Source organism: Gimesia alba (assembly GCF_007744675.1).
Classification (GTDB): Bacteria; Planctomycetota; Planctomycetia; order Planctomycetales; family Planctomycetaceae; genus Gimesia; species Gimesia alba.
Genome location: NZ_CP036269.1, coordinates 2,397,546 through 2,455,216, shown reverse-complemented (window position 1 = coordinate 2,455,216; position 57,671 = coordinate 2,397,546). Strand labels below are relative to the sequence as shown.

Annotated in this window: 50 protein-coding genes and 1 rRNA gene (2 of these 51 cut by a window edge); 20 read left to right on the top strand and 31 right to left on the bottom strand. The window is 48.3% G+C overall.

Annotated elements, in window-relative coordinates:
* The 3 genes in view from Pan241w_RS09180 to Pan241w_RS09170 are tightly spaced (at most 41 nt apart) and all read right to left on the bottom strand, a layout consistent with a single transcriptional unit that may run on beyond the window.
* On the bottom strand, positions 1 to 1,216 hold the 5' portion of the coding sequence (locus Pan241w_RS09180) for an NAD(P)/FAD-dependent oxidoreductase (RefSeq protein WP_145214131.1). Its footprint begins 119 nt before the window's first position; 1,216 of the gene's 1,335 nt are visible here — the first part of the coding sequence; the start codon lies at positions 1,214 to 1,216; the stop codon falls past the left edge of the window.
* Positions 1,213 to 1,623 (bottom strand): thiol-disulfide oxidoreductase DCC family protein, encoded by a 411-nt coding sequence (locus Pan241w_RS09175; RefSeq protein ID WP_145214128.1) that lies wholly within the window; start codon positions 1,621 to 1,623, stop codon positions 1,213 to 1,215. The genes Pan241w_RS09180 and Pan241w_RS09175 overlap by 4 nt, the downstream gene beginning before the upstream one ends.
* A 41-nt stretch (positions 1,624 to 1,664) precedes the next feature.
* A complete protein-coding gene (locus Pan241w_RS09170) occupies positions 1,665 to 2,612 on the bottom strand; it encodes a sigma-70 family RNA polymerase sigma factor (RefSeq protein WP_145214125.1) in 948 nt (315 codons plus the stop codon).
* Positions 2,613 to 2,859: 247 nt separating this feature from the next.
* On the opposite strand from Pan241w_RS09170, the gene Pan241w_RS09165 reads away from it, so the two are divergent.
* The gene (locus Pan241w_RS09165; protein WP_145214122.1) at positions 2,860 to 3,741 is read left to right on the top strand and encodes a helix-turn-helix domain-containing protein; all 882 of its coding nucleotides are present in this window, start codon (positions 2,860 to 2,862) and stop codon (positions 3,739 to 3,741) included.
* A gap of 4 nt (positions 3,742 to 3,745) precedes the next feature.
* On the opposite strand, the gene Pan241w_RS09160 is transcribed toward Pan241w_RS09165, so the two are convergent.
* Entirely contained in the window at positions 3,746 to 5,557 is a 1,812-nt protein-coding gene (locus Pan241w_RS09160) for an arylsulfatase (protein WP_145214119.1), read from the bottom strand.
* A 165-nt stretch (positions 5,558 to 5,722) separates the two neighbouring features.
* Between Pan241w_RS09160 and Pan241w_RS09155 the strand changes: the two genes are divergently transcribed.
* Positions 5,723 to 6,175: a VOC family protein gene (locus Pan241w_RS09155; RefSeq protein WP_145214116.1), complete on the top strand. Its 453-nt coding sequence runs from the start codon at positions 5,723 to 5,725 to the stop codon at positions 6,173 to 6,175.
* A gap of 53 nt (positions 6,176 to 6,228) precedes the next feature.
* On the opposite strand, the gene Pan241w_RS09150 is transcribed toward Pan241w_RS09155, so the two are convergent.
* Positions 6,229 to 6,594, bottom strand: coding sequence for a cupin domain-containing protein (locus Pan241w_RS09150; RefSeq protein WP_145214114.1), 366 nt, complete (start codon positions 6,592 to 6,594; stop codon positions 6,229 to 6,231).
* Between the two features lie 194 nt (positions 6,595 to 6,788).
* Between Pan241w_RS09150 and Pan241w_RS09145 the strand changes: the two genes are divergently transcribed.
* Positions 6,789 to 7,412 (top strand): FMN-binding negative transcriptional regulator, encoded by a 624-nt coding sequence (locus Pan241w_RS09145; RefSeq protein ID WP_145214111.1) that lies wholly within the window; start codon positions 6,789 to 6,791, stop codon positions 7,410 to 7,412.
* Positions 7,413 to 7,433: 21 nt separating this feature from the next.
* Here the strand turns inward: Pan241w_RS09145 and rny are convergent, their stop codons facing one another.
* Positions 7,434 to 8,981 (bottom strand): ribonuclease Y, encoded by a 1,548-nt coding sequence (rny, locus tag Pan241w_RS09140; RefSeq protein WP_145214108.1) that lies wholly within the window; start codon positions 8,979 to 8,981, stop codon positions 7,434 to 7,436.
* A gap of 989 nt (positions 8,982 to 9,970) precedes the next feature.
* Between rny and tilS the strand changes: the two genes are divergently transcribed.
* From tilS to Pan241w_RS09110, 6 genes are all read left to right on the top strand, one after another.
* A complete protein-coding gene (tilS, locus tag Pan241w_RS09135; RefSeq protein WP_145214105.1) occupies positions 9,971 to 11,035 on the top strand; it encodes a tRNA lysidine(34) synthetase TilS in 1,065 nt (354 codons plus the stop codon).
* A gap of 281 nt (positions 11,036 to 11,316) precedes the next feature.
* Positions 11,317 to 12,870, top strand: coding sequence for an MFS transporter (locus Pan241w_RS09130; RefSeq protein WP_145214102.1), 1,554 nt, complete (start codon positions 11,317 to 11,319; stop codon positions 12,868 to 12,870).
* Between the two features lie 308 nt (positions 12,871 to 13,178).
* Positions 13,179 to 14,408: a threonine synthase gene (locus Pan241w_RS09125; protein WP_145214099.1), complete on the top strand. Its 1,230-nt coding sequence runs from the start codon at positions 13,179 to 13,181 to the stop codon at positions 14,406 to 14,408.
* Positions 14,409 to 14,450: 42 nt separating this feature from the next.
* Positions 14,451 to 15,401 (top strand): hydroxyacid dehydrogenase, encoded by a 951-nt coding sequence (locus Pan241w_RS09120; protein ID WP_145214096.1) that lies wholly within the window; start codon positions 14,451 to 14,453, stop codon positions 15,399 to 15,401.
* 18 nt (positions 15,402 to 15,419) lie between these two features.
* Complete coding sequence (locus Pan241w_RS09115; RefSeq protein WP_145214093.1) at positions 15,420 to 16,817, top strand: MFS transporter; 1,398 nt, start codon at positions 15,420 to 15,422, stop codon at positions 16,815 to 16,817.
* Between the two features lie 74 nt (positions 16,818 to 16,891).
* Positions 16,892 to 17,704, top strand: a complete 813-nt coding sequence (locus tag Pan241w_RS09110) for a sulfite exporter TauE/SafE family protein (protein ID WP_145214090.1) — start codon at positions 16,892 to 16,894, stop codon at positions 17,702 to 17,704.
* Here Pan241w_RS09110 and Pan241w_RS09105 read toward each other — a convergent pair.
* Complete coding sequence (locus Pan241w_RS09105; RefSeq protein ID WP_145214087.1) at positions 17,701 to 18,396, bottom strand: TIGR04282 family arsenosugar biosynthesis glycosyltransferase; 696 nt, start codon at positions 18,394 to 18,396, stop codon at positions 17,701 to 17,703. The genes Pan241w_RS09110 and Pan241w_RS09105 overlap by 4 nt on opposite strands.
* Positions 18,360 to 19,103 (bottom strand): TIGR04283 family arsenosugar biosynthesis glycosyltransferase, encoded by a 744-nt coding sequence (locus Pan241w_RS09100; RefSeq protein WP_145214085.1) that lies wholly within the window; start codon positions 19,101 to 19,103, stop codon positions 18,360 to 18,362. Before Pan241w_RS09100 ends, Pan241w_RS09105 begins: the two co-directional genes overlap by 37 nt.
* A gap of 264 nt (positions 19,104 to 19,367) precedes the next feature.
* On the opposite strand from Pan241w_RS09100, the gene Pan241w_RS09095 reads away from it, so the two are divergent.
* The 4 genes from Pan241w_RS09095 (at position 19,368) to Pan241w_RS09080 (ending at position 23,466) form a co-directional block, all read left to right on the top strand.
* On the top strand, positions 19,368 to 20,546 hold the full coding sequence (locus tag Pan241w_RS09095; RefSeq protein ID WP_145214083.1) for a methyltransferase domain-containing protein: 1,179 nt from the start codon (positions 19,368 to 19,370) through the stop codon (positions 20,544 to 20,546).
* Positions 20,547 to 20,599: 53 nt separating this feature from the next.
* The gene (gene arsS, locus Pan241w_RS09090; protein ID WP_145214081.1) at positions 20,600 to 21,640 is read left to right on the top strand and encodes an arsenosugar biosynthesis radical SAM (seleno)protein ArsS; all 1,041 of its coding nucleotides are present in this window, start codon (positions 20,600 to 20,602) and stop codon (positions 21,638 to 21,640) included.
* Positions 21,641 to 22,230: 590 nt separating this feature from the next.
* Positions 22,231 to 22,479, top strand: coding sequence for a hypothetical protein (locus Pan241w_RS09085; protein ID WP_145214080.1), 249 nt, complete (start codon positions 22,231 to 22,233; stop codon positions 22,477 to 22,479).
* A 165-nt stretch (positions 22,480 to 22,644) separates the two neighbouring features.
* Positions 22,645 to 23,466, top strand: a complete 822-nt coding sequence (locus Pan241w_RS09080) for a purine-nucleoside phosphorylase (RefSeq protein WP_145214078.1) — start codon at positions 22,645 to 22,647, stop codon at positions 23,464 to 23,466.
* A 15-nt stretch (positions 23,467 to 23,481) separates the two neighbouring features.
* Here Pan241w_RS09080 and Pan241w_RS09075 read toward each other — a convergent pair whose 3' ends face one another.
* The 12 genes from Pan241w_RS09075 to Pan241w_RS09020 all read right to left on the bottom strand — a co-directional run bounded on the left by Pan241w_RS09075 (position 23,482) and on the right by Pan241w_RS09020 (position 36,734).
* Positions 23,482 to 24,504 carry an NAD-dependent epimerase/dehydratase family protein gene (locus Pan241w_RS09075; RefSeq protein WP_145214076.1) on the bottom strand — a complete coding sequence of 341 codons (1,023 nt, stop codon included), beginning with the start codon at positions 24,502 to 24,504 and terminating at the stop codon, positions 23,482 to 23,484.
* Positions 24,501 to 25,445, bottom strand: coding sequence for a UDP-glucuronic acid decarboxylase family protein (locus tag Pan241w_RS09070; protein WP_145214074.1), 945 nt, complete (start codon positions 25,443 to 25,445; stop codon positions 24,501 to 24,503). Before Pan241w_RS09070 ends, Pan241w_RS09075 begins: the two co-directional genes overlap by 4 nt.
* A gap of 285 nt (positions 25,446 to 25,730) precedes the next feature.
* Complete coding sequence (locus Pan241w_RS09065) at positions 25,731 to 26,564, bottom strand: aldolase/citrate lyase family protein (protein WP_198000424.1); 834 nt, start codon at positions 26,562 to 26,564, stop codon at positions 25,731 to 25,733.
* Complete coding sequence (gene murJ / locus Pan241w_RS09060; RefSeq protein ID WP_145214072.1) at positions 26,564 to 28,081, bottom strand: murein biosynthesis integral membrane protein MurJ; 1,518 nt, start codon at positions 28,079 to 28,081, stop codon at positions 26,564 to 26,566. The genes Pan241w_RS09065 and murJ overlap by 1 nt, the downstream gene beginning before the upstream one ends.
* 118 nt (positions 28,082 to 28,199) lie before the next feature.
* Positions 28,200 to 29,201 (bottom strand): SDR family NAD(P)-dependent oxidoreductase, encoded by a 1,002-nt coding sequence (locus Pan241w_RS09055; protein ID WP_145214069.1) that lies wholly within the window; start codon positions 29,199 to 29,201, stop codon positions 28,200 to 28,202.
* Between the two features lie 38 nt (positions 29,202 to 29,239).
* Positions 29,240 to 30,373 carry a nucleotidyltransferase family protein gene (locus Pan241w_RS09050; protein ID WP_145214066.1) on the bottom strand — a complete coding sequence of 378 codons (1,134 nt, stop codon included), beginning with the start codon at positions 30,371 to 30,373 and terminating at the stop codon, positions 29,240 to 29,242.
* 90 nt (positions 30,374 to 30,463) lie between these two features.
* Entirely contained in the window at positions 30,464 to 31,630 is a 1,167-nt protein-coding gene (neuC, locus tag Pan241w_RS09045; protein ID WP_145214063.1) for a UDP-N-acetylglucosamine 2-epimerase, read from the bottom strand.
* Positions 31,627 to 32,637, bottom strand: a complete 1,011-nt coding sequence (gene neuB / locus Pan241w_RS09040) for an N-acetylneuraminate synthase (protein ID WP_145214060.1) — start codon at positions 32,635 to 32,637, stop codon at positions 31,627 to 31,629. The genes neuC and neuB overlap by 4 nt, the downstream gene beginning before the upstream one ends.
* Entirely contained in the window at positions 32,634 to 33,272 is a 639-nt protein-coding gene (locus tag Pan241w_RS09035) for an acetyltransferase (protein WP_145214057.1), read from the bottom strand. Before Pan241w_RS09035 ends, neuB begins: the two co-directional genes overlap by 4 nt.
* Positions 33,269 to 34,420, bottom strand: coding sequence for a LegC family aminotransferase (locus Pan241w_RS09030; protein WP_198000423.1), 1,152 nt, complete (start codon positions 34,418 to 34,420; stop codon positions 33,269 to 33,271). Before Pan241w_RS09030 ends, Pan241w_RS09035 begins: the two co-directional genes overlap by 4 nt.
* 51 nt (positions 34,421 to 34,471) lie before the next feature.
* Positions 34,472 to 35,200, bottom strand: a complete 729-nt coding sequence (locus Pan241w_RS09025) for an acylneuraminate cytidylyltransferase family protein (RefSeq protein ID WP_145214051.1) — start codon at positions 35,198 to 35,200, stop codon at positions 34,472 to 34,474.
* 214 nt (positions 35,201 to 35,414) lie between these two features.
* Positions 35,415 to 36,734 (bottom strand): O-antigen ligase family protein, encoded by a 1,320-nt coding sequence (locus tag Pan241w_RS09020; RefSeq protein ID WP_145214048.1) that lies wholly within the window; start codon positions 36,732 to 36,734, stop codon positions 35,415 to 35,417.
* 670 nt (positions 36,735 to 37,404) lie between these two features.
* Between Pan241w_RS09020 and Pan241w_RS09015 the strand changes: the two genes are divergently transcribed.
* A complete protein-coding gene (locus Pan241w_RS09015; protein ID WP_145214045.1) occupies positions 37,405 to 38,358 on the top strand; it encodes a hypothetical protein in 954 nt (317 codons plus the stop codon).
* Between the two features lie 2 nt (positions 38,359 to 38,360).
* Here the strand turns inward: Pan241w_RS09015 and Pan241w_RS09010 are convergent, their stop codons facing one another.
* On the bottom strand, positions 38,361 to 39,050 hold the full coding sequence (locus tag Pan241w_RS09010; RefSeq protein ID WP_198000422.1) for a sugar transferase: 690 nt from the start codon (positions 39,048 to 39,050) through the stop codon (positions 38,361 to 38,363).
* A gap of 43 nt (positions 39,051 to 39,093) precedes the next feature.
* Positions 39,094 to 40,932 (bottom strand): asparagine synthase (glutamine-hydrolyzing), encoded by a 1,839-nt coding sequence (gene asnB / locus Pan241w_RS09005; protein WP_145214039.1) that lies wholly within the window; start codon positions 40,930 to 40,932, stop codon positions 39,094 to 39,096.
* Between the two features lie 447 nt (positions 40,933 to 41,379).
* On the opposite strand from asnB, the gene Pan241w_RS09000 reads away from it, so the two are divergent.
* From Pan241w_RS09000 to Pan241w_RS08990, 3 genes are all read left to right on the top strand, one after another.
* Positions 41,380 to 42,642, top strand: coding sequence for a UDP-N-acetylglucosamine 2-epimerase (locus Pan241w_RS09000; protein WP_145214036.1), 1,263 nt, complete (start codon positions 41,380 to 41,382; stop codon positions 42,640 to 42,642).
* Between the two features lie 150 nt (positions 42,643 to 42,792).
* Positions 42,793 to 43,671: a polysaccharide deacetylase family protein gene (locus Pan241w_RS08995; RefSeq protein ID WP_198000421.1), complete on the top strand. Its 879-nt coding sequence runs from the start codon at positions 42,793 to 42,795 to the stop codon at positions 43,669 to 43,671.
* Positions 43,668 to 44,462: a formyltransferase family protein gene (locus Pan241w_RS08990; protein WP_145214029.1), complete on the top strand. Its 795-nt coding sequence runs from the start codon at positions 43,668 to 43,670 to the stop codon at positions 44,460 to 44,462. Before Pan241w_RS08995 ends, Pan241w_RS08990 begins: the two co-directional genes overlap by 4 nt.
* A gap of 34 nt (positions 44,463 to 44,496) precedes the next feature.
* Here the strand turns inward: Pan241w_RS08990 and Pan241w_RS08985 are convergent, their stop codons facing one another.
* Positions 44,497 to 45,243: a creatininase family protein gene (locus tag Pan241w_RS08985; protein WP_145214026.1), complete on the bottom strand. Its 747-nt coding sequence runs from the start codon at positions 45,241 to 45,243 to the stop codon at positions 44,497 to 44,499.
* A 7-nt stretch (positions 45,244 to 45,250) separates the two neighbouring features.
* A complete protein-coding gene (locus tag Pan241w_RS08980; protein ID WP_145214023.1) occupies positions 45,251 to 46,897 on the bottom strand; it encodes a sodium:solute symporter family transporter in 1,647 nt (548 codons plus the stop codon).
* A gap of 222 nt (positions 46,898 to 47,119) precedes the next feature.
* On the opposite strand from Pan241w_RS08980, the gene Pan241w_RS08975 reads away from it, so the two are divergent.
* The 3 genes from Pan241w_RS08975 to Pan241w_RS08965 all read left to right on the top strand — a co-directional run bounded on the left by Pan241w_RS08975 (position 47,120) and on the right by Pan241w_RS08965 (position 50,021).
* Complete coding sequence (locus Pan241w_RS08975) at positions 47,120 to 47,410, top strand: hypothetical protein (RefSeq protein ID WP_145214020.1); 291 nt, start codon at positions 47,120 to 47,122, stop codon at positions 47,408 to 47,410.
* A gap of 44 nt (positions 47,411 to 47,454) precedes the next feature.
* Entirely contained in the window at positions 47,455 to 48,087 is a 633-nt protein-coding gene (locus Pan241w_RS08970) for a CDP-alcohol phosphatidyltransferase family protein (protein ID WP_145214017.1), read from the top strand.
* A gap of 71 nt (positions 48,088 to 48,158) precedes the next feature.
* Positions 48,159 to 50,021, top strand: coding sequence for a tetratricopeptide repeat protein (locus Pan241w_RS08965; RefSeq protein ID WP_145214014.1), 1,863 nt, complete (start codon positions 48,159 to 48,161; stop codon positions 50,019 to 50,021).
* Here Pan241w_RS08965 and Pan241w_RS08960 read toward each other — a convergent pair.
* The 7 genes from Pan241w_RS08960 to rrf all read right to left on the bottom strand — a co-directional run.
* Positions 49,995 to 51,803, bottom strand: a complete 1,809-nt coding sequence (locus Pan241w_RS08960) for a CRTAC1 family protein (protein ID WP_145214011.1) — start codon at positions 51,801 to 51,803, stop codon at positions 49,995 to 49,997. The two genes, Pan241w_RS08965 and Pan241w_RS08960, sit on opposite strands and share 27 nt — an antisense overlap.
* A gap of 132 nt (positions 51,804 to 51,935) precedes the next feature.
* Positions 51,936 to 52,964 (bottom strand): DUF1559 domain-containing protein, encoded by a 1,029-nt coding sequence (locus tag Pan241w_RS08955; RefSeq protein ID WP_145214008.1) that lies wholly within the window; start codon positions 52,962 to 52,964, stop codon positions 51,936 to 51,938.
* A 135-nt stretch (positions 52,965 to 53,099) separates the two neighbouring features.
* Positions 53,100 to 53,534, bottom strand: a complete 435-nt coding sequence (locus tag Pan241w_RS08950; protein WP_145214005.1) for a hypothetical protein — start codon at positions 53,532 to 53,534, stop codon at positions 53,100 to 53,102.
* 481 nt (positions 53,535 to 54,015) lie between these two features.
* A complete protein-coding gene (locus tag Pan241w_RS08945; RefSeq protein ID WP_145214002.1) occupies positions 54,016 to 55,200 on the bottom strand; it encodes a tetratricopeptide repeat protein in 1,185 nt (394 codons plus the stop codon).
* 425 nt (positions 55,201 to 55,625) lie between these two features.
* The gene (locus tag Pan241w_RS08940; protein ID WP_145213999.1) at positions 55,626 to 55,994 is read right to left on the bottom strand and encodes a carboxypeptidase-like regulatory domain-containing protein; all 369 of its coding nucleotides are present in this window, start codon (positions 55,992 to 55,994) and stop codon (positions 55,626 to 55,628) included.
* A gap of 207 nt (positions 55,995 to 56,201) precedes the next feature.
* Positions 56,202 to 57,167, bottom strand: coding sequence for a DUF1559 domain-containing protein (locus Pan241w_RS08935; RefSeq protein WP_232107393.1), 966 nt, complete (start codon positions 57,165 to 57,167; stop codon positions 56,202 to 56,204).
* Between the two features lie 482 nt (positions 57,168 to 57,649).
* Positions 57,650 to 57,671: ribosomal RNA gene (gene rrf / locus Pan241w_RS08930) — 5S ribosomal RNA — on the bottom strand; it runs 88 nt beyond the window's last position.

Sequence of the window (57,671 nt, the reverse complement as noted above, 5' to 3'; positions counted from 1 at the left end):
CCAATGCACTACTCACGCCATCTTCATGAAAGCCATTTCCCCAATACGCACCGCAAAACGAAGTCCGCCGTTGATTGATCACTTCCGAGTGACGTCGTTGAGCGGCGGCACGTCCGGTCGTAAAAATCGGATGTGCATATTTGATGCTGCGAATCACTTTGTCGGGATCAACACGATCCTCACCATTCAGCGTCACACAGAAGGTATTTTTCGACTGGATGCTCTGCAGCTGATTCATGTTGTACGTGACAGTTGCTTTTTGATTACTGCCACGGGGCATGAAATAATTCCAGCAGGCCCAGGCACGTTGACTCTGGGGAAGCACCGTTGTGTCGGTATGTAATTGCGCCACATTCGATTCATAAGGGAACGACGCAAGCAGTTCCCGCTCGACCGAATTTGCTTCCGTCCCCAGAATTCGGAGCGCCTGATCGCTGTGGCAGGCGAAAATCACATGATCGAATCGATCTGGCGCACTGCCGCGCGGCGTAAGTTCAACGTAATCCTCATGGCGTGTGACTGAGGTAATCGGGGTCTCAACACGAATCGATTCCCGAAAGCCGGCAGTGATCGCTTTGACGTACGTCTTCGATCCGCCACAAATCACTCTCCACTCAGGCCGATCCCGAATCGCCAGAATGCCATGATTCTGATAAAACTCTACAATAAAGCGAATCGGAAATTGCGCAAACGTTCCCAACGGACAAGACCAGATCGCCGATCCCATCGGCAAGAAATACTGGTCAATAAAGGCCCGCGAGTAGCGATGTCGTGCCAGATAGTCGCCCACCGTCTGTTCTTCATCGTTCGATTCCAAAATCTCCAGCGACTCGCGGTTGAACCGTAGAATATCACGCAGCAGCCGATAAAATCGTGGGCTGATCAGATTGCGCCGCTGGGCAAAGAAGCCGTTCAGATCGGCGCCGCGATATTCGAGGCCCGTTCGATCACACTTCATACTGAAACTCATCGCGGTCGGCTGTGATACCACGCCGAGTTCATTCAAAATCCGTGTGAAATTCGGATACGTCTGATAATTGAAGACAATAAATCCCGTATCGACGGCGTGCTGTTCACCGTCCAGATCGACATCAATCGTATTCGTATGCCCGCCAACATAGTGATTGGCTTCGAACAGTGTGATCTCGTGTTGTTGATGCAGAGAATAAGCGGCAGTCAATCCTGAGATGCCGCCGCCGATGATGGCGATTTTCATGTCCGCACCTCTTTTGACTGAGGAGACATCTCGCAAGCACCATTGCTATGACAACGGCCCGTTAATTTGAGTCTATTTTTCGCGAAGACGCGATAAGTCAGATCGAGAAAGTGAGAGATCCCAGGCAACCGAGTCGGCAAAACCAGCCACCGGCAACCAATGGCTGAATAAAGTCTGCGAAACACTTCAACCCCGGTCACCCAGGTTCCATCTGGCAGACGTGCATGAATTTCCTCCATCAGTTGATCCATGCTTTTGCCGTAGATCTTGATATCGAATTCTGGTTCGGATATGTCGGTGAATAAAATTCTGTGCCGACGATCCAGACGACGAATCATGCTGATTTCCTTTCTGCACAAAGGGCATGCACCATCGAAAAACACTTCCAGTTCAATCTGTTGATTCATCAAAGATTTCGTCTCCCTTGACCACCGTTCTAGAGTGGAATTCAACCAACCAGCTCATGGATCTGATCCAGCCTTGTTTCCTCAGCCATCTTGCGCAGTTTTGCCACGGCGCGCTGTTCTAACTGTCGCACCCGTTCTTTAGAGACTCCCAACTGATCTGCCAGTTTCTGGAACGTTTGCACTTTCGAGTCCCTTCCCAAGGCATAGCGAGCGCGAACGATCAGTTGCTCGCGCTGATCCAAACTTTCAATCTTCTGTTCGAGCAACTCAGACAATTCCAGCCAGGTTTGTTCGTCCATCTCAGGACGCTTTTCCTCGGTGACTTCTTCTAGTGGCTGTTCTTGTTTCGCTTGTGTGAATCGCGAATGTTCTTTTCTCTGGTCGGCAATTTTGCGATAGGCATAGTTCGTAATCGCACGGTAAGCATAGGTACTGAATCGAAAGCCCCTGTCATAATCAAATTTGTCAACCGCTTTCATCAGGGTCCAGATGCCATCGCTGAGCAAATCATCAAAAGTGACATGCGGTGTGACACATTTTTTGATGATCGAGACAACCAGTCGCATATTACTGCGAAAGATCTGATTCCGAACTCGGAGTGCTTCGTCTAATAACAGCTCGATCGTATCGAGATCCTGATCGCTGCAGGTTTCCGGATTCAACTGAGAACGCAAAACATTGGCTTTGTACTTGAGATAATTCATGCGGCGGAACAGAGCCTGTTCCTCATCAGCGCTAAGCACGTCACCTTCACACAGCCGCGCCAGATGGGCTGGCAACTGACGTGGATTCTTCAGCAATGGGGAGCTGTGCTTCATCTCCCTGGATGAACTGCCCGATCCAAGCTGAAACTCAATTTCGCCCTCAACGTCCCAATTCTTGAATGAAGGGTTCGAAATGAAATCGATCTCAGTCTGTAACAACCGCTCAGCACGACGTCTGGTCGCTTTTTCCTGCTGTGCCTCAAGTAAACATGAACATGCTATCATTACTCGTCACCCATAAAACAGAAAATGATTCGAAACGCACTGACCTATTTATATCACTCCCCCACCATCGAGACAACCCAAAATTCGTTCAAATCGTTCATTTTAAAATAACTAGCCATATCTTAATACACAGCAGTAACTTACAAAACAAAACCTTGTCATATTCTATTTTTAAAGCTAGAATCATGATATGTAAAAGTGAATAACCTCCCATTTAACGATCAAATCGTTCAGAAAAGACCACACTATGAACGAGTTTCTCACTCCCAAACAAGTTGCCCGTGCGATCCAGGCCAGTGAGTCGTCCGTCAAACGCTGGTGCGACAAAGGCATTATCCCCACCATTTATACCGCGGGGGGACACCGCCGCATCGCGCTCTCAGATCTCATTGAGTTCCTCAGATCGAGCAAACACGAACTCGTCCGCCCGGAAGTCTTAGGGCTCCCGGCGACAACCGGTCAGACGATCCGCGTCATCGACCGGGCTGCTGTGCAGATCACGGAAGCCCTTCTGCTGGGTGATGAAGAACAATGCCGTCAAATTGTATTGGACCTGTATCTAGCCGAGCACAGTATCAGTTCAATCTGCGACCTGGTCTTTGCAAAAGCGTTCGCCACAATTGGGAATCGCTGGCAGTGCGGTGATGCCGAGGTCTACCAGGAACGCCGCGGATGCGAACTGGCCTTGCGGGTCCTGCACGAATTACGCACTCTGATCCCCTCGCCTCCTGCTGATGCACCACTGGCAATCGGTGGCGCCGCTGAGGGAGATCAATACACCATGGCAACAACGATGGTCGAACTGGTGCTGCGTGATATCAAATGGAACGCCGTTTCACTGGGCGCGAATCTGCCCTTCGCAACGCTGGCCGCGGCCATTAAAGAACACCGCCCTAAGATGTTCTGGCTCAGTGTCAGTCATGTCCCTGATGAAACAGAATTCATTCGCGCGTATTCAGAACTCTATGATGAATTCGGATTGGACGTCGCCTTCGTGGTCGGCGGACGCGCGCTGCACGAATCAATTCGACAACAGATCCAATATGCCGCCTTCTGCGATAATATCCGACACCTGGAAGCGTTCGCACAAACACTGCTGAGTGCCACCGGAAAACAATCGGCGACCTAATCGTTCACTTCCGCTTCACGTAGACATAATACGCACCGCAAATCTCTTTGCCCTGTTCATCTTGCATGAAGGTCTTCAATTTCACGGGGCCACTTTCTAATGGGACACCAGTAAACGTAATCGACTGGCCAGTCGCATCCGGCTTCCCAATCGCTTCATATGTCCCGATCTGGACCTTGGCTTTCGCAATCGGCAGAGCAACACCCTTCCCAAACTGCCCATCGGAGACTTTGAGTGCCGGCGTTCCTGCGTTTAACTTCAAGCCGCTTTCTCGCGGCCAACGGCGCAGTTCCAGTTCATACATCCCAGGCTGATCCACGGTCAGATACCAGGTGCCGTTCTTCCTGACACCACGGCGGACCTGTCCCTGCTGGTCCACAAAGACATCCAGCCATTCACAGGCAGTCAACATCGCCGGGTTTTCCGACGTATGCCCAATCACCACGCGTTGTGGAACCGCGGCTGCCTCCTTCACACCGTCCCACCACTGGTTCAGATGACTTTGCATTTTTTTGACGACAGCGGGATGGGCATCCGCCACATTTTTCTGCTGCAAAGGATCCTGCTGGAGATCATACAGTTCGCGATTTTCGAGCCAGCGCCAATGCTTCCAGAGTACCGCGGCCCCTTCTTTCCGCGGGACCGACAGAAACATGTTCTTTTTATTTCCGGGGATCGGCATGCGACTGTAATTCACCACCAGCATCCGCTCGGGTAACACCTTCACCTGACCGCGAATTCGAGGCACCAGACTCATGCCGTCCAGTTTGGAATTTGACTGTGGTACATGGCAGAGTTCTGTCAGCGTCGGCAGCAAATCCTGCACGTGCGTTAAATCATCCAGATCACGGGCCGGTCCCAGTTTTCCTCCCGGCCAGCGAATAAAACAGGGCACGCGATGGCCGCCTTCCCAAAGCGTGACTTTTCTGCCCCGCATTCCCGCGTTGAAATAATCGGGGCCCATCGTACTTCCATTATCGGTCAGGAAAATGACGATCGTATTTTGTTCCAGCCCCGACTCCTTGAGAAACTGATCCAGCTTGCCGATATTTTCATCAATGTTGGCACACATCGCCAGATAACTGACCAATGCTTTGCGACGCGCCGGTTTCAAGTGCTTTACCACCTTCTCATTTTTCTGCATCGCCGCTTCGATGGGTCCCCGATACTGATTCGGCACAAAGTGCGGACCATGCGGTGCGTTCAAAGGGAGATAGGCAAAGAAAGGTTTTCCCTGTTTTTGAGACTGTATCCATTTTTGCGTTTCGCGAAAAAAGACATCGGTGCAATAGCCCTGATATTTTTCGCGTTGGCCGTTGTGTGTATAAGTATCTTCAAAATAATCGTTGTTCCAATAGTCGGGAACCGCATTGATGTGCGAGGAAGGAAACCAAAGCGTCTCTTCGAAGCCCCGGTCTTCAGGACGAAACGGATAATTATCGCCCAGATGCCATTTCCCGAAAATCCCGGTTCGATAGCCGCCCGCCTGAAACAGGTCTGCCATCGTCTTTACTTCCGGCCTTAATAAGGTCCGACCACTGCTGACGTTCATCGCCCCATTGCGAAACGAGTCCAGGCCCGTCATCAGTTGCCCCCGGGTCGGCGTACACATGGGCGCGACATGAAAATCGGTCAGCCGAATGCTTTGCTCTGCCAGTTGATCCAGGTGCGGCGTTTTCAGAATCGGATTCCCATGCCGGGAGAGTTCGCCGTAACCCTGGTCATCACTCATGATTAAGATGACGTTCGGCTGTTCGACGGCATAAACCAGATTGATCCATGAAAACAGAATAAAAGCACTGAGCGCGAATCTCATCAGACGATTCCTTCTGAATGTGTAGTCCAGACTTAGTTGCCTGGCTGTGAGAATATTTTTTTAAGATGTCGTTCAAATCTGAGACAACCCATTGTACAATTGCTAACCACTGGCCTCAATCACCATATTCTTAAGGATGGTCTCTTACAACGAAAGAACGCCCCCATGTCCCTACACCATATTCCGAAAGGTTATCACACGGTCACTCCTTATTTGCTGGTCGAAGGAGCTGAGGAAATGATTGAATTTCTGAAGACCGTATTCGATGCGACGCCTGAAATCATCTCATATCATGGGGATATCATCGGCCACGCCTGCATGAAGATCGGTGACTCAATGATCGAACTGGCGGATGCCTGTGAAGAATGGGGCAAGACGACCTCTTTCATTCACCTTTACGTCCCCGACGTAGATGCGACTTACCAGAAAGCAATGGCAGCGGGGGGCGTCAGCGTCACCGAGCCAGCCGACCAGTTTTATGGCGAACGTAGCTGTTCCGTCAAAGATCCCTTCGGGATTCAATGGCTCATCGCAACACAGATCGAAGAACTCTCAAATGAAGAGCTCTTGCGTCGGGCCGAAGAATTTAAACAACAACAGAAACAGCAACAACAATAAACCCAATCCAACCACCGGGACTAGTCGGAATCCTTTCTACAGTCCCGGCCTGTTTACGACTCCTCATCGGAAACCGGAATGTATTTATTATATAGTTCCGCGTAGTCTTCACGGACGGGGCTGAATACATCCAGGACCACGGCTGGTCCGTCGACGGCGATCGCCTGATGGGGTGTGTTGGGAGGAATAATAAACATCGCGCCCGCTTCAACCACTCGCACCTCATCTCCCATGGTCAGTTCCAGCTTGCCTTTCAGCAGCATGCCCCCCTGCTCGTGTGGATGATGGTGCATGGGAACGATGGCTCCCTCGTCCATTTCCAGATAGGATAACATCAGATTCTCGCCGTAAGGCGTGCGCATTTTACAACCGGGCAGAACTTCCAGCGGTTTAACAGAATCAATATCAATAAATGGCATGTTTGCAGAACTCCTGTATAAGAGACGTCTCGTCACTCAGAGTGAAAATACTCATTTCAAAGTAAAGAAATTGGATCGGAATTGAAAGCCCCATGAACCTTCAGAGAGCGAGACCTGTCTCATCTTTTTGAGTATTCTGATACTGTTGAAGACGAATCAATCCCCTGAACCCTTTAAACCGGACTGTGCAACCCATGTATGTTCCCTCCTCTTTTGCCGAAACAGACCAGAGTGTCCTGCATCAATTTATTGAGCAACACAGTTTTGCGACTCTCATCACGCACAGGGAAAGCGAACCCTTTGCCAGCCACCTGCCGCTCCTGCTGGATCGCGATTCAGGAAAACAGGGGCAACTTCTGGGGCATTTTGCCAAAGCCAATCCTCAAAGCAAAACGACGCCGCACGAGCAGGTATTGGCCATTTTTCATGGCCCCCACGCCTACATCTCTCCCACCTGGTATCAGGCTGCCAATACGGTGCCTACCTGGAATTATCAAGCCGTGCACGTTTACGGCCGGTATTCTGCGATTGACGATCCCAATGAATTAAAAGCCGTCATCGAACAAACAGTGACATTCTATGAAGCGCCTGCGAAAACTCCCTGGTCGATGCAAAATTCAGACCCGGATTTCATCGATCAACTCATGCAAGGCATTGTCGGCTTTAAAATTGAGATTGAACGCATCGAAGGCAAATTCAAGCTGAGCCAGAACCATCCCGTAGAGCGGCGGGAAAAAGTCATCAAGGTCTTAAAAGAACAACGCCACGATGACTCGCAAGCCATCGCGGCGCTGATGCAATCTCAGTTACCCCGCTGACGGGGAACTCTGTCTTTTTGATTAACGGGCATATTCGACCGTACGCGATTCCCGCATCACGGTGACGCGAATCTCACCCGGATAGGTCAACGTGTCTTCAATGGCTTTGGCGATATCCTTGCACATCTTTGCTGCTTCGCGGTCGTTCACCTGGTCGGCATCCACAATCACGCGGACTTCACGGCCTGCCTGAATTGCATAGGTATGATCGACGCCCGGAAAACCACAGACGAGTGTTTCCAGTTCTTCCAGACGACGCACGTATTTTTCCAACGTATCGCGGCGTGCGCCCGGACGCGATGCCGAACAAGCATCGGCGGCAGCAACCAGCACGGTATAAATATAGTCGGGTCGGATATCATCGTGATGGCCGGCGGCGGCGTGTACGACTTCCTGAGATTCGCCATAGCGTTTCAATAATTGTGCCCCGACAGCCGGGTGTCCGCCTTCCATTTCATGGTCGGCCGCTTTTCCAATGTCATGGAACAAGCCACAGCGGCGGGCGATCGTTCCATCCAGGCCCAGTTGCTCTGCCATAATCCCGGTCAACGCAGACACCTCAATTGAATGCCGTAACACATTCTGACTGTAGCTGGTTCGAAAATGGAGCCGTCCCAACAGGTCAATCAGTTTGGGATTCACGCCGGAAATATTCACTTCCTGGCAGGCGTTTTGGCCCATGGACTGAATATATTCTTCCAGTTCTTTCTGAGTTTCCTCGACCACTTCTTCAATGCGTGCCGGGTGAATTCGCCCATCGTTGACCAGCTTCTGCAGCGACATCTTTCCGATCTGGCGGCGAACATTGTCAAAGGCAGAGACCACCACCACTCCGGGAGTATCATCGACGATCACATCCACGCCGGTCGCTTTTTCGAACGCACGAATATTGCGCCCTTCGCGACCGATAATCCGACCTTTCATCTCCTCTTCGGGTAAATCAACGGTGGAAACGGTGGTTTCCGCGACGTGCCCCGAAGCAAACCGCTGCACCGCCATTCCGATGGTCTCGCGGGCAATTTTGTCGCAGCTTTGTTTCAGTTCATTCTGGTGCTTCAGGATGAGTGCCCCGGTCTCATTTTTCAGGTCTTTATCCAGACGGTCCAGCAGCATTTGAGATGCGGTTTCCCGATCGAGACCACTGATTTTAAACAACTCTTCCTGCTGTTTTTTCAGGGCCCGTTCCAGCTCCTGTTCTCGGGCTTCGACCGCTTTGGAACGGGAGGCCAGCTTGGACTGGGTCGTCTGAATCATCGCTTCTTTTTTGAGGAAGTCTGCCTGCTGATCTTCTAATGCGTTCTCACGTTTACTGAGCTTCTTTTCAACGGCCCACAGCTCTTCCCGCTGCTTATTGACTTCTTCTTCGAGCGATTCTCGACGTTTCAGTAACTCTTCTTTGGCTTCCAGTTTTTGACTTTTGAGCAGATTTTCCGAGTCGAGTTCCGCCTGTTTCAAAATCTGTGCATAAGACTGGTAAGCAGATCCGCGGCGAATGCGGTCAATGAAATAACCAATGACGGCTCCAACAATGAAGGCCAGAGCAGACCCAATAGCGACTTGAGTAAACATATTCCAGGTGCTTCCTATGCGCCTATGGTGAAAAGCCCCCTTCCTGTCAAATACCATTTGGCGTTGGTATTACAACAGAGACAAAATCGCACCTCCCTGTCCTCACCTGTTCCAGGCTCAAACCAGCTTAGTACGAATCATGTTGTCAGGAATTTCTTTTGATTGACAGGAGCGTCAGAGAGTTCCCAAATCGAATATGTCCGAAAGAAGAAATGAAATCTATTGACATACTTTAATTTTAAGCAATCCAGATCAAGATGATACACTTACAACAAACTATGGCCCGTGCTTATTTCAGCTTAACGACGTTTAAAGCACCGTCGGTCAGAGCGCACCTTGACTGGTACGCGCAACCGTAACTCGACCCCCAAATAAGACAACAGACGACGCACGATCTCGCTTTTCTGGGCCAGATGAGTCAATGACTCAGCATTCAGAATGTGAGCTCTCGTCAATTGAGAAGGCTCCCGCGAACGAAGCAGCGTCGGCAATACCCTCACCCATTTGGTGAGAAGAACATAAATTGCAAGAATTGTCTCATTGAGAATACCAAACATTGTTGATTCTCCAATTCAACCGAACCTGGGACTACTTAAGAAACTCGTAAATCACAGCCACTGATTTATTTCAAATCAAAATCAGTCTCTGCGACAATGCTCCCCATCAAGCTAAGAAATGCCCAAAGGAAACTTAAAAGTAAAAAAACAATGAAACTATTATGAAAAGCAAACTCCGCGACATCCAGCAAAAAACGATCAACATCTACTCATTCTTAATGATTGAATGCCCCTGGAAGGATGAGATGAAAATACGCGTAACTGAAATGACAGTGGAAACTTCTCGTAAAATTCCTTTTTTATGGTAACAAGACATTTCTGGTTTCGATAGTATATAGTTCGAAATATTGACCGAAAGTCAAATCTCAAACTGAAGCCATCTGCTCTGCACTTTTCGAAATCTTACCTACTTTTCAGAATTCCCATTTTCCGATGCATCAGTTTGTTCAAGCAGTGAAACAAGGTTTGCTCGAATGTCATCAGCGGATTGATGCGGAACAGACAACAGAAAAATACATTAGTTCACGTGCGAATCGCATTTTGATTGCGGTCTCAGGTGGGGCAGACAGCGTCGCTTTGATGCGAGCGTTAGACCAGCTCAACAAGTCCCATGCCGTGCAAACGGCTCCCGATTCTCTGGTGGTCGCCCATCTGAACCATGGCCTGCGAGGAGACGTTTCCGATGCGGATGCCGCCTGGCTCGGTCAGGAATGCGCGCGGCTTTCTATCCCTTTTGTGACGGAAAAGCAGGAGCTGCATCTGACAAGTAAAGAATCAAAAGAGGGCTTGGAAGAAGTCAGCCGCAAAGCGCGTTATAAGTTTTTGACCCGCGTCGCCCACGAACAAGAATGCACTCAAATTGCGGTTGCTCACACGCGAGACGATCAAGTCGAAACGGTATTACATCATTTGATCCGGGGAACGGGAATCGCCGGATTAAGAGGAATTCCCCGCATTCGCCCGCTTGAGCAAAGGCTGTTTCTGATCCGTCCGATGCTGGAACTCAGTCTCGATGACGTACTGCAGTATTTAAAGGACTGTGGTCAAGACTTTCGCACGGATGAATCCAACACCGACCTCAGCTTCACCCGCAATCGGATTCGGCATCAATTAATTCCCTTGTTAAAAAAAGAATTTAACCCCAATGTCGCACAGGCCGTCCATCGGCTCGCGCATCAGGCAGAGGAAGTCACCGCAATCGTCGCAGAACAAGTCGATCAAATTCTGGCTGACGCGACGTTAGATCAAAACCAGGAAACCTGGAGATTAGACTGTAAAGTCCTGCAGAACGTGCCTGACTATCTGATTCGACAATGTTTTCTGCAGATCTGGCAACGGATGAGCTGGTCCAGAAAACGAATGGGCTTTGATCACTGGCAGCGGCTGCTGATGCTGACCCATTCGGGACAGAAATTAAGTCTTCCTGATCAAGTCGAAGCCGAGCGGCGGGAACGATTGCTTATTTTACGCAAGTTAAAAAATGCCTCCAGTGAGTAAGTTGAGCGATTCTGACAAACATTCGTATTCCAACATATGTATTGTAGAAATCTTGATCGCGGTTGGTTAGAATCTGGCGTTGCTGATAAAAACATAACACGGTTTTCACTAAATCATGATTTTTTTGATGAAAGCCTGTCGTACGTTATTGTCGTGTGAGCAAGACCATTCGAAGCATCCATTCCTGATCTGCATTCGATCTTTTCGCTTCTGAATACTCAATTCTTGTAGTACACATTGCACTTATTTACTCGCCCTGTTCAATCAAAGAAGTTGCAGCTATGAATAACAACAAACCATTGTTTATTGCGAGCTTTATGACGCTCATCGCCGCCGGCGTGGGATTCGCAATTCGAGGAGGCATCCTGGCAGACTGGGGAGCCCAGTATGGGTTCACCAAATTCGACCTGGGTACGATTACCGGGGGAGGACTCGTCGGTTTTGGTATTGTGATTCTGCTGGCCAGTCTGATTACGGATAATGTTGGTTACAAACCGATTCTGCTGCTGGCGTTCATTCTGCATGTACTATCCGCATTGATTACGTTTGCAGCTACGCCGATTTTCCATTCGATGGGCAAAGATGCGACTTACTGGTGCCTGTATATCGGCATGTTTATGTTCGCCGTCGCCAACGGTCTCTGTGAAGCGGTGATCAACCCACTGGTCGCCACACTCTATCCCCAAAAGAAAACCCACTACCTGAATATTCTGCACGCTGGCTGGCCTGGCGGGTTGATTGTCGGCGGGATTGTGGCTGCCGTTTATGCCAACATGAAAGCCAGTGTTCCCGGTCTTCGCTGGGAATATCCCATGGCGGTCTTTTTGATTCCAACTCTGATCTACGGCTTCATTGTGATTAAGCAGAAGTTCCCACTTTCGGAAGCCAAGTCGGCTGGTGTCAGCTTTGGACAGATGCTGTTGACCTTTGCCAGCCCGCTATTGATCTTCTTACTCTTATTACAAGCTTGCGTCGGGTATGTCGAACTGGGCACGGACAGCTGGATCGCCAGCATTACTGACTCCATCCTCATTGGTCAGGGTCTGTATCTGTTTATCTATGCATCCTTAATCATGTTCGTCCTGCGTTTCTTTGCTGGTCCGATTGTTGAAAAAATCAATCCGCTGGGCCTGCTCTGCATGAGTGCCTGCTTCGGCGCTTTGGGATTATACATGATTGGAAGCTCTACCCAGGCTGCTATGGTCTGGCTCGCAGTCACCGTGTATGGTCTGGGAAAAACGTTCCTCTGGCCGACGATGCTGGGTGTGGTTGGCGAGCGGTTCCCCAAAGGGGGCGCGATTACCATGGGTGCCATGGGTGGTATCGGGATGCTCTCAGCAGGTCTGCTGGGTGGACCGGGAATCGGCTATAACCAGGATTACTACGCGACCCAAAAACTGGAACAGCTCTCTCCGGAAGCATATGAGCGGTATTCCGCCGATGACAAAAACGGTTTCCTGTTTTTCCCGGCGATCAAAGGTCTGAATGGTTCGAAAGTGAGTGTCCTCAATAACGACGGCAAAGACCTGGAAGAAACCGTAGAACAACTGAAGAAAGAGAATAAAACGGACGATTATATTTCGAGCCTGAATCAATGGTGGCAGGGTGCAGAGAAATTTGCCGCTGAAGACAAAGAGCCCGTTGACGAGGCCGGCATTTTTGGAGGTCGCATGGCGCTGAAGTGCACTGCTCTGGTTCCTCTCTTCATGGCCTTTGGATACTTTATCCTGGTTTTGTATTTCCGCTCCAAGGGGGGATATCAGGTTGAAGTGCTGCACGGCGAAGAACCGGTTGGTGAACACTATACCGGTGGTGTTGAAGGTCCGATTGAGTAATCATTGGAACTTCGGTTCGGATGAAATTTTCGAACGGCCACCTGAATCCGGGTGGCCGTTTTTTCTTTTTCCAAACGTAGTTTTAGATTGATCCTTCAGAATATTTTGATTCCTGCAGGCCAACGCCAGACATGAATCAGTGAACATCATTTTGAGATCTCAAAATCGCAATGAGACTCTCCCAGAAGCATTCAACAATGCCGATGGGTTGACATTTTGATCAATAGCTGGATAACAGAAAGATAATCTCTAAAAGATTTTAACATCTGAATTATTTTGATAAATCGTTAGATAACAGGTTTCTCCCCATGCTCGATTCGTTTCCGGAGTCTCAAACGTTTGTCACCCATCTCGAATGTGGGATGGAACATGACCATTATGCAGCAGATCAATTACACGGCCTTTCCAAGGCAGGCAAACCGCTGCTCGTCAAATATGATTTAAATGCGCTCGCCCAGGCAGTCTCGAAAGAAGAACTGGCAACCCGCCCGGCAACCCTCTGGCGGTATCGTGAATTTCTCCCCGTTCGCAAATCCGAAAATATTGTGAGCCTGGGTGAAATCCACACCCCTTTGATCCCGGTCCCCCGCCTGCAAGGCGGTAATGGGTCGGTCTGGATCAAAGACGAAGGACGGCTCCCCACCGGCTCCTTCAAAGCCCGCGGACTCTGTATGGCCGTTTCGATGGCTAAAGAACTCGGCGTCACCAAAGTCGCCATGCCGACCAATGGAAATGCGGGGGCCGCTCTGGCCGCTTATGGCACCCGGGCCGGCATGAAGTCGTTCATCTTCTGTCCCGACGATACTCCCGAAATCAATGTCCGTGAAATTGCCGCTCAGGGCGCCCATGTCTGGCGGGTCAACGGTCTGATCAATGACTGTGGCAAGATTGTCGCGCAAGGCAAAGAACCGGTCGGCTGGTTTGATTTTTCGACTCTCAAAGAACCGTACCGCATCGAAGGCAAAAAAACGATGGGGCTGGAACTGGCCGATCAGATGGGCTGGCAGGTACCAGACGTCATCTTTTATCCGACCGGCGGTGGAACCGGCCTGATCGGGATGTGGAAAGCCTTCAACGAACTCAAAGAGATCGGCTGGCTCAAAGGCAAGCTGCCCCGGATGGTCGCCGTCCAGGCAACCGGTTGTGCGCCAATGGTCAAAGCCTACGAAGAAGGCAAAGAACACGCCGAGCTATGGGAAGATGCACACACCGTCGCAGCAGGAATCCGGGTCCCCGTCGCCGTGGGTGATTTCCTGATTCTTAGAGCGGTAAGAGAAAGCGAAGGCTTCGCCACCGCCGTCAACGATGAGCAAATCACCGCCGCACTGGATGAAGCCTCTCAAAAAGAAGGCTTCCTGATGTGTCCGGAAGGCGCCGCCACTTATGCCGCGTATAAGCAGGAGCTCGAATCGGGACGTGTCAGCCCTGATGAAAGTGCAGTCCTGTTTAACTGTGCGACAGGACTGAAATACGAACTCCCCCCGGCTGATCAGGCAATCGACATCAATCAGCCCGTTGACTACTCTCTTTTTGTCTGAACAACAAAACCAAGGTAATCGCAAACAGCGGGAAGTGGTAATATGAGTGATATTCTGGTGACAGAGAACATTCAGGGAGCATCTATGATTCGTCTCATCGATGATCTCGATGTGGAATTTGATGCGTATCTGTGGCAGAACCGGGACTTGCTGAAACAGAAACTCCAGGATGCCAAAGCACTGATTGTCAGAAATCAGACGCAAGTCAATCAGGAACTCATTGACGCCGCGCCGCAGTTGCAAATCATTGCGCGGGCGGGCGTGGGCCTGGATAATGTCGACACAGACTATGCGCACGAAAAGGGGATCACGGTCTGCTTTACCCCCGATGCGAATTCTCTGTCTGTCGCTGAACTGACCATCGGCTTGATGCTGGCCTTGTTGAGAAAAATTCCCGAAGCACGGCAGGATACTCTGACGGGGGGTTGGAACCGTCTCAAATTCACAGGCTCTGAACTCAACGGCAAAACGTTTGGCCTGATTGGTATGGGCCGCATCGGTTCTCTAACGGCAACCCGCGCCCGGGCTTTTGGGATGAACATCATCGCTGCAGACCCTTACCTGGCTTCTGATGCCCCCGCACTCAAAGAATTAAACGGAAGACTCGTCTCACTGGATGAGTTGCTGGCCGAAGCTGATGTCGTCTCCTGCCATAGTCCGTTGACCCCCACGACCCGAAAGATGCTAACGTATCAGCATTTCAGCCAGATGAAGCCGGATGCCTGTTTTATTAATACATCACGGGGTGAAGTCGTTGACGAAAGCGGTCTGATTCAGGCACTCCTGGAACATAAACTGGCGGGTGCGGCACTGGATGTCAGAGAAACGGAACCTCCCGAGCAAAGCCCGCTGAACCAGATGGAAAACGTCATCTTAACGCCCCACATCGCCGCCTTTACTGTGGAAGCCCAGGAACGCGTGGTCGATTCCGTGTGCGAGGATGTGCGACTCGTGCTGAGCGGAAAACCGGCGATCAATGTTTTTAAACCTTAACGATAAAGTACCAGCCTGATGTCAAACGAACTGAAAGAAGATAAGTGGTATCACGGGATTTCCCGTTACCAGTGGCTTGTCCTGACGATTGCCTCCCTGGGCTGGGTATTCGACGTATTCGAGGGGCAGATCTTCGTCGCCAGTATGAATGAAGCGATGCCGTCTCTCGTCGCTCCTGACACAACCAAAGGGCAACAGGCACTTTATAATAATATTGCACTCGGCGCCTTCCTGATCGGTGGTGCTCTGGGCGGCATTGGCTTTGGCGCTTTAAGCGATCGGATTGGTCGTAAAAAAACGATGTCGCTGACCATTCTGTTCTACTCGTTTTTCACCTGTCTCTCTGCCTTCTCACAGGACTGGTGGCAACTGGCCGGCTTCCGCTTTCTCGTTGCACTCGGCGTCGGCGGCGAATGGGCGGTCGCCAGTACCCTGGTCGCGGAATCCTTCCCTCCAAAAGCCCGCGCCCGCGTCGGCAGTATTTTCCACGCTTCCAGTGTGTTGGGAACCTACCTCGCAATTCTGGCGGGGGCGTTTATCATTGGAAACGAAAGCATCCAGGAATATGCCAGAGAAGCAGGACACCCCAGTCTTCCCTGGCGGATTGGATTTGCATTAGGGGTCGTGCCCTCATTTCTGATCATCTGGATCCGCCGCTCCATGAAAGAGCCAGAGTCCTGGCAACACGCGCAAGAAGCTGCGAAAGAGGACAGCAGCCAGAAGATGGGAACCATCTCCGATTTACTCCTGCCAGAATTTATCAAGAGCACCTGTATTGGCGTTCTTCTGGCCGCGATTGGTTTGGCGACTTTCTGGGGCGTCCACATTTACGGCAAGAATGTCTTTTTGAATGCGGTCAAGTCAGACTATGTCGTCGAACATTTTCAGGACCAGCCTGACGTTCCCGCAGAAGAAAAAAAGGCCTATTTTGAAACGATCAACCCAACCTTGAAAAAATGGGAGATGCTGGGCATGTTTCTCGCCACGACAGGCGGCGGTCTCGGTCTGTTAGCCTTTGGACCGATCTGTGAATGGTTCGGGCGGCGTGGTGCGTTTTTTCTGTTCCATGTCGGAGGGCTAATCAGTTCAATACTATTGTTTCAGGTTCTGAGTAATACGATTGTCATTGGTTGTTTCCTGCCTGTATTCGGCTTTCTGACACTGGGAATGCACGCCGGTTATGCGATTTATTTCCCAGAACTGTACCCCACACGTCTGCGCGGAACCGGAACCGGGTTCTGTTTTAATGCAGGCCGTATTCTGGCGGCCCCGATTCTGTTTATTGGTGGCTGGATGCAGAAAGACTGGGGATATACAATGGCACAAACAGCAACGATATTGAGCATGCTGTATATCATTGGCGCGATTCTGCCTTACTTTGCCAAAGAAACCAAAGGCAGCGCCCTGATGGAATAATACCCTCCCCGCCGCGTTCACTCCCGCTTGCCAGAATCATGCACTTTGCATGACTCAATTTGACTTGTAAAAAAATGATGTTTTCTGACCCACAGTTGTGGTTATTCGTACTTTCTGTTGTATTCATTTCCGCGTTTATTCAGGGAATCATCGGCTTTGGTTATGCCATCGTCGCAATGGCTGTCCTGCCGCTGGTGCTCAATTTTCGCGAAGCAAATTTACTGGTCGCGTTCAGCATCGTACTCCCTGTGATCTGGATTTTCTGGGGCTACCGGAAGCAGTCTGATTTGAAACTTCTCTCCGGCGCGATTCTGGGATCTCTGGTGGGGCTCCCTCTAGGCCTGCTGACATTCACGCTGATTGACCTCGACTATCTGGTACGTGGTACGGGGCTGGTGATTCTTTTGATCGTCATCGACGGCTTTTTTCAGAAACCTCCCCAATTAGTCGAAGGCCCTCCGAAAGCCTCTTCCATCTGGAGCACCTTCGCCGGTTTTTGCAGCGGCTTTCTGGCCGGTTCCACCAGTATCGCCGGCCCCCCGATTGTCATTTACGCGATTCGACAGCCCTGGACGCAGGATCAATACAAAGGCTTCATTTTCGGATTCTTCATTCTGATCTCTGTTACGCGCATCATTGGATTGGCGTTGATGGGCTTCGCACAAACGCCGGAGCTGTTGACCTCCGCGATCATTGTCCCGTTTGTCTTCCTGGGAATGAAGCTGGGAACATTGGTCGGACCACGTATCAATCCCGTTGTGTTTAAACGCTGTCTGCTCTCGCTGCTTGCAGTCAGTTCGTTGTATATGGTGATCCAGGGAAGCTCTGAAGAATTACCGGCCCCTGAACTGGAAAAAACGATCGAACAGGATCGGAACGCACTCTAATCCCCCGGAAAGTTCTGCTGCCGAATCCACTCCCTGATCTGCCGTTGTTCGGGTAGCAATTTGTCATCATCGCTCTGCTCCTGGATGATTGTCTGCAGTTCCCGCACTGTATCAACATCAGTCAAAGCGGGAAGCCGCTGAATGTCCCCCTGCCCTTCCAGCTGCGCAAGCAATTTTTCCGCTGTGTTCGCAGCACTATAAGGCACATTAAGCCACGTTTCCTGAGACAGACAGATGGGAGTGCCAAATAAATAAAAGCCACCATCGTCGGCAGGCCCTAACACAAACTGACGTTGATCGGTCACATTTGTTAAGAGATCAACGGCGTCTGTTAAATACGTCACCGGAAGCTGGGGAGCATCTGCTCCCAGAAATATCACAAAGTCATGTTGTTCAGAGAGAACCCGATTCACGTGTGCCAGACGTGTTCCCAGATCGCCTGCGCCCTGAAAGAGAGTGGCGAATTGATGCCATAACGGATCTGTGAGCGCCGCTTCTTCCGCGACAGCCCAGTAAGGAGTCACCTGTTTTTGCTGCGCCACTTTCTGTACGACCGCCGCGACCGCAGCCGCGGAAAGACGATGAAACTGCTCCGCTTGCGCTTGACCAATCGTTTGTGCCAATCTGGTTTTCAAAGGTGAATACCCGGGAGTCTTCACGAAGATGACGATGGCGCCTTGCCTTGAAACCATGAACCAATACGTTCTTTTAACAAGAGAATAAACTGCGGGACTGCCTGACGGATCGTCAGCCAGAGATGTTTAACGGTCATTTTGAACCAGCCCTGCTGCTGGTATTTTCGGGCGCTGGTTTGGATTTCAGCCCCCGTACATTGTAAACGAATTCTTCCTCGCCTGGCTTTCCAGACCAGCAGATGGTCTTCGCCGTACGGAGCCGATTCATCGAAACAGCCCAGTTCATGAAACAGAGCACAGCTCAGACAGAGCCCCTGATCTCCAAAGGGAATCCCTAACACATGCGAACGAAAATAAACGCCCCACGTATTCAGCTGCATTAAGAAAAAACTTTGATCCTGAAATTTCAAGTTGAAATAATGTAATGCATTGGGATGCGATTTCAAAGATTGGATCAGCCGTTGAATCCCGGTTTCACTCAGACCTGAATCCGCATGCAAAAACAACAGGTGAGACCGAGACGCCTGAGCCGCACCATAATTCATCTGATGTGCTCTGCCAACCAAAGTCTGATACCAGTGGCTGCGTTCCTCAAGCTGAAATTGATGTATCAACTCCGAAAACTCAGCTGGTTGTTCACTATTTGAGACGAAAAGAAACTCTGACGAATCTGGAAACGAGGTCAAATCGGCAAGGAGCGTCTTCCAGCAATCGTCCCCGTACAACACTGGAATGATGACGGAAATCTGAGGTTCTGAATCCATTTGCCGTTATTAACCTCATTTTTTTGATATGAATCAGTAAAATGTGATTTGCTTCACAGTTTTCGCGTCCATAATAGAGCATAATCCGACCATCAAAAAGTCGTCCCTTCTCTGAAACAACAATGTTTCTCGAATTCTCGAACATGATTATACTATCATCTCTTTTAGATAATTCAGACAATCATCTTTCACACAAAAGTATTGATCAGGTTCTTACGAGAATTCAACTGACGGAAATTGGAATTGAAAGGAACTCGGAATATCATGAATTCAGCAAACACGCAGGCTCGTTCGACTGAAGAAGAATCTGTTTACACGCGTTATGCCAATGCAGCAAATCAGAAAGAGCAGGCGCTCTGCTGTCCCGTCGAATACAATCCGGAATATTTATCGATCATCCCCGAGGAAATTCTGGAACGCGATTACGGCTGTGGCGATCCGACGCCTTACCTGTCTGCCGGTGATACGGTGGTTGACCTGGGTTCCGGCGGCGGGAAGATCTGTTACATCGCCTCACAGATTGTCGGTCCCGAAGGAACCGTGATCGGCGTTGACTGCAATGCTGAAATGCTCACACTCGCTCGAAAATACCAACAGCAGGTAGCAGAGCAACTGGGATATTCGAATACCGAATTCCGCTGTGGTTTAATTCAGGATTTAAAACTGGACCTGGATCAACTCAATCAAGAGCTCTCTACTAATCCGATCGACAGCCATGCCCGCTGGTTGGAATTACGGAATCTGGAAGAACGCTTACGCAGCGAGACCCCCATGATCGAAGACGACACTGTCGACTGTGTGATCTCGAATTGCGTTCTGAACCTGGTGCGTGAAGCGGATCGAAGCCAGCTTTTACAGGAAGTCTTCCGCGTGTTAAAGCGGGGTGGTAAAGCTGTGATCAGCGATATCGTTTGTGATGAAGATGTCCCACAACATCTGCGAGCCGATCCTACACTCTGGTCAGGCTGTCTCTCTGGCGCGTTTCGTGAAGACGCCTTTTTGAAAGCATTTGAAGACGCTGGCTTTCATGGCATTGAAATTCTGAAGCGTGAAGAGACTCCCTGGCAAACTATCGAAGGCATTGAGTTTCGTTCGGTAACGTTTTCCGCCTTTAAAGGCAAACAAGGCCCTTGCCTGGAACGCAATCAGGCAATGATTTATCGGGGGCCCTTCAAAAAAGTCGAAGATGACGATGGTCATGTTTATTCGCGAGGACAACGAATTGCTGTCTGCGATAAAACATTCCAGCTGCTACAAGCGGCTCCCTACGAGGGACAGTTTCTTCCCGTTGAGCCGTATCAGAATATTCCGCTGGACGCCGCTCAGGAGATGGATTGTCGTCGGAATGCAGTGCGGCATCCCCAGGAAACCAAGGGCAAAAACTATGATCTGACCAGCCAGATTATCGATTCCTGCTGCAGCCCTGATGGTGGTTGCTGTTAGCCCATTTGCCACGTCGATCCACGCTTTCATTTTCTTCGTATTCAGGAAGACTCATGGCTCCACTCACCCTGTTCCGACAACACAGTAAGCTGGCCGATCCCCGGGAGCAGTTGCGCATTCTCAACGCAGAAACACAACAACCCGCATTCGACCATCAACTGGAGCAGCATCAGCTTCCGACACTGCAGGCCAGCACGATCGATACATTGCAGGTCAACCTGGGAAAGCTTTGCAATATGACCTGTGATCACTGTCATGTTGACGCGGGTCCTGATCGCAGAGAGATTATGGATCGTGAAACCGTAGAGCACTGCCTGACTGCGCTGGAACATCCCGGTTTTCAGACATTGGATTTGACCGGCGGGGCTCCTGAAATGAATCCGCACTTCCGCGAAATGGTCAAAGAGGCAACCCGGCTCAATAAACAGGTCATTGATCGTTGTAATCTGACAATTCTGCTCGCGCCCGGCTTTCAGGATCTGCCCGAGTTTCTCGCCGAACATCGAGTCGATATCATCGCTTCGCTCCCCTGTTACCTGGAAGCGAATACCGACGCACAACGGGGGAATGGGGCATTTCAAAAATCCATTCAGGCTTTGAACGCGTTGAATTCACTCGGATACGGAAAGTCCGATTCCCGTCGTAAACTGACTTTAGTTTATAATCCTGTCGGATTCTCCTTGCCTCCCGACCAGTCACAACTGGAACAGGCCTACCGGCGCGAATTGAAAGAACGATTCGATATCGAATTTACCAACTTGATCACGATCACCAATATGCCGATTAGCCGTTTTCTCAGCGAACTGGTCAGCCAGGGACGGACCGAAGAATATATGGAGCGTCTGGTCAACGCATTCAATCCGGCTACGGTCTCCGGGCTGATGTGCCGCTCCCTGATTTCGGTGGACTGGCAGGGCTATTTATATGACTGTGATTTTAACCAGATGCTGAACCTGCCTGTCTCAGTCCTAGCCCGACGACACATTCGCGACTTTCACTATGAAGACCTGGCAGCCAGGGACATTGTAACGAACCAACACTGCTATGGCTGCACGGCAGGCGCGGGCTCCAGTTGCGGCGGTGCTATCAGCTAACCTCAGACAGCAGTCTCATCCAGACATCTCCAGAGGCACTCAATGAGCCTCACTTCAGGAACGATGCCAGCTTAAAATCATTTCGCGCAGAAACAGGCTACATCCCCCCGCCGGGTCCCTGGAGCACGAATACTCCCTGTTCTGATGGCCGAGAATTCCCTGAGTTAATTCTCTTTAAATATTTGATGAAGGGCCTCTCGTCTTCTGATTCGGTTTACTGCCCTAAATCAAGACAGTCAAACAGACTATTCATTCTATCACCACTCAAATCCCCCAAGAAAGCCCTTCATACGGAGACCTGTTTTTTCGTGTCACTTCTTCAAAACGGCGATTTTTTCCTCATGAGATTCCACCCTGCTAGCGGAAATAGTTCTATATATTGACAGTTCATTTTATTCGCACTTGACAAAGCAAATTAAATATAATAATGGAAATATTCTGAACAACTTATTTCCCTGCAAACGCTGGAAAAGCCCCCCCGATTCTTGGCAGTATCCTACAACTGACTATTGACATCGGGCTTTTATTATCGATAAAAAACCATTAAGAAATTTGGAAAGATTTCACCAGGAAACTACGAGGATCATACTGTGTTATTAGCTGATTCAACTCAAATCGAATCCCCTGAAGAAGAACTTGAAACATTCACCGATGAACCGGCTGTCATCTTCATGTCACTCGACGACGACGAAGAAAACATTGGCTTCGATGACCTGGAAGACATCGACGATGATGACTTCGACGACGACGACGATGACTTCGACGACGATGATGAAGAAGAGGATGAGTTCGACGACGAATTCGACGATGATTTTGATGACGACGACGATGATTTTTAGAATTCATCCGTCACGCTGAAAGTTCGCTCGCCAGTAAATTGACTGATTGGCGAGCAACGTTTTTTACTCCCCTGTCTGCTCCACACAACTTGCTCTTCTATCAGCCATCTGAGTATTGTTGCACCCATCGGCCTCCTGAAATTTACAACGGAAGAGTACTCCCCTATGCAGGAATTGGTCGAAAAAATCAATGATGCAATTGAATATCTGAAGCCTCAAATACAGCAGATGCCCCGCATTGGTTTGATCCTCGGAACGGGGCTCGGTGACTTCAGTCAACAGATCAAACGTGATGCCTCAATCGCTTATGAATCGATCCCTCACTTCCCACATTCAACAGTCGAATCGCACGCGGGACAGCTGGTATTCGGAACGTTGAACGAAACTCCGATCATCGCCATGGAAGGCCGATTTCACTACTACGAAGGTTACTCGATGAAAGAAGTAACTTTCCCTGTTCGCGTCATGCAGGCACTCGGCGTCGAAACCCTGATCATCACGAACGCAGCTGGCGGAATGAACCCTCACTATCACCTGGCCGACATCATGATCATTGAAGATCAGATCAATCTGATGGGCGACAATCCGTTACGAGGGATTAATGACGATCGCCTGGGCGTTCGCTTCCCTGATATGAGCGCCCCTTATAACCGGGACTTGATCAAACTGGCGGAAGAACAAGCGCTGGAACTTCAGATTCGTACACAAACGGGCGTTTTCGTCGCGGTTGCCGGCCCCAATCTGGAAACGCGCGCTGAATACCGCATGCTGCGACAGATGGGCGCCGACTGTGTCGGCATGTCGACGGTCCCCGAATGCATTGTGGCCAACCACGCCTCGATGAAAGTTCTCGGGCTGTCTGTAGTGACCGACTTATGCCTGCCTGACGCGCTGGAGCCGGTTGATATCAGCAAAATCTTAAAAGTCGCCGCGGAGGGAGGCCAGAAACTGGCACGCCTGATCCCTCAGATCATCAAACAGATCTGAGCAGCGGCAGCCATGTCACGGCTTTGTGGAGTAGTAAGACAGATACCACTCCACAAATCGATCAATGCCCTCTTCAATCGAAGTGGAGGGAGAAAAACCGACTGCCTGCTGAAGTGCCGAGATATCCGCATACGTCTCTAATACATCACCGGGCTGCATCGGGTAATTTTCGCGAATCGCCGGTTTGCCAATCCGTTTTTCAAGCACATCAATCAGTCGCGAAATACCAACCGGCTGGTGATTCCCGATATTAAAGAGCCGGTAAGGCGCTTCCGTCGGTTCACCGGTTTCAACAGGCGTGCCTGTCGATGTCACATCCTTCCGACTCGGAACGTTTTCCAGCACACTTAACACGCCCGTCACAATATCGTCGACATAAGTAAAATCACGTTTTAAATTTCCGTGATTAAACACCTTAATCGGCGTGCCTTCCAGAATTGCTTTGGTAAACAGGAAGACCGCCATATCAGGCCGTCCCCAGGGACCATATACGGTAAAAAAGCGCAATCCTGTTGTAGGCAGATCATAAAGATGACTGTAACTATGTGCGATCAATTCATCAGCGCGTTTCGTAGCCGCATACAGACTGACCGGGTGATCCACACGGTCCTGAGTTGAATAAGGAGTTTTTCGATTGGCGCCATAAACGGAGCTGGAGGAAGCGTAAACGACATGCGCCACCTGACTCAACCGGCACTGTTCCAGAACATTCACAAAGCCCAGTACATTACTTTGCACATACTCCAGTGGCTTGAGTAAAGAGTTACGCACTCCGACTTCAGCAGCCAGGTGAATCACCTTATCAAATCCTGACTGCTGGAAGATGCGGGACATTGTTGCGACATCGGTCACATCTGCTTCCTGAAATTGAAATCCGGACTCAGGCTGTATCTGTTGAAGCCGGTCCCGCTTTAAGGCGACGTCATAGTGACTGTTAAGATTATCAACCCCGGTCACCTGATGACCTTGAGACAACAATTTTGAAGTGATGTGAAACCCGATAAAACCGGCTGCACCTGTCACCAGAATCTGGCTCATGCTGTTTCCCGTTTCATAAGGTCCTGATAATAAGCAACCGTCTTCGCCAGCCCCTCCTTCAAGGAGACTTGAGGCTCCCAGTTCAATAGAGAGCGTGCCTTGGTGATATCGGGACAACGCTGCCGGGGGTCATCCATCGGCAAAGGCTGATACTCTAACTGCGAATCAGAATCAACTGTCTGCAAAACAGCTTCTGCCAGTTCCAGCATGCTGTTTTCCACAGGATTTCCCAGATTGACGGGACCGGTGGTCTGATCCTGCTCCATCATTTTCAGAAAGCCATCAATCAGATCGTCAACATAACAGAACGAACGCGTCTGCTCGCCGTTGCCATAAATAGTCAGAGCTTCCCCCCGCAATGCCTGATTGATGAAGTTGGAAATCACCCGACCATCATTGGGATCCATCCGCGGCCCATAAGTATTAAAGATCCGTACAATCCGAATCGGTACCTGATGCGCCTGATGGTAATTCATGCACAACGACTCAGCGATGCGTTTTCCTTCATCGTAACAACTACGGGGACCAAGGGGATTGACGTGCCCCCAATACTCTTCTACCTGCGGGTGCACGGCCGGATCTCCATAGACTTCCGAGGTGGATGCGTGCAGTACTTTGGCCCGACAACGCTTTGCCAGCCCCAGCACATTCACCATGCCTACGGTTGAAGTTTTGATCGTCTTGATCGGGTTATACTGATAGGCCACCGGCGAAGCAGGACAGGCTAGATTATAAATTTCGCTGACTTCCAGGAAAACGGGATGCACAATATCGTGCCTCATTAATTCAAACCGGGGATGGCCCATTAAATGCGCGATATTCTGCTTACTACCCGTAAAGAAGTTATCCAGGCAGATTACATTTTTTCCCAGTTGGATCAGCCGGTCACAGAGATGACTTCCCAAAAAACCGGCTCCACCCGTTACTAAAACAGAGTCCATCAGTTAATTTTGTCCTTTGCAGATCTATAGATGGGGGACTAATGGCACGAAACCATTCGCCTTTCAAAACTCACTCATTTGTTCTTATTTTACAGTAACATCCCACAAATAGCGAGAAAACAAATCTGGCCAAAAGCCTGATTGAGTTTGAAATTATGAGCAGAAAGCGGAAACGTTCATTCTCTGAACGGAAGAATCGATCTTCAGCAATACCTGTCTGCACATCGGCTGGGAAAGCAGATCGTGTTCTTGTTCCCGTTGCTGATACAAGAAACCGTAAATCATTTACGAGGCATCTCTGGCATTTCTCGTTTGCAATGCAATTTTATTGATGGCCTGATACAAAGTCCGTTTGTCCCGTTCGATTTCGAATTCCGATCGCTTGAGCAGCATTTGATAGAGCTGATTCACTTTCTGGATTTCTGATTCCAAATCCATACCTGTCTGAAACTCTTCCAAGCTTGTTGCATTTTGATGAAACGACCGCGAGAGAATCACCCACTCAGAACCCAGCCGGGCGTGTTCGCTCAACACCATTCTCCCTGAAACCAGTCCCTGATCCATTGTTGAGATTCCGCCGATCCCAAAGGGAATATTGGCACTTTTACAGATCGATGCGATCTTCTCGACCATGCCATTCGACATCAACTCAAACATAAAGTCCAATTCCAGATCGAGATGTAAATCGTTTAAGCCAATGTGAATTTGAGATATACCTGGAACTTGAACAATCTGATCCAGCTGATTCACTGCCCCGACTGTCTCAACCAGAGGCACCACCTGGGCACGCGCGTCAACACGTTGGCAAAACCATTCCACTTCTTCCAGCGAACGAAACATGGGAAGCATCAAACAATCGGCTCCCTGCTCTATGACGGATTCAATTTCTTCCGTCGACTGGGAGTTAAGTGGATTCACGCGTACCAGTACTTCAGCCTGCTTCACTGCCTGTTTGACTTTTTTGACATTCTCGCGGTCATGGTAGGAAATAACAGTATCCCTTCCCCCCTGACGTTCGATTTTCCCGAGTAGTTCCAGGTCAATAAAAATGCGGTCGACACCACATTTTTCAACGTAGCCTGCAATTTCAGGGTAATCGGTAATAAACAAATATTTCATTATAAAGACAGCTTCCTGTTGAATCGCGGCAAATGGTTCTTCAGGATCATTAAAACGGCCCCAAAACAAAACAGTCCCAGCATTCCAGAGTACACAATTAAAAGTACGGGTTCTGCAACGATCTTAATCATCATAGCTGAAAATAAGAGCCCGGATAAGGTCAGCATTATCAAAGCAGCACAATGCTTAAAATGAACGCCTTCAATGACTGAGACATTCAATTTCAGATGTAACGAAAACGTCAAACCTAAAAAATGAAGCCAACTGGTAATGACGAACGCAAGCATGACCCCGGAGATCCCCATCGATGCTCTTAACACCACGGAAAGCAACATGAGCCCCCCCAGCGAAAGCAGGCTGACCTTAAAAGGAATCATGGTTTCATGCTTCGAATAAAAGATATTCATAGTCAGAATGGCGAGAATCAATGCCGGCATCGACATAATCCCAATCTGCAATAAATGGGCCGTATTCGCGACATCCTGTCCTGAGAACATGCCCCGTTCAAACAACAAAGAGACAACAGGTTCAGCGCATCCATATACGGCAACCGTCACCGGGATCGTAATCAAGATGATGAAGCCTGCCACCTGGCTGATCAATTTTGATCCATCAACGGCATTTCCTTCTGAAAAAATGCGACTCAACTTGGGAAAGATGACCATCGATAAGATGGCTCCAAATAACCCACGGGGTAATTCCACCAGTTTTTGTGCATACTCAAACAGGCTGATTCCTCCCTCATAAGCCGAGGCGAAGGACCGTGATACCACCGGAAATGCCACAACAAGTCCGATGGCTGTTAAAGCTTGCAGATACTTCAGCATCAAACCCCGATTCAACGCGTCAAACCGGAATAAGCATTGAAATCCTCCCTGAAATGCGCCGATCACAAAGCAACTGATTAATTGCGTAATCAATCGAAAGGAGACTGCCGCGACGACTGCCCAGGCAAGAATCGCGATATGATCTGGTGTCACCCACAGGAAAATCGCAGCGATCAGAATGACATTGAAAAACAAATTTCCATATGCGGGAATCATCGGTTTGTGATGCCCTTGTAACGCAGCCGAGGTCACCGCAGTGACCGCACTGATTGGAAAGGCCAACAGAACAATCACAATTAAACTACTGGCCTGGCTGATTTGAGATGCGGTAAATCCAGATGCCAGAACCTGAGTCAACCAGGTGGACCACATGATTAAAACCAAAGCCAGGCCGCTGGAAATAGCAGCCACTGCAAAAAAGGTCTGCACAATTAATTGATTTGCCTGTTGCTCTGAAACATTCTGAGCCCGGCGATGCATTTCAGGAACCAGCACAGCCGCCATGGCACCGCCGATTAACATCGCATTCAGGAGATCGGGAACGGAAATCACCAGAATCGCCAAATCATTGGCGTGTGAAACCCCCAGCACGGTCGCCAGTCCGAGTACACGGAATAAGCCCGTCAGTCGCCCCAGTATCATTGCGACGGCAACAAACATTGCAGATAGGGAAACGGATCGCCCCGACATCAGATCGAGAACCTTTCTGCAATCTTAAAAGATCGTTTTAAAATTGCTTTCAATCTGATACCCCGTTGCATTCTAAAATTCCAAATCGTTGAAATAATCACTTGATCAAATCCATGAATTAAATGGTATATCGCTCTGCATTGAAAAACTGGATATTACGGCCGACCCAGTCTGCTGTTTTTGCCAGTCCATCCTTGAATGGAACCTGACTTTTCCAACCAGTTAACTGATGGATCTTGGTTGTGTCAGCCAAAAGACGATTGACTTCACTTTTCTCCGGTCGAATGCGGTCTTCATCGCAGATAATGGGCACTTCCCGCCCGACTGCTTCCATCAGCAGTTTCGCTGTTTCTTCAATCGACCACTCTTCACCACTGCCGATATTAACGACCTCACCCTCAGCCTGTTTGCATAATGCCAGAGCGATCATTCCGGCTGCGGTATCGGTGGCGAAATTAAAATCACGGGTCGGCGTTAATGCCCCCAACTTTAACTCGGAACATCCTGCCTGTAATTGGCTGGCAATGGTGGGAATCACAGCCCGTGCGGTCTGCCTTGGTCCAAAGGTATTAAATGGCCTGGCTGTCACAACCGGTAAGCCAAACGAGAGATAAAAGCTCTCCGCCATTTTGTCGGCACCAATTTTACTGGCCGAATAAGGGGACTGACCAACTAATGGATGATCTTCATCAATGGGAACTCGTTGCGCGGTTCCATAGACTTCAGAAGTCGATACATGCACAAGTCGAGTGAGCGAATCGGAATTTCGGCTCGCCTGTAATACATTCAGTGCGCCTGTCACATTCGTATCCACATACGAACGCGCTGCGACATAGCTATAGGGAATGGCAATTAAACTGGATAAATGGAACACATAATCACAGCCTTCGACTGCACCGGCAACGCGTTCGGCATCTCGGATATCTCCCTGAATCATTTCGATTGATTGCAGAACTTCCTGCGAAACATCGTTCAGCCAGCCTATCTGATTCCATGAATTATAATAGACAAGTGCGCGAACCCTGGCGCCGCTCTGTACGAGTTGCTCGACCAGATGACTTCCAATAAAACCATCTGCTCCGGTAACCAGCACCTGTTTACCGGTTAATGATTCAGACATGCTCATCATTTCTTAAAAAAAAGTAATACTCAAACAGCTCACGCAGCCCGTCGGTGATTTAATTCAATATTCACTGCGTTTTCATCGTGCTGATCCAAATCGCGCAGTGTTTCTTTCACAATCTTCAACTCTGTACGTGCTTTATCCAGTTCGGTATGCGTGCCGATATCCGACCAATATTCGTGCACCGGAAAGACGGCAACGCCCGCGTCTTCCGCCATACTCTGTTCAATTAAATCGGTCATGTTATAGGGTTGATTTTGAGGAACGCGACTGACGGCATCCGGAGAAATCGCATAAATCCCAGCATTGCACAGAAACTGTTGTGAAGGTTTTTCTTCAAGACGCGTGGCGAATGCCCCGTTGGTTTTGATCACACCGTAGGGAATTTCGACATGATAATCGATCGCCGCCACCGTCATTAAAGGTTCATGCATCAGATGGAAATCAAGCAGATACTGGAAATTGATCGAAGTGAATACATCGCCGTTCATTAATAACAGTGGACCATCAAGGGGTTCTGTGATCAACGAAACGGCACCTGCCGTTCCCAGTTTTTGCTCTTCGCGCAAATATTGAATTTCGACACCATACTGGCTTCCGTTCCCCAAATGCGATTCGATCATTTCGGCCAGATAATTGACGGCAATATAAATCCGGCTCACTCCCGCATCGGCAACTTTGCGAACCTGCCGTTCAATCAGCGGCATGCCTCCAACTTCAACCAGAGGTTTGGGCATATTTTCTGTCAGGGGTAATAAGCGGCGGCCTTCACCCCCCGCCATAATCAGGGCACTGCTGAAACCCGATGCCTGTCCCGGACTTGCTTCCTGCGTTAAATCGGTTAACAGAACGACTTCAACGACATAATTATCAGCATCGACCAGCGGAAGTGCTTCCAGCCCACTCTGCTGCAGCAGTTCAATGATGGTGGACTGCGACATGCGGGACTCGGCCTTGGTTGGCTTGCGATTCATGATCGCGGTCACCGGATCCTTCAACTTTACTCCAGCCAGCAATCCTCGACGGATGTCTCCATCGGTGGCGACTCCCTGTAGATATCCGTTTGAATCGACGATGACCGCAATCCCTTTTCTACCGGCTTCGATTGCACGTATCGTCTCTCTGACATCGACAGTATCATTGATCAAACACTGTTTGGCTGAGTCCATCCCTGGCTTGCACTTCCTATTCAAGGTGATCCATTACCCTGGTTTTATTCCGTATTGCTGTTCCAGCATTCAATAGTTCTCTGACAGTGATTATCCACTCACAAGATCATAGAACTTTTTTTGTATCGACTGACTGGAACAACACTCTCTCAATCGACTTACGATTCGCTTTGCTGTCTGCCCATCTCCATATGGGTTTGCCGAATTTTTCTTTATCTGCTCAAACTCGGGAGAATACAATGTTTTAAATGCTGTTGCTATCCCGATTTCAGTTGACTCACAATCGATCACTGATTCTGACTTGATTCGCCCCGTCTGTCGATTGCCGATATTAATCGTTCCGATCCCAAAACTGGGAGCCTCAATGATGCCACTGGAAGAATTTCCGATGACGGCATCTACAAATTGCATCCCCGACAAATACCTCATTTGCCCCAAGCTCGTAAACGCCCTATAACGACTGGCGTCTTTCTGAACAAAATCATCAATCAATTGATTGATGACGCGACCATCGGTATCCGCATTCGTTTTTGTAAATATGATATTTGTGTCATCCAGCTGCTCCAGCACGTTCAATAAATTCTGAACCTGTTCCGCTGCGGTATTTGCTTCCAGCGTCACCGGATGAAATGTGCATAACAAGTTATTTTTATTTAACTTAAGACCAATCGACTCTTCGAATTCTTCTCGCGACATTAAATCCAGACGCGCGATATTGTCCAAGCCGATCGCGCCGACATTGAAGACACGCTCCGGACTCTCGCCTAACTGGATTACCCGCTTTCGATAGGCTTCTGTAGAGGTAAAATGAAAATGGCTCATTTTCGTGATCGAATGACGCAAAGCATCATCAAAAGCGCCTTCGGTCACCTCTCCACCATGCAGGTGAGCGACTGGGATCCGACTGATATGAGCTGCGGAAACAGCGCTGAAGATTTCATAGCGATCTCCCAGCACAATCACCAACTCAGGCTGCAGACGCGCAAAGACTTCGGAAAAGCTAATCAGCCCCAGCCCCATCGATTTGCAAATCCCGACTGGAGAATCGGAACTCATTACGACTTCCACTTTCTCATCAATCGAATAGCCGTCTGCTTCGATCTCCTGATAAGTCAAACCAAACTCAGGCGATAAGTGCGAGCCTGTCACCAGCAACTGGAGAGTGAACGAGTCATCCGAACGGATTTCATCGATCAGAGGTTTCAGCAGACCATACTCCGCTCTCGAACCGGTTATCAGGCAAACGGTTTTACTCATAGATCGATCAATTCGTCTTCAAAATAATCTCGCCTGGCAACCTGATTAATCACATGATCCCAGTTCATCGGACTAATGCCGGTTCCGGGCCGCTTGACGCAGAGATTTTCTTCCGTAAATACTTCTCCTTTGCGAATTGCCTGTGACGCAATAATACTTTTTCGCACGACCGGTTTGTTCTTCACTTCGGAAACAGACGGCTTCTTAAGCGGGCTACCTAACGACTTTTCCGTATTGCGTATTCCCCGCACCAGCATCATTAGTTCATCCGGTTCCAGAGAAGCAGCATGATCGGGTCCTTCCATATTCTTGTCGAGGGTAAAATGCTTCTCAATGACCTTAGCCCCCAGCGCGGCGGCAGCAATCGAGACTTCAATCCCCAATGTATGATCCGAATAGCCGATATTGACGTCAAAGGCAGATTTAATTGTTAACATCGCCCGCAGGTTCACATCCTGAATGGGAGTCGGGTACTCGGTATTACAATGCAAAACCGTGATATTCTGACGATCCACTCCACTCTTGATCAAGATGTCCAGTGCATCCTCAATCTCACCTAAGTCAGCCATGCCCGTTGAAAGCACGACTTTTTCAAACGTCTCGCCCACTTTTTTCAAATAGGGATAATTCGTAATCTCACCTGAAGGCACCTTAATCAGTTCCAGGCCGAGCGACTTCAACAAATCAATACTTTCTAAATCAAAGGGGGTGGAAATAAACACGACCCCCGCCTGACGGCAATAGTCAAACAGTTCCCGGTGCGTCTCCTGATTGATTTCCAGCTTCTTCAACAGCGTGAACTGAGTCTCTTCTTCTCCGTTCACTGAACTGTTTTTTTTCTGATACTCAGCCTGAGGCGCCGACTTGCAAACGAGTTTTTCCGTCTTAAATGTTTGAAACTTGATTGCATCCGCGCCCGCTTCGACGGCTGCGTCAATCATCCTTTTCGCCGTTTCTACATCTCCATTATGGTTGACGCCTGCCTCTGCAATAATAAATACACTCATTTCGCTGGAACTCCTTTTACTAACGCCCCGTCCTCTACGTCCTGTATGACGACAGCACCGGCTGCAATCACAGCCTTCTCTCCAATGTTAACGCCCTGGATCACAACAGCGCCGGTTCCTACAAACGAATGATCTCCAACTGTCACTCCGCCACTGAGGACAACGCCCGGTGCAAGAAACGCGTGATTGCCAATCTGACAATCATGATCCACTTGTGCGCCGGTATTAATTACAGCACCAGCACCGATCGTCGTATCCGTCTGAATAATCGCTCCTGCCATAATTTGAACTCCTGCAGACAATACCACCTCAGCCGAAACAATGGCCCGATGATGGATCAGAGTTGGAATATTTAATTCCAACTCCTGACACTGCTCAAACAATGTTGCCCTTAATAAATTCGATTTCACACTACCCACAGCGATCGCTACATTTTGCACGCCCTGCTCTTGCAGCCGTGACAGCTCCGAATCTGTTCCCAACACGGGAACCCCTTTGACTTGTTCTCCGACTTCCAATTTCGGGTCCAGAATGCCCGCAATCTGATAGTCGCCTCTCTCTTTGATCAACTCGATCAGGACCTTGGCATGGCCGCCTCCACCAATCAAAATGATCGAATTCGACAATTCACTCATAACTGTTCAAAATATGTTTTGATACAACCAACTACATACTCAATGTCTTCAGCATTGAGCTGCACACTGGAGGGAATCGAAATACAACGTTCAAAAATCGCTTCCGTTTGCTCCATCCCATACACCTGACAATCCTGATACATGGGCAATGTATGCATCAATTTCCATGCCGGTCGCACCTGGGCGTTTTGTGCCAGCAGATATTCCATCAGTGGTTTACGATCCGCCGGCGGAACCAGTAAAGTACAAAGCCAAAAGTTACTTTTGGCCCACGGTTCTTCCCAGGCCAGATCGACCTGTGGGATTTCTGATAGCAACCGGCGATACAGGGCCGCGTTGTTACGTTTGATTTCAATAAAGGAATCCAGCTGTTCTAACTGAGCCACACCCAGTGCTGCCTGGATATTCGTCAGCCGATAATTATAGCCGACTTCGTCATGCTCATACTCGAACGGAATTCGGTTTGCCTGAGTGCTTAGATGCCGAATATGGTTGGCCAGAGACTCCTGACTGGTGGTCACCATCCCACCGCCGCCACAGGTGATAATTTTGTTCCCATTGAAAGAAAAACACGCGACCGTCGATAACGAACCAGTCTTCTTTTCCCGGTACTCAGATCCCAGGCTTTCAGATGCGTCTTCGATCACAGGCAGACCATACTCTGACGCAATTTCATTCAATGGCGCCATGTCAACCGGGTGACCAAAAATATGGACGGGCAAGATGGCACTGATTTTTTTCCCAGTCTGTTTGCTGTAAATTCCCCCATCCTGCTTAACGCATTCCCGAGAAAGAAACTCATTCACCAGATTTACATCCAGACATAACGTCTTTGGATCGGACCCGATAAAAATGGGTGAGGCACCGCAATAGCGAATGGCATTGACCGGTGCAATAAACGTAAATGCCGGGGCAAGCACTTCATCACCCGGTTGAACTCCACAGGCCAACAGGCTCAGGTGCAGGGCCGCCGTTCCGTTAACGGTCGCGATACCATAGTCGGTCCCGACATATTGACTCACATTCTTCTCAAACTGGTCAACGTAAGATCCGACTGAGGAAACCCAGCCTGTATCGAGGCAGTCCTTTATATACTTCCACTCATTCCCGGAAATATTGGGTATCGATAATGGAACCAGATCGTGCATCGTTTGCATAATTCAAAATAAGGAAAAGACGAAGCATTCCAGGCTCATTCACTAAGCAGCCTTTCGGCGGGAAGTATCACGCACCTGATTTTCCATCAGTAAACTGGCAACTAAGAATTCCCACTCGGTATCGATTTCCCACGACCGCTCGGTCGGCATCTTATACCCGTAGGTTTCCTGATAAGGTCGAAAGGTCAGATTTTCTTTAAATGCGTCTACCCGGAGAATATACAAAGCGCCATTGAAAGCATACACATCTTCCAGCACCTGCCTGCGCAACATCGATTCTTTCTGAGCGTCAGACAGTTCCAGCAACAGCCCCTCTTCATCCATCCCTCGCAAGCAGACCGGATGACTGGGCGCTTCCATCATGCCAATCACAGATTTGGCGTTTTTCTCTCTGGCAAACCTGATCGCGCCATCGATATCTTCGGCGATACGAAAGGGAGATGTAGGCTGAAGTAATGCCACATAATCCATCTCGTACTGCTCCTGCTCAGCAAACCAGTCGATGGCATGTAAAATTACATCCACATGACTGGAGGCATCTAATGACAGTTTAAGGGGGCGAATAAACGGAACTTCCGCACCATACTGCCGGGAGATGGAAGCGATCTCCTTGTCATCGGTAGAAACAATGACACGATCTAATTCCTGACTTTGTAATGCTTCCTGAATCGTCCAGGCAATCAGCGGTTTTCCGGCCAGCTCTCGTATATTTTTCCGAGGTACTCCTTTCGAACCACCTCTTGCAGTGATTAGTCCAATCACACCGGCCATCCATGGCCCCTTTCGTCTTAAGCGCTACTCTGTCGTGATAGAAAACACAGTTAGAAAATCAAAAATGGACGCAATATTCCAGCCGCAGATACTAATTTAATCATTTTTTTGTGTAAAGGGGGAATTAGGGCAAGCGATACAGACCACCAATACCCTTGGCCTGGTCTTAAGCAACCGTCATTCCGTCTCAATCACTCCCATAGCGCAAGGCAACTCAGGCTGCGTCCCGAATGAGATGCTGATCTTCGTTGCTGGAAGGAAATTCCGGCTCCTGTTCTTGATGATGCTGTGCAACAGCACTTCCTGCCCCAGCCAATGTCAGCCCCATCAGGAATCCGAATAAATTGCCTTCCGTTGTATCCAACATCAGGGAATTCACGAGGCATCCAATGACATAGACCGCCAGCACTGCCTGTCCAAAGGACCGATCAAGCCCGTTCATCGAGCGAGTCGATCGCCAGGCAACCCAGTAGAACGATAAAAACAGACACAAACCAATGGCCCCGTTTTGAACCAGTAACATCACATATTCATTATGCGGATTGGCAGTGGCAATCTGGTTCTTTTCCTGGGAGAGCTGCCGATAGTTTAACTCAAAACTTCCAATCCCCGCGCCAACAATGGGACTTGATTTCGCCAGCTGCAGACTATTCTCATAAAACTCAAGACGCAAATTGACTCCACCACGCCTCTCTTGAGTCTCCTGATAATTCGAAACCTCTGTCACGACCTGATTGATGCGTGCCTGAAACGTTTGAGATTGGTGGTAGGCAATAAATCCAATCCCCCCAATACAAAAAGCAGCAGCAATGAGCCCTTTATAACCCAGCTTCTGGCAGAGAAATAAACAAGTTAAAACTCCTAAAGCAAGATAACCGGAGCGTCCAGGCACAATCGCAACAGTATTAAGTACTCCCACCAGGCCCAAGATGGCATAATACCAACGCTGCTTCGGCTTTTCCCAAAACTTCCAGGCAGCCAGATAAACCAGAAATGCCATCAGAATGTTTTGTGTAATCCGGTTCTTAAAAACAGTCCGATTATAAATATCACTGTCTACACCGCTATGGGGAAGAAACATACAACAAATCGAACAAATCAAGGTGACGATCAGCGCCAGCTCGAACATTTGAATCCCCAGCCGGCGTGACTTTGGGTTCAGAAAGAACGAGAGATAAACGGGAATCATAATAAACTGGCGGTACTTAAACAAATTCCGCGATGCCACTGAGAATGATTCCGGCGTGTAGAGCAAGCCAATCGCTAGAAATCCAAAAAAGGCAAGAGAAACAGCGACAACTTGATTTGTTTTCAGTAACTCGTAGGAAACACGATATTGCCCCGAGATAATCCAACAGACCAAAATCCCTAAGCTTAAAATCGACGTTAGACTTGTTGAAATGGGAATCGCAAAGCCTGTCGCGATTGAAAGCAGAACTCCAAGCTTATAGGCCTGTTCTTTAAAAAACGAACCTTTCGAATCCAATGCAAAAGCAGGAGAAAGGCGTTTCAGATCACGATCATAAATGTACATTGGACTGGATCCAATCAGACAATTTAACTGATACGGTTTTTAAGAATGCATCGTAGAAAAACCTTGCGTCTTACCAGTCAACTGGTATTGATTGACACAAACGAGGCGTACCAATAACAAGAAATGTGACAGAATGCGATACCAATCTCAATGAAATCAAAGCCAACCGGCGGTAACAAAGACTATGAGACAAACAAGTTGGAGTGTTTCGTACATTGCCCCCGATTCACGATATCACTCTCAACCGCCTTTTCAAAAATACAGAGTATTCCCTCCCAACCCGAAATCTGGCACCCCCATTTGGCCAAATCTGAGCTCTCAGAACACAAGCTAGCCCACCACTCCCAATCCACCATAACTAAGCTGAAGATTTGTCTTTACACACCAGAATGCTTTGTCTAGACTCCTCGCACCTCAGCAGAATGAGCCATTTTCTCTCACAGAATCGTACTTCATTCTTGTAAGTTTTCAGTGATTGAAACTCTCCAAACAGTCAAATACATCTCAAGAATTCATTCTGTAACATCCTGATCTTCTTCAGTTCCAATCATTCGAGACAGAAGGGCAATTGATGGCTCAGATGTTCGTCGGTAATGTATACAAATCACTTTTTTGGGGCGCCCTGGTTACCTATCTGATGGTAATTCTATTGAATTTAAAGACCTTTCAGATGTGGCCTCAAGTTCAGACACTGTACGAGGCGGGGTTTTCGATCAACCTGAAGTCGATTTACTTGCATCCGCATGGATTGAGATACACACTCGTGTATCCAATCTATTTGGTTGCCGAATTACTACAAGTATCTCCTGACATTATTTTATCTTTGGCAGTGCTTGCGATGTGTGTGATGATTTCACATTCACTTTCCCGCTGCATAACCTTACATCGAAAATTAACGAATATCTGGAAAGTCAATTTCTTTGTGTTCCTGTTCTTTGCCGTGCTTACGCTGTTCATGAATGGTCGATTGATCTATGGCCTTTGTGCCTATTCATTAATGTTCTATGGCCTGTTTCTTCTTGTAAAAGATAAAGAAGCAACCATTGAAAAACAGGCCCTGCCAGCATGCCTGATCTCTCTGGCAATCTTGTTTTCCTCGAGCAGCAGTGGCGTTGCCATCTCTTTTTATGCAATCTCTTTTTCTTCGATTTGCATCTACCTGTTGTATGACTTTAGGCAAAAAATCAGAATTCATTACCCAGTCATTATTTCCATGTTTATATTTTTTCTGCTGTATACGCCTATCATTCTGTTTTTAATCAATAAGAATCTGGCCTTTTTTGGCGGTGGGTTTGATGGATTTCTTTTGATGACCCAACATGGAATGCTGAATGGGCTTGATGATCACCTGGTCTTTAAAGTCCTGTGTTTCGGATTCACAGCCTTGTTAGCCTGTTTTGTATATTTCTACAGAAACAGCCTCACACGCGATCCACTACTGTTCTTTACTGCCTACTGCATGGCGCTGATGATTCTCTTATCCTTGTTTGCGTTCTCCATCCTGATGATGGCATTTATCCCAGCTATCTTAATGACTGCTTTCCTGTCGAACCGGCTCAGTATTATTGGAAAACTTTTTTTTGAACGCTACCTTACTTCAACACATAGCATTGGTTCTAAATAAATTTAATTGGTTCCTTCGCAGGAAACCACTTTTTTGATCGTCTGCAGAAGGATCTGCCAGTCGAGTCTCAGGCTGCAGTGTCCCACATACTCAAGGTCGAATTCAATAACGGCAGCTTGAGTCAACTGACTTCTTCCTGAGACCTGAGCCAGGCCTGAGACGCCGGGACGAACACTGGCCCGTTTCTGACGATCGATTTGTGAAGTCTCCTCTAACTCAAAGCCGATATAAGGACGAGGACCAATCAAACTCATTTCGCCTCGAAATATATTGATCAATTGGGGCAACTCATCGAGACTTGTTTTACGGATCAGCTTCCCAATGCCGGTGATTCTGGAATCATTCGCACTGGTAAACTGAGGTCCTGCCTGTTCAGGTTCAGAGCGCATGGATCGGAATTTCAAGATCTCAAATGGTGCTTCGTTCACTCCCAGGCGATTCTGTCGGAAAAACACCGGACCAGGCGAGGTGACTTTGATCAGGAAGGCGATCAGCAGAAATACTGGAGAAAAGACGATGAGCGCAAAACCACTCAGCAGAAGGTCAACAGGCCGCTTCAGAAAATATTCTCTATTTTCAGTCGCGTCTGTTGAACCCGAAACAGGTGCAAGCAACTGTGGATCAAAGTGAGGTTGTCCCTGTGTCGCACCTTGCGCAGAGCCCGATTTCTGTGACAATTGTTGATCGTCCATAATATTCACTTTGCAAAAAACAGGGGAGGTTCGAAATAATTCTTTAAGCGGCGTTTCGGCCAACCATTCCAAAATTGACAGAACTCTTGATGCCCAATTCCGCATAGCTCGGAGTATGATCAAAAGTCTGATCAATAAATGTTCGCTGCCACAACTCAAACGCCAGCAATGCCCGTATGGCACGTGTATGATTTACCCGATTTGACTGATGTTCCTGAATCATCTGGCCAACCCTTTCCGGGCTGAAAATCCCGCGTTCCAGAGATCGTTCTGAAAGTAACACTTCGTTGACGAATGGAGAAAGTTCTCGCTTGAACCATTCCCCGATCGGAACAGTAAACATCTGCTTTTTCCGATAGATAATACTGGCAGGCAAAACTTGCTCGCAGGCCTTTTTCAAAATGGCTTTAGTAACGCCGTCACGTAATTTCAGCGAACCTGGAATCCGAAACGCCAGATCGATCATCCGATAATCGAGGTAAGGAGCACGCGGTTCCAGCGAAACAGCCATTGCCATTTTGTCGGGTTTCACCAGATTATTCCCAGGCAACAACAACTTGGTATCCAGAGCCAGAGCCTGGCTGATCGGATCAAGATGTCGAAACTCTTTCAACTGCGACATCGCAAAAGAAGAAGCATCAAAGCCCCCCAGCTGAATTCGGGATTCCTCTGAATACAGCGCCTGCTTTTCGGCAGGCTGCAGCAAACTGATGGCACGAATATAGTCAGCTTCAATTTGCTCACGGGGTAATGTTAAATCCTGATTCGCAAAAAAGTTTCGATGAACGTCATAGCCTGCAAATAGTTCATCCCCACCATCACCAGTCAAAACCACTTTGACCGATTGCCTGGCCAGATGACTGACACGATGCGTTGGCATGAAAGAGACATCACCGTGTGGCTGATCGTTGTGATAAATCGTGAGGGGCCAGGTCTCTGTCAAATTGGGATTCAGTACTTCACATGTGTGACGAGTACCAAACTGATCTGCGACTTCCTGTGCATACCGGGATTCATCAAACCGGGGGTCATCAAATCCGATACAAAAAGTCTGTACCGGATGCGGTAACTCCTGACTCATCAGAGACACCACAGACGAACTGTCAATGCCTCCCGAAAGGAAAGCTCCTAACGGCACATCCGCACGTAAACGAATCTTCACAGCGGCCCTTAAAGTCTCAATAATTTCGTCACACCAGGACGCTTCAGACCGACATTCAACAGGCTTTTCCGCCAGATTCCACCAGCGTCGAACCTCTGTGCCCTGAGAGCTGATTTTCAGCATGTGCCCGGGCATTAAATGGGTAATATTCTTGTAAAGCGTCATCGGAGGGGGAACGAAATTGTACGTGAGATAGGCATCGAAGCCTTCCCAATTCATCTCCGCTTTCACTCCCATCGCAAACAGGGATTTGACCTCGGAAGCAAACAACAGCCGTCTACCATCATCATGCAGATAGAGTGGTTTTTGCCCCACTCGATCACGGTAAAGCAAGAGCGATTGCTTGCGACGATCGATAATTGCGATAGCAAACATCCCGTTGAGTTGCTTGACAAAATCTTCCCCGTCACGCTGATACAGTCTTAGAATGACCTCAGTGTCACAACTGGTGCGGCAACCGAGCCCTTTTGCCAATTCTCTGAAATTATAGATTTCCCCGTTCTGAACAACGACCACCTGTTGATCATCAGAAAACATGGGTTGATGGCCACCAGCCAGATCCAGAATGGACAGACGCTGATTTCCCACCAGCATCCCACCTGTTTCGTAGAATCCCCGGTCATCGGGTCCGCGATGAGCCATTCTCTTGCAAGCTTGCTCTGCTAACGCCGTTCCAAAGGGGCGTTGATTGCGATCATAGCCCCCAATAATTCCACACATTACGAATCCTTTCGCTAGCTTAAAGCGGAGAACGACCATCTACAGATACAAACAATACAAAAATCAGGATTGTGGTACCGTCCTGCCCCCCCCCTCTCACCTTCTGAAGGAGTCGTTTCTGTTTCCGATCACTTTCTGCATCGAATCATTCAATAATTGAAGGCAAGCATTTTCAATATTCCGGGGTACTTAAGGAAGACCAATTCATCACTTATGAACAAATAAAGTTGGGGGATTCTCAAATGGACAAAGCCCTGAAGTCTATACATTCAAACACACCATGAGCAATCCTTGCCCGATTTCCCGTTGAGAAGTGATTCTATTCAACCCAAACCCCGGCTCCGAATATTTCGTCTTGACAGAATCTGGGATTTCTCCGTTAATTTGAACCGATTTTCAACCGGCAAGCCTTCAGAAATCAACTTTTTTGCTTTGCTAGAATTGCATATGACAAGCTCACACACAAAACAACAGCGTATTCTGGCTGTCTGCTATGGGGGTGGTCATGTCCTCATGTTGATTCCCGTTCTAAAACACTTAAAAGAACTGGGACATGAGATTCATGTTTTGGGGCTGACCACTGCTGCCAATCCATTGAGAAAAGCCGGCTTCTCACCCATGGGATTTCAGGACATCATTCAACTTGAAGAGACAAGAGCGATTGAGCATGGGAAGCGTTTAGCGGCAGAAATGCATCAGGACAATAAGGTGAATTCCCCTGAGGAATCGATTGCCTACCTGGGCCTGTCTTATGCAGACCTGGAGGATCAACTTGGAGTCGCAGGAGCAGAACAGGCTTTTCGTCAAAAAGGAAGACAAGCGTTTTTGCCTCTGAATCCGATCCGACGTATCTTTGACATAATTAATCCAGATGTGGTTTTAACAACCAACTCCCCCAGAGCTGAACTGGCATCAATTCGTATCGCAGCAGAACGCGGAATTCCTTCGGTCGGGGTACTTGACCTGTTTGGACTGCAACCACATAACGACATTCCTGCAGACTTTGTATGCGTCCCTTTTAAACAGGCAGTATCAATTCTTGTAGATCGAGGACTGAATCCGGAAAACCTGATCGTCACTGGAAATCCGAATTTTGACTGGGTCAATGAAATCCCGCTAACAGAAAGTCGGGCATCAGCCTGGAGAATTCATAATCATGTTGAACCGACAGATCTGTTGGCATTGTATGCTATGAAACCCAACTGGGACCAGCATGAAGAAATGATTGTCAGTAGCCTTGAGCATGTACTTCAGGAAAATCATTCTTTAAAAGTAGCGGTCAGACCACACCCGAATAGTGACAGCCAGATCGCAGAAAGAGTCATCAACCGTCTGGGAAATGTCGCTTTTTTAGACAAAAACACGCCGCTTTCAATGTCTCTGGCATCCTGTGACGCCTTAATCACTCATAAGTCAACCGTCTCCGTCGAGGCAGCGTTACTGGGGAAACAGGTTGCTCTGTTTCATTCTAACCATGACTATCCGACACACGGCATCCCATTGCATTTATTTAATTGGGGCACGTTTTCGATCAGCATCGCGGAAGGAATCAAGGCACTATCCAATTTGAAAAAAGAAACAAGCGAGGCCCAAAAACGACGTGCGGACGAAGTTCGGAAAGCCTGGAATTGTGATAGCCAGTCCCACATACGAATCACAAATGTTGTGCTGCAGGCTTGCGAAAAAATGAATCTAAAAGAGGCCGCGTAATATGAGTGGATCCTGAGATCGATTCAATTTAAGACAGCAAATATTTTCAAATTTCAAACAATCAGCAGTTATTCTAAAAGGGATCCCTTGAGAACATCATACGAACGCCCGCATGGCATCATGTTTCATCACTTCTATAATGAGAGACACATGAAAGGGCAAGGCGCTATATCATACAATGAGCTCGCGCAGATCATAGAGCACTATCAACGTGAGCATCACATTTTACCAGCGAAAGAATGGTTCGAGAAGGCATCTAAGGGAAGCCTCGCCAAAAACGAAGTCTGCCTGACTTTTGACGATGCTCTCCTCTGTCAGTACGAAGTCGCATTACCTGTTCTGGAAGCCTTTGACTTAACCGCATTCTGGTTTGTCTATTCATCGGTCATCACAGGTGGCACCGAAAACCTTGAAATCTACCGAAAATTCAGAACAGTCTGCTTCGACAATATTGACCATTTCTATCAAAGTTTTTTTCGAATGGTTGCCTCATCGCAATATAATGAAACCGTTGAACGTTCGCTAAAAATATTTTTCGCCGATCAATACCTCAGCCAGTTCCCCTTCTATACTGAGGAAGATAAACGATTCCGGTTCGTAAGAGACATGGCACTTGGAGTCAAAGCCTATAATGAAATCCTGGATCTGATGATTCAGGACCACAAGATAGATCTGCAGGATTTCACAAATGACTTGTGGATGAAAGACCAGCATGTGGTTGAACTGCATTCTAAAGATCATCTTATCGGACTGCACTCGCATACTCACCCTACCGCCCTGGCGTCATTAGCTGCCGAGGATCAACGGAGTGAATACCAGACAAATTACGACACGTTGACAAAACTACTCTGCGCCGCGCCGGTGTCGATGTCACACCCCTGTAACTCCTATAACGACGATACCATTCAAATCCTGAATGATTTGGAGATTCAACTTGGTTTCCGTTCGAATATGAAAGAGCACCCGCTTACCAGTCTGGAATTCCCAAGAGAAGACCACGCGAATATTATGGAGAGAATCGCAGCATGAAGATCACTGTTTTCACCAGTAATCAACCCCGCCATCTCTCTCTGATTGAGTCGCTGGCTTCGATTGCAGAGGAAGTCTATGCCATCCAGGAATGCAATACCATTTTCCCCGGGCAAGTAGCAGATTTCTTCAGGCGATCTGATGTGATGCAGGAATATTTCAGCCATGTTCTGGACGCAGAAAAAACAATCTTCGGGCGGCCCCGCTTTTCTCCTCTGAATGTGAAATCTCTTTCGATGAAGCTGGGCGATTTGAATCGCCTGGAGCTGGAGACACTCAAGCCTGCTCTGGAAAGTGATTACTACATCATATTCGGCAGTAGTTTTATCAAGGGAGAGCTCTGCGACTTTTTAGTGAGCCAGAGAGCGTTGAACATTCACATGGGAGTTTCACCTTATTATCGCGGAAGCAGTTGCAATTTCTGGGCGGTCCAGGAGGGGAACCCCGATTACGTCGGAGCGACCATTCATCTATTGTCAAAAGGCTTAGACTCCGGCCCGATGCTGTTCCATGCCTTGCCAAAACCACAGGAAATTGCACCATTTCTACTAGGGATGCAAGCCGTCAAGGTGGCGCATGAAGGATTGCTGAGCCATTTAAAATCAGGAACGATTTTCGATTTTGCTCCCATCACTCAAGACAAAGCACTGGAACTCAAATACACACGAAACAGCGATTTTACCGATGAAGTCGCCGCCCATTATCTGAAAACCGCTCCCACACCTGCAGAAGTACAGCAATCCCTGGAAGCACGAGATTTAACCCGGTTTTTACACCCTTATCTCGCTTAATTCGGACGATTTCTGACGTCCGTAAATAGAGCCGCTATTCAAAAAATGTTCTCTCCGATAAGTGTGCCAACACGTGAGACACGCGTTCCACAATATGTGAGAACATTTTTTCGCCTTTCTCTGCACTCGCCAGATCAGGACGGCCTGTCGCACCGGCAGTAGTTCTTTGATACATGTCATGACAGAGATAAACGCCATCTACCACATCCGGGGCATAGTCTTCAAAATTTTCAATTTTTGATTCGCGCACCAATTCCGGTCGGAGGTACATCACCAACGACGTTTCCGCCTCACAGGCATGGCCGACGGTTTTGCACTCCCCCTCCATCAGTGACGCGATCTCCGCTTCTGCAATCGACCAATAGGAGGCCGCCATTAATTGACAGTTTTGATAATCTACCTGCAGGCGCCGCAACGCAATCTGCATCGGACCGATATTTCCGCCATGACCGTTTAAAATCATGACTCGGCGAAACCCGTCATTCAGTATCGATTCGCAAATTTCGCACAATAATGTTTCATAGTTTTCCACACGGGAGGTCAACGTGGCGCCCCAGCGAAGATGATGCTGACTCGCCCCCAGCCAGAGAGTCGGCAGTAATAAAACCGATTCCTTGAGGTTCTGCTCGACCTGTTCGGCGACTGCAGTACAGATAATATCATCGGTTGCCGTCGGCATATGCGGGCCATGCTGTTCCACAGCAGCAATCGGCAGGACAACCAGCGTTTCATCACGCGATACATTCTTCAGTTCCACCGCGGTCATTTCAGCATATTTCATGGGAGAATTACTCGCTTAAATCAGGATCATTTTTGTGTTGACTTCGTACCACATTCCAATACGTTAAAGGCGTTTCAGCCGAATCCGGTCGATGAGAAACGGTCAACAGACTGACGATGACGCCAATCACCATTGTCAGACCAAAACCAATGGGCCAGAACCAGACGGAAAACCAGTCAGAGGAAATATACATCAGCGTGATCGTAATGACGGCTCCTGAGAATGTCCCCACCAGAACCCCCGCTGTCGTTGAGTTTTTGAAAAACAGAGCCAGGATAAACACGGCCAGTAAGGGGCCGCCAAAACCAGCGGTCACTTTTTTCCCGATGGCAAACACATCCCCCATCTCACCCACGTTGCAGGCCAGCACTATGGAAAGCACACCGATCAAGACCACCAGTGCCCGGTCCTGAAAAACCTCCATTTTATTATTATCCGGTTTTAAGTGCAGAAAATGTCGATCCCGAAAATCAACCATCAGCGCGGTGGTCACCGAATGAATTCCCGAATCGATACTCGACATCACCGCCGCCATTAACGCAACCAGAAACAATCCCACCACTCCCGGCGGGAAATGCAGGCGCACATATTGCGGCAACGCCTGGTCCTGAAGCTTCAATGCCTGAATGTCTTCGGCCACATACTCCGGATACGATTCATAAAACTGGGGGACCGTCATCCCCTTCCCCGCACCGGCTGCGTCGGCTCTCCAGTCTGGCAGCTCTCCATTGAGCTCTGTCGCCAATACCGACACCATCTGTTCCGGAAATTGATGATAATGAGAATAGAGGCCGACTCCAATGGCCAACAAACCAGGCACCACAGTCCACATCCCGATCACATTGATCATGAAACCGACTTGCGATGTCCTCTCGGAACGCGCCGCAATATAGCGCTGCACGGCGACTTGATCCGCACCAAAGGCAGACAGCGCTTCCAGAAACAGCCCGATCAAAACCGCCCAACTACCATATTCCAGCGTCAGCGAAGGAGTAAAATCCACTAGCAGATTACTCCGACCTTCAAAATAAGTCGAAATGACCCCCGACACTCCGTTATCGGTTTGGGCAAGAATCAAACCGAGCGTCAGAATAATCGTAAGGCTGAAGATAAAGAACTGAATCACGTCGGTCCACATCACTGCCCGCAGACCACCGAGCATTGTGTAGAAAATGGAAACAATGCCCAGCACAATAATCACCCATAACTGCGAAACCTGCATCACGTTTGCCAGCACAATCGACGCCGCATACGTGGCCGAAGCCATCCAGCCAATCCGCAAGAAGATAAATAAACCACTGGCTAAAGAACGAACCGAAACATGATAACGGCGTTCCAGATACTCATACGCGGTCTGGCAATTCAACCGTGCATAAACGGGAATGAACACCCACAGTACCAGTGGCGCCATCAGAGAAACGGCGATCAAAAACAGACTGATTCGCAAGCCACTGCCATAAGCGATCGAAGGATACATGACAAAGCTGTTGGCAGAAAACAGCGTCGCCATCACACTCAATCCCACAGGCAACCAGCCCATGGAATTACCGGCGGCAAAAAATTCCTTCCGCGATTGATTGCGACCGAAATAGATGCCGAGTCCAATCGAAACCAGAAGATAGGCGAGAATAACACCATAGTCTAATACATGCATCTTGCAGTCAGTTCTTAAATTATTGGATCAGTTCATTCAATTATTCATAGTTTTACGACTCTTTTCTGCAATGAAGAAAAGAGGACTTCTCCATAATATCAAAACCCAGACATATAAAAAGGAAACCTAAGAAATCTCCGGGCATTTTCCCCCCAAACTTTGATATACTTTGAGTGAGAGATCGTTTAAAAATAAGAAATTGCGAGAACCAAAGGATTTGTAATGACAACGGCAGTCTGCTTTCAATGTGGCCACTTAAAATTCGGCTCATTCCTCGCCTGCGATGAATGCCAGGCAAAACCCCGAACCGATGATGAGTTGATCGTTTCTCTGGCGATGAGCGATCATTACTTCGAGAAAGCGACCTTGGAATCGATGGGACAATACATCAAAGAACACGGCCACCCCCCTCAACTCGATCCCGAACAGGAAAAAGTATTTCGCAGAAAGTTTGAAGAAGTGAAAGCGTCTGGCGTATTAGACAAACTGTTTCAAAGCAACGAAGACTCTTAAGATCAGCGGGTCATTTTGGTTTTGAACACAAGGGATTGAAAAATATGTGCTCTCTTCCCAATACAACCAAAAGCAAGGTCTCTGTTTATGCCAGTGGCGAACAGGCGATGATGGATGCCTCGCAGTCACGCCGCCATCTGCTGCTTCTGCCGTTGCTAAAACGATTTGTGAAATGGGGCATTACTGCCAATCATCTCACCGGTCTGTCTCTGCTTTGCGGAATCGGCTTTTGCTTTTCTTATGGAATGACCTGGGATCAGGCAAAACCACTGGCGTTTTGCCTGCTACTGCTGCATGTCTTACTGGATGGCATTGATGGTCCCCTGGCCCGTTTTCAGAAAATCGCCGGCAATCGCGGTTCCTTTACCGATACAATCTCAGACCAACTTGTCGTAACGTTTACGACAATCACGCTGATTCACTATGGGGAAGCAACCATTATCGCGGGAAGCCTGTATCTGTTTTTCTACACACTCGTGGTAACATTTGCCATGATCCGCAGTACGCTGGCAATCCCCTACAGCTGGCTCGTTCGTCCCAGATTCATCGTTTATGCCTGGCTCCCCGTCGAAACGTATTTCCTGCCAGGCACATTAAACTACCTGCTCTGGATCTTCATTCTGCTGCTGGGATGGAAGTCCCTGACCGGTTTTTACAAGATCCGAAGAAAACTGTGAAGGTGTTGGCACGACACTATTTCAAAATCCTCTCAGACTGAATTCCGACAGAAGACAATGAATCCACAACCATGACGCGTTCTCAATGGTCTATTATTATCGTTCTATTTTTCTCCGTCACACTGGTGACCGCCGGTCTGTATTTACGGACTGATCCCAAAGAAAAAAATGCCGATTCTACTCCGCCCTCGAAAAGCCAACCGGAAGAAAAAATAACCCTCGTTCACAAGATCCCGCCTGCCTCCTCGACGAAAGGATTTGTGGGAAGCCAGGCCTGCCAGGAATGCCATGCGGAGATTTGCACAACCTATCAATCGCACCCAATGTCGTTTTCGTCTCAGCCTGTCCTTGGAGACTTGGTCTTTGAAGATTACGAACACAAAACGAGTTTCCGGTCTCCTGCGACGCACCAATATGAGGTCGAGAAAAAGGACGGAAAAGTCTACCACCATGAACAGCGCATGACGCCGCAAGATAAATTGATCTACGACAAAGCCAAGCCGATCGACTTTGCCATCGGTTCTGGAAAACGAGGGCGATCCTATGTCATCAACCACGCCGGCCTCTTGTTCATGTCGCCGATCTCCTGGTACACCGGCAAGCAACGCTGGGATCTCTCACCCGGATATCAGCCGGGACAACACAAGCAATTCGAAAGACGACTGATTGACGGCTGCATCCAGTGCCATATTGGTTCCGTCTCCAAAACCGAGGGAGTCAAAGACCAGTTTGACTCCATGCCGTTCAAGGAAGTTGCCATTGGCTGTGAGCGCTGTCATGGTCCCGGCGAACAGCATATTCAATGGCATTTAGCCAGTGAAAAACAACAGGGGCCGGACCCGATTGTGAATCCGGTCGATTTACCCCCGGCCGCCCGTGATGCGGTCTGTTATCAATGCCATCTGACTGGTGAAGGCCGCATTCTCCGCTACGGTCGTGGTGAATTTGATTTTCGTCCCGGAAATCTGATTGAAGACCTGTGGATTGTGTTCCAGGAAGGAGATCGCATCACAGCCACTGGCGATACCCAGGCCGTCAGTCAAGTCGAACAAATGCATCAGAGTCAATGCTATCAAAAGAGCGCCGGCCAGATGGGGTGTATCTCATGCCACGATCCTCATCAATTCCCCGCCGAAACAGATCGCGTGCAGTACTTTGAAAAACGCTGCCTCCAATGTCATGGCCAGACGACAAACGAATGCACGCGGCCCGCAGATTCACCAGAACAGGCAAACGAGTCTTGTATTTCCTGCCATATGCCCAAGCGTTCTGCTTTTTCAGTCCCACACACTTCTTTGACAGACCATCGCATCATTCGTAATAAAAGTCAGTCGCCTCAAACATCTGCTCCAACGGAACGTTTTACCGTCTTCCGAAAACCCGAGGATGAGAATGCCGCTTATGACCTCCCGCGTGCACGAGGCTTCTTTTATGTCTCCCTGGCCGAAACCAGAAATGACTTGCATTATGCACAACAGGCACTGCAACTTCTGCTGCCTTTATTACAGCAAGACAGTACAGACGAAGAATTAATCACGCAGATTGGCCTGGCTTATAATCTGCTTGGCGAGAAAGCGAAGGCGAAAGCGATATTGGAGCGCGCCCTGAAATTGAATCCGAACTCAGAAGCCGCCTTACTGAAACTGACAGCGATTTGTCATGACACAGGTGATTACAAAGCGGGAATTGAATACGCAAAACGCTTTATCGAACTCAATCCCTGGCGCGGCCAGATTTACGGACGTCTGGTGCATATGTCTGGATTAACAAATCAGTTTGATCAAGGCATCGAATACGCGAATCGCGGGCTCAAGATCAATCCTTCCATCTGGCAATTGCATGGCTGGCTGGCCCAGGTTTACGGGCAACGAGGAGAGACAGAACTCAGTCAACAACACCAGCAGAAACTACAGCAGTTTCTTCCCCAACGTTAACTCTGATGCCGCCGGTTCAATCAACTTCAGAGTCTGATCAACGGGAACCTGCTCCAGCACCTGTATTTCACCACTGGGCCAGATAATTTTGACCTGACAGTCTGAATCAATCTGGCCAAAACCAAAAAAGAGTGCGTATTGACCGCTGGAACCGTAACTGCTGCCTCCCACAACTTCCTGAAAAAACAATTCGTCGTTCTGCCTGACTTCCACCTTGGTACCAATGGCGGTCCGATTACTGGTGGTTCCCGTCAGCATCACTTTTAACCAGTGATTGCCTTCAGAATCATTTTGCAGTAATGCAGCCGGATCGTTCTGGTTCACAACGAACAGATCCTGATCACCATCATTATCATAATCGCCCGCTGCGACGCCGCGACCAATCAATTTTTGACTGAAATAGGGGCCTGCCTGAGCACTGCATTCCACCCATTGATCCCCTTGATAAGAGAATAAAAGTGGTGTCATCTTCCAGTCGTACCCCTGATCCTGCAGTTGATCAATATGCCCATTCGCCACAAATAAATTCATGTGCCGATCGTGATTGAAGTCCCCCATGACCGTCCCAAAGGCAAGGAATGAGATCGTCGGACGGTGCAACCCCGTGGTTTTTGTCGCATCATAAAACCCGGCTTCGCCCAGGTTCGCGTAGAGTGTATTGGAATCATCCGTAAAATGAGTCACATAGAGATCAAGAAATCCATTGCGATCATAATCACCGTGGGCAATCCCCATGCTGGCCTGGTTATTGCCGTCACCGCTCATCGCGCAGCCTTTTTCAATCGCCGCATTACGAAAGGACTGACCTTCATGATTCAGAAACAGGAAATTAGGCGTGACATCGTTCGCCACATAAATATCGGGATACTGGTCTCGATCCAGATCAGAAATCACAACTCCTAAGGATTTCCCGTCGGCTGCCCGTAGTCCCAACTCATCCCCGGCAAGTGTGAACTGGCCGTTACCCAGGCTGAAATAAACTTCATTGAACTCGGCTTCCATTTCATTCGGATGACAGGTCCGCTTGATACCTTTACTGTCCGAACAATCTTTGGGATGTCTTACATCGTACTTGACATAATTACAGACATACAGATCGAGGTTACCATCCCGATTCAAATCTCCCCAGGCGGCGCTGGAGCTCCAAAGCTGTGTGGTTGCAGTTCCCGATCCCTCGGAAACATCTTCGAAGGTACCATCACCCATATTCTGATAGAGAGCATTTTGGCCCACATTGGTGACATAAATATCATCAAATCCATCGTTATTAAAATCGGCGATGGTGACACCCTGGCCATAGCCCGAATTCCTGACGCCGGTCACTTGTGGCAGTTCAGAAAAGGAACCATTGCCCTGATTACGAAACAACAGGTTCTGTCCCTGATCCGGTGAATTGGAAACGGGATCTCCTCCCTGAACACAATAGACGTCGATCAGGGAATCACGATCATAATCAAGCCAACCAGCGCCCCCTCCAATTGCTTCCACCATAAGTTGGTCCCCTTTGGCACCACTGTCATAGACAAATTCAATTCCTGCCTGGGTGTGAACATCACGAAACTGCGGTACTTGCATGTCGGCAGAAACAACTGTTGGCTCATCAATGACATCCAAAGAGAGTTCCCGAAAAAATGTTGATTGACTCTCGGGGGAATTCCGATTCTCTGTCGGCGTTGTTTTTTTCGGTGGCGGGTTGTTTTGAATCTGATCGCAGGCAGCGAACAGAAGAATCAAAAACACCGAGAAAAGAAATCGCCCCGTGTGATAGACGCTCGGGCTCATTATGAATTTTCAGGCTCTCTGAAAAGGAGACGATTCCGTTCTATTTCATTGAAATGCAACGGAAAAAAATCCTCCCCATCAGGGTTGATGGGGAGGATTGAATCAATTGAGACAAAAACAGTCCTCGGCGATTTAGAACTCACCTAAGGTCTCACCACCTGCTTTTGTCACCAATGCTTTATTGATTCCCAAGTCCAGGTTCTCACTGACAAAACGGACAGATCCGTCAGTCAATAAACCGTGAGCTCCCCCAACATGAGAACTGCTCCAGTTGGTGCAGCGGGTATCGTCGGCACCATTGCCACCTGCGATTTCTTCAGGATCGGCATTGATTGAAGAGGTATGAGTATCAATGGCTCCCAAAGGACTGATCCAGGCAGCACATTTATTGACTTCAGATGGAAATTTCTTACTGAAATTCCAGTGATGGTTTTCATAAATGGCAATGGTATTTGAAGCCCCATCGACAATGTCGCGAATTCGGGCCGAACCCCGGTACCAGAAAATCCCCCCGACACGACTGAGATCATTATGAGTAATGTCTCTGCCGGCATCGACCCAGGGTGCACCATTGGACCCGGTATCACTACAGTCCTTCCAACCAGTCCAGATGTAGCCCATGCTGCCAACATAATCGGTTCTGGCAGCCTGCAGTGCCCGTGAATTCCCACCGCTACCAGAAAAGTCATAGTGCATGGCAGAAGAGGTCAGCTTGGGCTGTGGGTTACTGGGACACAGGAGAATCGGAATCGTGGTTGTTCGAGCGGAATCATTCGAAACGCTGTCCATACCTGGGAAAGACGAAGTAGATCCCGAAGTATTGGTGATGTCATCAAAATTCATTTTATTATACAGAGGCGCCTGGTCCATAAATGGCAGCGTCATGGAAATCCAGGAAACCGAACAGCCTACCTGGCCTGGACTGCGCGAGGCATCATAATTATGGGGAAAAATACCATGAGTATCATGATAGTTATGAATCGCCACACCCAACTGTTTCAAACTGTTTTTACAGGTAGATCGACGGGCTGCTTCGCGTGCCTGTTGTACCGCAGGTAAGAGCAAAGCAATTAGAATGGCAATGATGGCAATCACCACCAGCAGCTCAATCAGAGTGAATGCGCGAGATCGCATTCGTAGCTTCATGGATAAATTTTTCATTGAATGGCGCTCCTGAAAAAGTAAAAAAGAAAAGTATTACTCCTAAAATGCCTCCTTTAAGCTCAATTGACACCTTCTTATGAAAGAGAAAAGCGGCATCTTAATACATCAATTGATATCGGGAAATTTATGCTGTTAAAACTCAATATCGACGACGTTTTCACCCTCTTTTACGGTGGCACTCTTGGGAGTCGTCGTCTTCGAAGTATATGATTTCGGAAATGGCAGTTTTGCTTTATTGGGATCACCACCACTGGCATAACTCTCTTCGCTGGGAGTCACAGATAAAACAACTTTATAGGTACCAACCTGAGCTCCCTTTCCCCCTTTGGGATTACTCAATTCGTAAGTGCCGTCTTCACCTGAAACACCAATCGCGGGAATCCCATCTTCAGCAGGGACAAAGGAAACGCGGACATCTTTGATTCCTTTTCCGTCTTTTTTGATCGTCCCCTTCACAGGCTGTAAGGTCGGAGCATCATCCACGCCTCCACCACAGCCGGAAACCACCAAACAAAAACTAATCAGGAAACACAAGGGGAGGCACGATCGAAGAAAGAAATGATTCATTTGTTGGGCCCTTTCTCACATCATCATGAGATGAGAATTCAATTCAAAGTTGATAAGAAATATGTTCCACAAAACGTGACTCTATTCCCATCACTGAGTGATGGTTTCAAACCTTATCCACTCATAGGAAAATCTACACATTAAAAAAACTTAATATTTCATGTTTAAAGAAATGGTGGAATTTGTGAAACACAATTGACTTGATTATTTGTGGAATCTTCAACAAGCAAAAACGTAGAAATGATTCAGTGTCTGCAAAGATGAAGAATCAAAAAAACAATGAACATAATCCTTTTGATATACACACACTACATGCATACAACCAATCAATTCTAGTAATGGCATTTACAAAATGTCAACCATTTTCCGGGTTGAATGAATAATTGCGTATTTTTTAATGAATCTTATTTTAAGAACAGATAGGCACATGGGAGCGTCTGCCTAGTAGGATACCTCAAACAGCCTGAAGCAGGAATCGGTATTACAGTCGTTTCTGAATTGCTGCGTGAACCTCTGGATCGCCACATTCTTGTGCATAAGCGGCGATCTGTGCTAATAAGTCTGCATTAATCTGTTGAGGATTTTCCAACTCCATCAATTGCCGCGAAAACGCTTTCCCCTTTGCCCCGAGTTGAGCCCATTCTTCCGCCTCGACGGCTTTACCAGACCGTCTCATAATTTCCGCCAGTCCAAGCTGTGATCTCCAATCATAAGGATTTCGATTGAGCGCTTCCTGATAGGATTCTCCCGCCAGCTTCAATTGATTTTTTAAAGCCAGGTAACGCCCTCGAAAACGCCAGAAACGGTTATCTGCTTCAGCCTCCTCGGGCACTTGCTCAAGCAACTGAGAGACCCGTTCAAGATCCGCTTCATCGAGTGATTTTTCCAGAAAGTAAGCGAGCACTTCCGGATTATGAGGGTATTTTTTTAAACGATCGTTGATTAAGGTTTTGTCACCCCCTGAAATCATCTTCCCATTTGAGAGAGGGAGAGACTGCTGGCTGCTGCTGCCGGCAATATAGATTGCCAGTGCCACTTCCAGGTCTTCATTACCAGGATCGTTTTTTAGCCATTCATTGACCAGCGGAGCCCCATTCGTGAAATTCAGTGAATCGGCAAGCAACAAATAAACATAAGCCTCTGGTGGTTCACACTCAAATTTCATTGCCTGCCTGATTTGTTTTACCATCTCCAGCCGACGTAATATCATGGCATTAATATAAATCAGGCGTTGCCGCGCCAGATCGGCCCGGGGATCAATTTTTAAGATGCGCTGGCAAGTTTCGATTGCCCGGATAGGATCATTCAACTCGGACAGTAGCAAATCCAAACGTAAAGCCAGTGATTTTAAAACGCGTGGGTCTTTATCACTGATCTGCCCTAACGCGTCTGCGGTCTCCGCAAATTTATTCTGCTGGCGTAATGCTTCTGAAAGATCGAGCCAGGCGTTCGAATTTTCAGGTTCCCGTTCGGTCCATTTTCTGGCAGCTTGCTCCGCGGCCGGCCAGTCTTCTGCTTTTAAAGACTGGTTCACCTTCTCTTCCAGAACATGGGCCTGCCGCTGATTCCACCAGGCGGAAAACGGAAAATAAATGAACATCATGAATACGAAGACCAAGACCAGCTTCAGTATCTTGTCTGGTGTCTTCGCTTTTGGGGAGGTCATATCGACAACCTAAATCAACTCAAGTAGAAAGGAATTTCGGTGTCCGCAAACAGGCACCAATGATTTCTATCCTAACGCCCCACCCAGGCAGGGGAAAGCTTTTATGATGTGAGAGCAAATCGCAGAAATGGGAAAGTGTTGATGCGATCCTCTATCAAACTGATCGGATCAGGATGCCTTCAAGTCAAGATGAATCGTCTTCTCACCCGCTTTCACTTCTTTTTGCAGCTCAGTTTGCTGGTTATAGTGGTCAGGCATCAATTCATCTTATCTTGTGACTTTTCCCCAATCAGGCAACTCTTCTGCTTTAGATCCACCGCACCACAGAGACTCACAAATCTCAGATTTTTCAAAATCGGAATCCGTAAAAAAACCTTACCCTGGATGGGTAAGGTTTGCTGATGTCGGTAGATGTTTGTTGAAACTTACTTGCCGGTTAAGTCAAACTGGAAGTCATTTTCCTCTCCGGATTTGACATCAGCCTTCAACGTCGTGTTTTCATTGTAGTTGGGAGGAACCAGATTATTGCCAGGTTCCTCAGGATTTTTCTCTTTGGAAACTTTGACCGTATAATTTCCGGGGACTGCTCCTGCCGTATCCTGATTATACATCAGCTCAAACTTACCGTTTTCATCGGTCATCGCAAAAGCCGTTTTCCCCTGCTGTGGTTGAAACAGAACATTCGCCCCCGTTAATGGGCTGCCATCCAGAGTGACCGTACCGGTCACATTCGCCAGTTCCGGCAATGATTCCCCACCACCGAAACAGCCGGAAATTCCCAGTAGAGTGATCATGTACCATATATTTCTCATTTGAGAACGCGCATTCGCGATCATAGCCTGCTTTCTTTCTGTCATATTAAACTGACCAAAGTCTGAATCCGGCGGCAATCGGGACTCACTTTGACCAGTGGTGCTGCGTAGTTTGTGATTTGAAATATCCCGCTGCAACAGTTGATTTCTGTAACAGCGGGAGAAGAGCCTGATTGACTGTTTTCTGTTTTAGAATTCGGGAATGACCTCGCCACCCCGCACGGAAATCAGTGCCTGGACGACCGCTGTCATATCTGCGTTTTCACTCAGGAACCGGACGGCTCCATCGCCCATCAGAACATGAACGCCGCCGACATGAAAACTTCCCGCTCCCCAGCCATACACACGCTGACTATATGTGGCGTCGCGGGGTCGGTTGATTCCCTGACCTGTCGGTCGAATAAAATGTGTATGAGTAAACGTATCCCAAAACGGACCAAAGCCGACATAGGTATCAGACCCGTTGGTCGTTTTCAGTAACGGAGTCTCAATCAGCATCACGGTATTGCTGGTACCGTCTTTAATCGCGGAAATTTTTGCAGAGCCGTTGAGACCGAGGGTCGCTTTTTTGGAATAGGTATCTCCCTGGAAGGAAGCCGTTTTATCAGAATCGTACTGATTCGCAGCGACACCATAACTTGTTCGATGAGCACCATCTGAATAATAAGTGCCACTCGTTACAGTGCCGATCGGTGTTCCACTATCTGAAGGACAGAGAAATACGGGAAGATTGGCGTCCAACAGTTTCAACTGACTGGCTGTCGTGGGAGGAGTGGTATGCCCACAGCTGGAGTGTTTTGCTGACCCACTGGGAATCGACCAGTTATAAAGATTATAGAGAGGCGCCTGATCCAGAAACGGAAGCAGCATCTGATAACAGGTATGATTCAAAATGTTATCGGGAGTATAAAGGGAGGTACATGCGGCACTACCAGGATTGATGGCTGCGGGAGGAAACACCCGATGCGTATCATGATAATTATGAAATGCCAGTCCCAGTTGCTTCAGATTATTTTTGCAGGTACTGCGACGGGCCGCTTCGCGCGCCTGTTGAACAGCGGGCAGAAGCAGCGCGATTAAAATCGCGATGATGGCAATGACGACCAGTAATTCGATTAGAGTAAAACCACGCTTACGAGAAGAAGAATACAACACAAAAGACTCCTGAATAAAACGAGAAAACACAATCAACGGACGAATTCAGCCGAGAAAATCAGCTGAATTATTATGTGCTGGAAATCCGATTGGTTGCAGGAGCCCGGGCAGATTCCAGTTCAGATCAAAGCTGAATACCTGGAAACAGTGGGAGAAATCAGAGATTTCCGAGAGGAAATTGATTGGTCAGAGAGATCGAAAGAAAACCAAGCACTCTTTTCTTTCTAAAGCTTACTATCTTTACGAATTCTACCTTCGTCTGCTGGAACTATCAATCATGGGGCCAGGTTTCTCAGGCATTTTATGTGAAATCTATGCGTTATCAGAGAATCGAGGAACGAAACTGCTTGTTAGAATGGATACACAGGCGCCATGGAACAGTTGTAAGCAAGAGGCGAGATCTGTTTGATCTCGAGCAGACTGGAATCAGAAATAGCGCATAAAAAAACTCCTTACTCAGAAGAGCAAGGAGTTTTAAAAATATCCGGCAATAACCTACTTTCG

Coding starts and splice junctions, on each gene's coding strand:
- murJ (WP_145214072.1), bottom strand. CDS start 28,081: ATGTCGGGGCGATCCGTTTCCCTATCTGCAATGTTTGTTGCCGTCGCA.
- Pan241w_RS09175 (WP_145214128.1), bottom strand. CDS start 1,623: ATGAATCAACAGATTGAACTGGAAGTGTTTTTCGATGGTGCATGCCCT.
- Pan241w_RS09075 (WP_145214076.1), bottom strand. CDS start 24,504: ATGAGCCAGATTCTGGTGACAGGTGCAGCCGGTTTTATCGGGTTTCAC.
- Pan241w_RS09155 (WP_145214116.1), top strand. CDS start 5,723: ATGTCCCTACACCATATTCCGAAAGGTTATCACACGGTCACTCCTTAT.
- Pan241w_RS09130 (WP_145214102.1), top strand. CDS start 11,317: ATGAATAACAACAAACCATTGTTTATTGCGAGCTTTATGACGCTCATC.
- Pan241w_RS09020 (WP_145214048.1), bottom strand. CDS start 36,734: ATGTACATTTATGATCGTGATCTGAAACGCCTTTCTCCTGCTTTTGCA.
- Pan241w_RS08985 (WP_145214026.1), bottom strand. CDS start 45,243: ATGAAATATGCTGAAATGACCGCGGTGGAACTGAAGAATGTATCGCGT.
- Pan241w_RS09000 (WP_145214036.1), top strand. CDS start 41,380: ATGACAAGCTCACACACAAAACAACAGCGTATTCTGGCTGTCTGCTAT.
- Pan241w_RS09150 (WP_145214114.1), bottom strand. CDS start 6,594: ATGCCATTTATTGATATTGATTCTGTTAAACCGCTGGAAGTTCTGCCC.
- Pan241w_RS09105 (WP_145214087.1), bottom strand. CDS start 18,396: ATGGTTTCAAGGCAAGGCGCCATCGTCATCTTCGTGAAGACTCCCGGG.
- Pan241w_RS09035 (WP_145214057.1), bottom strand. CDS start 33,272: ATGAGTGAATTGTCGAATTCGATCATTTTGATTGGTGGAGGCGGCCAT.
- asnB (WP_145214039.1), bottom strand. CDS start 40,932: ATGTGTGGAATTATTGGGGGCTATGATCGCAATCAACGCCCCTTTGGA.
- Pan241w_RS09110 (WP_145214090.1), top strand. CDS start 16,892: ATGATGTTTTCTGACCCACAGTTGTGGTTATTCGTACTTTCTGTTGTA.
- Pan241w_RS09025 (WP_145214051.1), bottom strand. CDS start 35,200: ATGGCCGGTGTGATTGGACTAATCACTGCAAGAGGTGGTTCGAAAGGA.
- Pan241w_RS08950 (WP_145214005.1), bottom strand. CDS start 53,534: ATGAATCATTTCTTTCTTCGATCGTGCCTCCCCTTGTGTTTCCTGATT.
- Pan241w_RS09070 (WP_145214074.1), bottom strand. CDS start 25,445: ATGGACTCTGTTTTAGTAACGGGTGGAGCCGGTTTTTTGGGAAGTCAT.
- rny (WP_145214108.1), bottom strand. CDS start 8,981: ATGTTTACTCAAGTCGCTATTGGGTCTGCTCTGGCCTTCATTGTTGGA.
- Pan241w_RS09015 (WP_145214045.1), top strand. CDS start 37,405: ATGTGGCCTCAAGTTCAGACACTGTACGAGGCGGGGTTTTCGATCAAC.
- Pan241w_RS08970 (WP_145214017.1), top strand. CDS start 47,455: ATGTGCTCTCTTCCCAATACAACCAAAAGCAAGGTCTCTGTTTATGCC.
- Pan241w_RS08965 (WP_145214014.1), top strand. CDS start 48,159: ATGACGCGTTCTCAATGGTCTATTATTATCGTTCTATTTTTCTCCGTC.
- Pan241w_RS08960 (WP_145214011.1), bottom strand. CDS start 51,803: ATGAGCCCGAGCGTCTATCACACGGGGCGATTTCTTTTCTCGGTGTTT.
- Pan241w_RS09030 (WP_198000423.1), bottom strand. CDS start 34,420: ATGCACGATCTGGTTCCATTATCGATACCCAATATTTCCGGGAATGAG.
- Pan241w_RS08945 (WP_145214002.1), bottom strand. CDS start 55,200: ATGACCTCCCCAAAAGCGAAGACACCAGACAAGATACTGAAGCTGGTC.
- Pan241w_RS09165 (WP_145214122.1), top strand. CDS start 2,860: ATGAACGAGTTTCTCACTCCCAAACAAGTTGCCCGTGCGATCCAGGCC.
- Pan241w_RS08955 (WP_145214008.1), bottom strand. CDS start 52,964: ATGAAAAATTTATCCATGAAGCTACGAATGCGATCTCGCGCATTCACT.
- Pan241w_RS09010 (WP_198000422.1), bottom strand. CDS start 39,050: ATGGACGATCAACAATTGTCACAGAAATCGGGCTCTGCGCAAGGTGCG.
- arsS (WP_145214081.1), top strand. CDS start 20,600: ATGGCTCCACTCACCCTGTTCCGACAACACAGTAAGCTGGCCGATCCC.
- Pan241w_RS08995 (WP_198000421.1), top strand. CDS start 42,793: ATGAAAGGGCAAGGCGCTATATCATACAATGAGCTCGCGCAGATCATA.
- Pan241w_RS08990 (WP_145214029.1), top strand. CDS start 43,668: ATGAAGATCACTGTTTTCACCAGTAATCAACCCCGCCATCTCTCTCTG.
- Pan241w_RS09170 (WP_145214125.1), bottom strand. CDS start 2,612: ATGATAGCATGTTCATGTTTACTTGAGGCACAGCAGGAAAAAGCGACC.
- Pan241w_RS08980 (WP_145214023.1), bottom strand. CDS start 46,897: ATGCATGTATTAGACTATGGTGTTATTCTCGCCTATCTTCTGGTTTCG.
- Pan241w_RS09160 (WP_145214119.1), bottom strand. CDS start 5,557: ATGAGATTCGCGCTCAGTGCTTTTATTCTGTTTTCATGGATCAATCTG.
- Pan241w_RS09095 (WP_145214083.1), top strand. CDS start 19,368: ATGAATTCAGCAAACACGCAGGCTCGTTCGACTGAAGAAGAATCTGTT.
- tilS (WP_145214105.1), top strand. CDS start 9,971: ATGCATCAGTTTGTTCAAGCAGTGAAACAAGGTTTGCTCGAATGTCAT.
- Pan241w_RS09145 (WP_145214111.1), top strand. CDS start 6,789: ATGTATGTTCCCTCCTCTTTTGCCGAAACAGACCAGAGTGTCCTGCAT.
- Pan241w_RS09080 (WP_145214078.1), top strand. CDS start 22,645: ATGCAGGAATTGGTCGAAAAAATCAATGATGCAATTGAATATCTGAAG.
- Pan241w_RS08975 (WP_145214020.1), top strand. CDS start 47,120: ATGACAACGGCAGTCTGCTTTCAATGTGGCCACTTAAAATTCGGCTCA.
- Pan241w_RS09125 (WP_145214099.1), top strand. CDS start 13,179: ATGCTCGATTCGTTTCCGGAGTCTCAAACGTTTGTCACCCATCTCGAA.
- Pan241w_RS09100 (WP_145214085.1), bottom strand. CDS start 19,103: ATGGATTCAGAACCTCAGATTTCCGTCATCATTCCAGTGTTGTACGGG.
- Pan241w_RS09050 (WP_145214066.1), bottom strand. CDS start 30,373: ATGGACTCAGCCAAACAGTGTTTGATCAATGATACTGTCGATGTCAGA.
- neuC (WP_145214063.1), bottom strand. CDS start 31,630: ATGAGTAAAACCGTTTGCCTGATAACCGGTTCGAGAGCGGAGTATGGT.
- Pan241w_RS09115 (WP_145214093.1), top strand. CDS start 15,420: ATGTCAAACGAACTGAAAGAAGATAAGTGGTATCACGGGATTTCCCGT.
- Pan241w_RS08940 (WP_145213999.1), bottom strand. CDS start 55,994: ATGATCACTCTACTGGGAATTTCCGGCTGTTTCGGTGGTGGGGAATCA.
- Pan241w_RS09065 (WP_198000424.1), bottom strand. CDS start 26,564: ATGAAATATTTGTTTATTACCGATTACCCTGAAATTGCAGGCTACGTT.
- Pan241w_RS09055 (WP_145214069.1), bottom strand. CDS start 29,201: ATGTCTGAATCATTAACCGGTAAACAGGTGCTGGTTACCGGAGCAGAT.
- Pan241w_RS09120 (WP_145214096.1), top strand. CDS start 14,451: ATGAGTGATATTCTGGTGACAGAGAACATTCAGGGAGCATCTATGATT.
- neuB (WP_145214060.1), bottom strand. CDS start 32,637: ATGAGTGTATTTATTATTGCAGAGGCAGGCGTCAACCATAATGGAGAT.